The sequence below is a fragment of the Reyranella sp. GW821-FHT14A01 genome (assembly GCF_058803965.1).
Map to the genome: position 1 here is coordinate 55,390 of NZ_JBXAPM010000014.1, position 55,991 is coordinate 111,380.

The 55,991-nt window shown below is 66.8% G+C and carries 51 protein-coding genes (2 of these 51 only partly in view); 26 read left to right on the forward strand and 25 right to left on the reverse strand.

Going from position 1 to position 55,991, the window contains the following annotated elements; all coding sequences use genetic code 11:
* The 11 genes from AC1ROX_RS23840 to AC1ROX_RS23890 form a co-directional block, all read left to right on the forward strand.
* A protein-coding gene (locus tag AC1ROX_RS23840; RefSeq protein WP_493129853.1) for a hypothetical protein crosses the window boundary here: on the forward strand, window positions 1-114 show its 3' end. The gene continues 2,034 nt to the left of window position 1, outside the view; only the last 114 of its 2,148 coding nucleotides appear in the window; the start codon falls outside the window, past its left edge; its stop codon occupies window positions 112-114.
* The gene (locus AC1ROX_RS23845; protein WP_493129855.1) at window positions 111-497 is read left to right on the forward strand and encodes a GPW/gp25 family protein; all 387 of its coding nucleotides are present in this window, start codon (window positions 111-113) and stop codon (window positions 495-497) included. Before AC1ROX_RS23840 ends, AC1ROX_RS23845 begins: the two co-directional genes overlap by 4 nt.
* Window positions 497-2,773, forward strand: a complete 2,277-nt coding sequence (locus AC1ROX_RS23850) for a baseplate J/gp47 family protein (RefSeq protein ID WP_493129857.1) — start codon at window positions 497-499, stop codon at window positions 2,771-2,773. Before AC1ROX_RS23845 ends, AC1ROX_RS23850 begins: the two co-directional genes overlap by 1 nt.
* Window positions 2,773-5,394: a phage tail protein gene (locus AC1ROX_RS23855; protein ID WP_493129859.1), complete on the forward strand. Its 2,622-nt coding sequence runs from the start codon at window positions 2,773-2,775 to the stop codon at window positions 5,392-5,394. Before AC1ROX_RS23850 ends, AC1ROX_RS23855 begins: the two co-directional genes overlap by 1 nt.
* A gap of 33 nt (window positions 5,395-5,427) precedes the next feature.
* Window positions 5,428-7,029 (forward strand): hypothetical protein, encoded by a 1,602-nt coding sequence (locus AC1ROX_RS23860; protein WP_493129861.1) that lies wholly within the window; start codon window positions 5,428-5,430, stop codon window positions 7,027-7,029.
* A gap of 16 nt (window positions 7,030-7,045) precedes the next feature.
* On the forward strand, window positions 7,046-8,275 hold the full coding sequence (locus tag AC1ROX_RS23865) for a hypothetical protein (RefSeq protein WP_493129863.1): 1,230 nt from the start codon (window positions 7,046-7,048) through the stop codon (window positions 8,273-8,275).
* A gap of 13 nt (window positions 8,276-8,288) precedes the next feature.
* Entirely contained in the window at window positions 8,289-8,726 is a 438-nt protein-coding gene (locus tag AC1ROX_RS23870; protein ID WP_493129865.1) for a hypothetical protein, read from the forward strand.
* On the forward strand, window positions 8,723-10,432 hold the full coding sequence (locus tag AC1ROX_RS23875) for a hypothetical protein (protein WP_493129867.1): 1,710 nt from the start codon (window positions 8,723-8,725) through the stop codon (window positions 10,430-10,432). The genes AC1ROX_RS23870 and AC1ROX_RS23875 overlap by 4 nt, the downstream gene beginning before the upstream one ends.
* Window positions 10,429-12,402, forward strand: a complete 1,974-nt coding sequence (locus AC1ROX_RS23880) for an ATP-binding protein (protein ID WP_493129869.1) — start codon at window positions 10,429-10,431, stop codon at window positions 12,400-12,402. The genes AC1ROX_RS23875 and AC1ROX_RS23880 overlap by 4 nt, the downstream gene beginning before the upstream one ends.
* 1 nt (window position 12,403) lies before the next feature.
* On the forward strand, window positions 12,404-15,310 hold the full coding sequence (locus AC1ROX_RS23885) for an eCIS core domain-containing protein (protein ID WP_493129872.1): 2,907 nt from the start codon (window positions 12,404-12,406) through the stop codon (window positions 15,308-15,310).
* A gap of 450 nt (window positions 15,311-15,760) precedes the next feature.
* Window positions 15,761-17,896, forward strand: a complete 2,136-nt coding sequence (locus AC1ROX_RS23890) for a glycosyltransferase (protein ID WP_493130104.1) — start codon at window positions 15,761-15,763, stop codon at window positions 17,894-17,896.
* Window positions 17,897-17,914: 18 nt separating this feature from the next.
* Here AC1ROX_RS23890 and AC1ROX_RS23895 read toward each other — a convergent pair whose 3' ends face one another.
* Together AC1ROX_RS23895 and radC are read right to left on the reverse strand one after the other, a co-directional pair.
* Window positions 17,915-19,201: a glycosyltransferase gene (locus AC1ROX_RS23895; RefSeq protein ID WP_493129874.1), complete on the reverse strand. Its 1,287-nt coding sequence runs from the start codon at window positions 19,199-19,201 to the stop codon at window positions 17,915-17,917.
* Between the two features lie 20 nt (window positions 19,202-19,221).
* Entirely contained in the window at window positions 19,222-19,860 is a 639-nt protein-coding gene (gene radC / locus AC1ROX_RS23900; protein WP_493130106.1) for a RadC family protein, read from the reverse strand.
* 449 nt (window positions 19,861-20,309) lie between these two features.
* On the opposite strand from radC, the gene AC1ROX_RS23905 reads away from it, so the two are divergent.
* Together AC1ROX_RS23905 and AC1ROX_RS23910 are read left to right on the forward strand one after the other, a co-directional pair.
* A complete protein-coding gene (locus tag AC1ROX_RS23905; RefSeq protein WP_493129876.1) occupies window positions 20,310-21,377 on the forward strand; it encodes a DUF3616 domain-containing protein in 1,068 nt (355 codons plus the stop codon).
* 68 nt (window positions 21,378-21,445) lie between these two features.
* Entirely contained in the window at window positions 21,446-22,858 is a 1,413-nt protein-coding gene (locus AC1ROX_RS23910) for a serine hydrolase domain-containing protein (RefSeq protein WP_493129878.1), read from the forward strand.
* A gap of 27 nt (window positions 22,859-22,885) precedes the next feature.
* On the opposite strand, the gene AC1ROX_RS23915 is transcribed toward AC1ROX_RS23910, so the two are convergent.
* The 3 genes from AC1ROX_RS23915 to AC1ROX_RS23925 all read right to left on the reverse strand — a co-directional run bounded on the left by AC1ROX_RS23915 (window position 22,886) and on the right by AC1ROX_RS23925 (window position 24,922).
* Window positions 22,886-23,191, reverse strand: coding sequence for a DUF6295 family protein (locus tag AC1ROX_RS23915; RefSeq protein ID WP_493129880.1), 306 nt, complete (start codon window positions 23,189-23,191; stop codon window positions 22,886-22,888).
* A 10-nt stretch (window positions 23,192-23,201) separates the two neighbouring features.
* A complete protein-coding gene (locus AC1ROX_RS23920) occupies window positions 23,202-23,960 on the reverse strand; it encodes a dienelactone hydrolase family protein (RefSeq protein WP_493129882.1) in 759 nt (252 codons plus the stop codon).
* Between the two features lie 80 nt (window positions 23,961-24,040).
* Window positions 24,041-24,922: a LysR family transcriptional regulator gene (locus AC1ROX_RS23925; RefSeq protein ID WP_493129884.1), complete on the reverse strand. Its 882-nt coding sequence runs from the start codon at window positions 24,920-24,922 to the stop codon at window positions 24,041-24,043.
* Between the two features lie 91 nt (window positions 24,923-25,013).
* Here AC1ROX_RS23925 and AC1ROX_RS23930 point away from each other — a divergent pair, with 91 nt between their 5' ends.
* Window positions 25,014-25,418: a nuclear transport factor 2 family protein gene (locus AC1ROX_RS23930; protein WP_493129886.1), complete on the forward strand. Its 405-nt coding sequence runs from the start codon at window positions 25,014-25,016 to the stop codon at window positions 25,416-25,418.
* A 17-nt stretch (window positions 25,419-25,435) separates the two neighbouring features.
* Here the strand turns inward: AC1ROX_RS23930 and map are convergent, their stop codons facing one another.
* Window positions 25,436-26,305, reverse strand: coding sequence for a type I methionyl aminopeptidase (gene map, locus AC1ROX_RS23935; protein ID WP_493129888.1), 870 nt, complete (start codon window positions 26,303-26,305; stop codon window positions 25,436-25,438).
* Between the two features lie 112 nt (window positions 26,306-26,417).
* Here map and AC1ROX_RS23940 point away from each other — a divergent pair, with 112 nt between their 5' ends.
* From AC1ROX_RS23940 to AC1ROX_RS23950, 3 genes are all read left to right on the forward strand, one after another.
* On the forward strand, window positions 26,418-27,179 hold the full coding sequence (locus AC1ROX_RS23940) for a competence/damage-inducible protein A (protein WP_493129890.1): 762 nt from the start codon (window positions 26,418-26,420) through the stop codon (window positions 27,177-27,179).
* A 136-nt stretch (window positions 27,180-27,315) separates the two neighbouring features.
* Window positions 27,316-28,380: an AbrB family transcriptional regulator gene (locus AC1ROX_RS23945; RefSeq protein WP_493129892.1), complete on the forward strand. Its 1,065-nt coding sequence runs from the start codon at window positions 27,316-27,318 to the stop codon at window positions 28,378-28,380.
* A gap of 35 nt (window positions 28,381-28,415) precedes the next feature.
* Window positions 28,416-29,060: a TetR/AcrR family transcriptional regulator gene (locus AC1ROX_RS23950; RefSeq protein ID WP_493129894.1), complete on the forward strand. Its 645-nt coding sequence runs from the start codon at window positions 28,416-28,418 to the stop codon at window positions 29,058-29,060.
* Here AC1ROX_RS23950 and AC1ROX_RS23955 read toward each other — a convergent pair whose 3' ends face one another.
* The 6 genes from AC1ROX_RS23955 to AC1ROX_RS23980 all read right to left on the reverse strand — a co-directional run bounded on the left by AC1ROX_RS23955 (window position 29,061) and on the right by AC1ROX_RS23980 (window position 34,907).
* Window positions 29,061-30,008, reverse strand: a complete 948-nt coding sequence (locus AC1ROX_RS23955; RefSeq protein ID WP_493129896.1) for an alpha/beta hydrolase — start codon at window positions 30,006-30,008, stop codon at window positions 29,061-29,063.
* Window positions 30,005-30,439, reverse strand: coding sequence for a cupin domain-containing protein (locus tag AC1ROX_RS23960; protein ID WP_493129898.1), 435 nt, complete (start codon window positions 30,437-30,439; stop codon window positions 30,005-30,007). The genes AC1ROX_RS23955 and AC1ROX_RS23960 overlap by 4 nt, the downstream gene beginning before the upstream one ends.
* Window positions 30,436-31,413 carry a dihydrodipicolinate synthase family protein gene (locus AC1ROX_RS23965; RefSeq protein WP_493129900.1) on the reverse strand — a complete coding sequence of 326 codons (978 nt, stop codon included), beginning with the start codon at window positions 31,411-31,413 and terminating at the stop codon, window positions 30,436-30,438. The genes AC1ROX_RS23960 and AC1ROX_RS23965 overlap by 4 nt, the downstream gene beginning before the upstream one ends.
* 15 nt (window positions 31,414-31,428) lie before the next feature.
* The gene (locus AC1ROX_RS23970) at window positions 31,429-32,433 is read right to left on the reverse strand and encodes a Bug family tripartite tricarboxylate transporter substrate binding protein (RefSeq protein ID WP_493129902.1); all 1,005 of its coding nucleotides are present in this window, start codon (window positions 32,431-32,433) and stop codon (window positions 31,429-31,431) included.
* A gap of 74 nt (window positions 32,434-32,507) precedes the next feature.
* On the reverse strand, window positions 32,508-33,401 hold the full coding sequence (locus AC1ROX_RS23975; RefSeq protein WP_493129904.1) for a hypothetical protein: 894 nt from the start codon (window positions 33,399-33,401) through the stop codon (window positions 32,508-32,510).
* Window positions 33,402-33,599: 198 nt separating this feature from the next.
* Window positions 33,600-34,907 carry a hemolysin family protein gene (locus AC1ROX_RS23980; protein ID WP_493129906.1) on the reverse strand — a complete coding sequence of 436 codons (1,308 nt, stop codon included), beginning with the start codon at window positions 34,905-34,907 and terminating at the stop codon, window positions 33,600-33,602.
* 141 nt (window positions 34,908-35,048) lie between these two features.
* On the opposite strand from AC1ROX_RS23980, the gene AC1ROX_RS23985 reads away from it, so the two are divergent.
* From AC1ROX_RS23985 to AC1ROX_RS24000, 4 genes are read left to right on the forward strand one after another with little or no spacing between them, the layout of a single operon-like run.
* Window positions 35,049-36,089, forward strand: a complete 1,041-nt coding sequence (locus AC1ROX_RS23985) for a helix-turn-helix domain-containing protein (RefSeq protein WP_493129908.1) — start codon at window positions 35,049-35,051, stop codon at window positions 36,087-36,089.
* 50 nt (window positions 36,090-36,139) lie between these two features.
* On the forward strand, window positions 36,140-37,531 hold the full coding sequence (locus AC1ROX_RS23990) for an amidase (protein ID WP_493129910.1): 1,392 nt from the start codon (window positions 36,140-36,142) through the stop codon (window positions 37,529-37,531).
* 13 nt (window positions 37,532-37,544) lie between these two features.
* On the forward strand, window positions 37,545-39,131 hold the full coding sequence (locus AC1ROX_RS23995; RefSeq protein WP_493129912.1) for an FAD-dependent oxidoreductase: 1,587 nt from the start codon (window positions 37,545-37,547) through the stop codon (window positions 39,129-39,131).
* On the forward strand, window positions 39,124-39,810 hold the full coding sequence (locus AC1ROX_RS24000; protein ID WP_493129914.1) for an aspartate/glutamate racemase family protein: 687 nt from the start codon (window positions 39,124-39,126) through the stop codon (window positions 39,808-39,810). Before AC1ROX_RS23995 ends, AC1ROX_RS24000 begins: the two co-directional genes overlap by 8 nt.
* On the opposite strand, the gene AC1ROX_RS24005 is transcribed toward AC1ROX_RS24000, so the two are convergent.
* The 4 genes from AC1ROX_RS24005 to AC1ROX_RS24020 are packed head-to-tail and all read right to left on the reverse strand — an operon-like array spanning window position 39,776 to window position 43,583.
* Complete coding sequence (locus AC1ROX_RS24005; protein ID WP_493129916.1) at window positions 39,776-41,083, reverse strand: TRAP transporter large permease; 1,308 nt, start codon at window positions 41,081-41,083, stop codon at window positions 39,776-39,778. The two genes, AC1ROX_RS24000 and AC1ROX_RS24005, sit on opposite strands and share 35 nt — an antisense overlap.
* 2 nt (window positions 41,084-41,085) lie before the next feature.
* On the reverse strand, window positions 41,086-41,628 hold the full coding sequence (locus AC1ROX_RS24010; protein ID WP_493129918.1) for a TRAP transporter small permease: 543 nt from the start codon (window positions 41,626-41,628) through the stop codon (window positions 41,086-41,088).
* Window positions 41,629-41,635: 7 nt separating this feature from the next.
* Complete coding sequence (locus AC1ROX_RS24015; protein WP_493129920.1) at window positions 41,636-42,604, reverse strand: TRAP transporter substrate-binding protein; 969 nt, start codon at window positions 42,602-42,604, stop codon at window positions 41,636-41,638.
* Window positions 42,605-42,650: 46 nt separating this feature from the next.
* Window positions 42,651-43,583 carry a hypothetical protein gene (locus tag AC1ROX_RS24020; RefSeq protein ID WP_493129922.1) on the reverse strand — a complete coding sequence of 311 codons (933 nt, stop codon included), beginning with the start codon at window positions 43,581-43,583 and terminating at the stop codon, window positions 42,651-42,653.
* 34 nt (window positions 43,584-43,617) lie between these two features.
* Between AC1ROX_RS24020 and AC1ROX_RS24025 the strand changes: the two genes are divergently transcribed.
* The 3 genes from AC1ROX_RS24025 to AC1ROX_RS24035 are packed head-to-tail and all read left to right on the forward strand — an operon-like array spanning window position 43,618 to window position 45,094.
* Window positions 43,618-44,154, forward strand: a complete 537-nt coding sequence (locus tag AC1ROX_RS24025) for a hypothetical protein (protein ID WP_493129924.1) — start codon at window positions 43,618-43,620, stop codon at window positions 44,152-44,154.
* 48 nt (window positions 44,155-44,202) lie between these two features.
* A complete protein-coding gene (locus AC1ROX_RS24030; protein ID WP_493129926.1) occupies window positions 44,203-44,589 on the forward strand; it encodes a hypothetical protein in 387 nt (128 codons plus the stop codon).
* A gap of 58 nt (window positions 44,590-44,647) precedes the next feature.
* Window positions 44,648-45,094, forward strand: coding sequence for a DUF3617 domain-containing protein (locus AC1ROX_RS24035; RefSeq protein ID WP_493129928.1), 447 nt, complete (start codon window positions 44,648-44,650; stop codon window positions 45,092-45,094).
* A gap of 25 nt (window positions 45,095-45,119) precedes the next feature.
* Here AC1ROX_RS24035 and AC1ROX_RS24040 read toward each other — a convergent pair whose 3' ends face one another.
* The 7 genes from AC1ROX_RS24040 to AC1ROX_RS24070 form a co-directional block, all read right to left on the reverse strand.
* Entirely contained in the window at window positions 45,120-47,099 is a 1,980-nt protein-coding gene (locus AC1ROX_RS24040; RefSeq protein WP_493129930.1) for a response regulator, read from the reverse strand.
* Entirely contained in the window at window positions 47,096-48,847 is a 1,752-nt protein-coding gene (locus AC1ROX_RS24045) for an ATP-binding protein (protein WP_493129932.1), read from the reverse strand. Before AC1ROX_RS24045 ends, AC1ROX_RS24040 begins: the two co-directional genes overlap by 4 nt.
* Entirely contained in the window at window positions 48,844-49,854 is a 1,011-nt protein-coding gene (locus tag AC1ROX_RS24050; RefSeq protein WP_493129934.1) for an anti-sigma regulatory factor, read from the reverse strand. Before AC1ROX_RS24050 ends, AC1ROX_RS24045 begins: the two co-directional genes overlap by 4 nt.
* Entirely contained in the window at window positions 49,851-50,252 is a 402-nt protein-coding gene (locus AC1ROX_RS24055) for an ATP-binding protein (RefSeq protein ID WP_493129936.1), read from the reverse strand. The genes AC1ROX_RS24050 and AC1ROX_RS24055 overlap by 4 nt, the downstream gene beginning before the upstream one ends.
* Entirely contained in the window at window positions 50,236-50,625 is a 390-nt protein-coding gene (locus AC1ROX_RS24060) for an STAS domain-containing protein (protein WP_493129938.1), read from the reverse strand. The genes AC1ROX_RS24055 and AC1ROX_RS24060 overlap by 17 nt, the downstream gene beginning before the upstream one ends.
* Before the next feature lie 10 nt (window positions 50,626-50,635).
* The gene (locus AC1ROX_RS24065) at window positions 50,636-51,526 is read right to left on the reverse strand and encodes an STAS domain-containing protein (protein WP_493129940.1); all 891 of its coding nucleotides are present in this window, start codon (window positions 51,524-51,526) and stop codon (window positions 50,636-50,638) included.
* Window positions 51,527-51,658: 132 nt separating this feature from the next.
* A complete protein-coding gene (locus AC1ROX_RS24070; RefSeq protein WP_493129942.1) occupies window positions 51,659-52,723 on the reverse strand; it encodes an LLM class flavin-dependent oxidoreductase in 1,065 nt (354 codons plus the stop codon).
* Between the two features lie 91 nt (window positions 52,724-52,814).
* On the opposite strand from AC1ROX_RS24070, the gene AC1ROX_RS24075 reads away from it, so the two are divergent.
* Window positions 52,815-54,362: an SGNH/GDSL hydrolase family protein gene (locus AC1ROX_RS24075; RefSeq protein WP_493129944.1), complete on the forward strand. Its 1,548-nt coding sequence runs from the start codon at window positions 52,815-52,817 to the stop codon at window positions 54,360-54,362.
* A gap of 16 nt (window positions 54,363-54,378) precedes the next feature.
* On the opposite strand, the gene AC1ROX_RS24080 is transcribed toward AC1ROX_RS24075, so the two are convergent.
* Both AC1ROX_RS24080 and AC1ROX_RS24085 read right to left on the reverse strand, forming a co-directional pair.
* On the reverse strand, window positions 54,379-55,026 hold the full coding sequence (locus AC1ROX_RS24080) for an HD domain-containing protein (RefSeq protein ID WP_493129946.1): 648 nt from the start codon (window positions 55,024-55,026) through the stop codon (window positions 54,379-54,381).
* 13 nt (window positions 55,027-55,039) lie between these two features.
* Window positions 55,040-55,492, reverse strand: a complete 453-nt coding sequence (locus AC1ROX_RS24085; RefSeq protein WP_493129948.1) for a carboxymuconolactone decarboxylase family protein — start codon at window positions 55,490-55,492, stop codon at window positions 55,040-55,042.
* A 91-nt stretch (window positions 55,493-55,583) separates the two neighbouring features.
* Here AC1ROX_RS24085 and pdxR point away from each other — a divergent pair, with 91 nt between their 5' ends.
* On the forward strand, window positions 55,584-55,991 hold the 5' end (the start) of the coding sequence (gene pdxR / locus AC1ROX_RS24090) for a MocR-like pyridoxine biosynthesis transcription factor PdxR (protein ID WP_493129950.1). 996 nt of this gene lie beyond the right edge of the window; 408 of the gene's 1,404 nt are visible here — the first part of the coding sequence; it begins with the start codon at window positions 55,584-55,586; its stop codon lies beyond the right edge, outside the window.

A 55,991-nucleotide genomic window follows, 5' to 3' on the forward strand; every position in this document is an offset into this window, starting at 1 on the left:
TGCGCGCTCATCCTGCTGATCATCATCGTGACCTTGCTCGATTTCATCTTCCGCTGGCTGCCGTGGTTCATCACCTGCTTCCCGGTGCCTAAGCTCAAGGGAAAGACATCATGAACCCGTTCGGCAAGAGCCTCGGCTTCCCGCCTCGGGTCGGCCCCGATGGGAGAATGCGCTGGTCCGAAGGCGAGGAGAATATCCGCGAGTCCATCGCGATCATCCTCAGGACCGAGGCCGGTGAGCGCGTGCAGTTGTCCGATTTCGGCGCCGGGCTCGGCCGCTACCTGTTCGAGCCGAACAATCCCGCAACGCTTGTCCGCATTGCCGCCGCGATCGAGGATTCGCTCCGTCGCTGGGAGCCGCGCATTGCGCTCGATGGCGTCACCGTCGTGCCCGATCCGGTCGATACGACCGCCGCGATCGCGACGATCGGCTATCGCCTGGTCGCCACCGGTGCCGCCGAGCGCACCAGCGTCTCGATACCGTTGGGGAGGAGTTGATGCCGCTTCCCGCGCCTCGCATCGATGATCGCGACTATCGCTCGCTGGTCGATGAGACCCTCGCCCGCGTTCCCATCCACACGACCGAATGGACCAACTTCAATCCGTCGGATCCGGGCGTCACCATCGTCCAGCTCTTCGCATTCCTGACCGAGAACCTGATCTACCGGGCCAACCAGATTCCCGAGCGAAACCGCGCCAAGTTCCTGAAGCTGCTTGGCATTCCCCTGCGCACCGCCAGCGAGGCGCGCGGCATGGTCGCTTTCCGCAACGAGAACGGCGCGCCGGCGACCGAGACGATCTCGCGCGATTTCGAGCTTCTCAGCGGGACCATGCCGTTCCGTACCGTCAACGGCCTCGACGTGTTGCCGGTCGAGGCGCGGATATTCGTCAAGCGTCCCGTCCGCGATCCGAGCCCGCAGCTCCGGCAATACTACGAGCTGCTCTATGCATCCTACGGCTCCTCGTTGCCCGCCGATCTCACGCTCTATCAGAGCGAACCCTTCGACCCGGCGCAGGGCATACTCGACCTCGCCGACACGATCGACCGCACCCTGTGGATCGCGCTGGTCGCCCGCAAACAGGATCTCGTTCCGGGCGAAGATCCGACCCGCACCGTCCGCGAGGCGATCGGCGGACGGCACCTGTCGCTTGGCTTTGCTCCCACCGACGATATCACGCAGCTCACGCTGCCGGTCGGTGGCGCCGCACCCGCACCCGCGGATCTGCTGAGCTACGACATCGCGCGTCCCGGCGCGAACGGCGAACTGCTGTTCCTCAACGGCCGGCCGGCGCCCGACTGGCGGTCGCTGGTCGCGCGCAGCGACTTCGATCCCTCGCGCGACGCCGGCGTCGTCGAAATCAGCTTGCCCGAAGCCGATGCACTCAAGCTTTGGAACAATCTCGATCCCCTGGAAGCGGGAGTAGGCGAGCTGCCACCGGCGATCGACGACAGCGAGATTGTCGACGCGCTCGTCACCTGGATCCGCGTGCGAGCGTCGGCTGCCGCTGACATCCGGCTGCGCTGGGCAGGGATCAACGCCGTTGCCGTGCGCCAATTCGAGACGGTCCGCGCCGAGCGGCTCGCGGACGGGGACGGCAGCCCGGATCAGACGCGGCAGCTCGCCAAGGCGCCCGTGCTGGAGGATAGCGTCGCGATCGTCAGCGTCTCGCCCGAGGGCGTCGAGACGAGTTGGACCGCGATCGATGACCTCCTCGCCGCCGAGCCCGAGGTGAGAGTTCCCGGCGCGAGCCAGACTCTTGCCCCCGCGACCTCCTTCCGGGTCGACGCGGAGGCGGGCATCGTCACCTTCGGCGATGGTCTCGCGGGCAAACGGCCCGGCGCCCGCGACCGTCTCTATGCGCGCTACGACTACAGCGAAGGTCAGGAGGGCAATGTCGGCCCTGGCGCGATCAAGGCGGGCCCGCTCGCACCCCAGGGGTTCAGCGCAACAAACCCGATCGCGACCTGGGGTGGGGCCGACGCCGAAACCGTCCGTTCAGGCGAAAAGCAGGTCCAACGGCTTCTCCAGCATCGCGACCGGCTGGTCACCGAGGCGGACTTCCGCAGTATCGCCTGGCGTAGCCCCGGCACCTCGCTCGGCCGCGTCGACGTACTCCCGGCGTGGCATCCCGACCTCGCTCCGGCGGCGATCGGCAGTGTGCCGGGAGTCGTGACGTTGGTCGTGGCTCCAAGGCACGACCCGGCCAATCCCGCCGCACCGCGCCCGGACACACCCTTCCTCGACGCCCTGTGCCGCTATCTCGATCCGCGCCGGTTGGTCACGACCGAACTCGTGCTGCGTGGCCCGCGGTACAAGCGCATCTGGATCTCGGTCGGGATCGAAGTCGGCGGCGGCTACACCGTGGCCGAGGTCGCCGACGCGGTGAAAACGCGGCTGCGCGCCTATCTAAGCCCATTGCCGCCCGCCGACAGTGACTTCTCGACGACCGATGGACCCCTCTACGGACCTGAGACGGATCCGGCGCTGCGCGGCTGGCCGCTCGGCCGGCCGGTGCATGGACGTGCCCTGATGGCCGAGGCCGCCCGGGTGCCGGGCGTGATCGAAGTCGCCGACGTCCAGCTCGCGCTCGATAGCGGTGCGAAGCTCGACCCGATCGACATTTCCGGCATCGAGCTCCCCGAAATCGCGGGAATCTCGGTGGTCGGCGGTGATCCGATCGACGTCGCGCTGTTGCGCGGCGACATCGGTTCGTCTCCGGCGCCAGCGGGAACGCATTTCCTGCCCGTGCCCGTCGCGGCGGGGAGGTGCTGATGAACCCCGACGGTCAGCGCTTCCATGTGATGCTCGGCGAGGCCGATTGGGGGCGCGGCCTCACCGACGCTGACAAGTCACTCGCATCGGTCTGGGCGGCGCCGATCGGCGAGCGTCCTGCCGAAGCGCCAGGATGGGACGAGGAGCGCGACGAGCTGACGCTGGCACCGCTGCGCGACCGGTTGCTGCCGACGTCGGGCGAGGCGCCGATCTCTCCCGAAGACCGCCGCTCCGCTGCGGCCGACCGGTTCGGCAACGTCTACTGGATCGGCGATGACGCGCGACAGCTCTATGTCCGCTCCCGGGGCGACGGATCGATCACGCGCTTCTGGCCGGATCCGCGCGCCGAGCGCCCGGCCCACCGTCTGTTCACGCCGCACGACACGCCGGTGCGCGCGCAGCCGAGTTATCGGGCGCTGGCTACGACGGGGGACGGCTGGCTCGTCGCGGCCCGCGATGGCGGCTTCGACAGCTTCGACCTGGTCGCCGGCGGCCCGCCGCTCCAGTTCGAATGGCCTGTCGGTGCCGCGATCCACGTCACCGACCTCGAGCCGCGTTGCGAGAGCGGCTTGTGGTTGCTTGACGGTCCCGGCCGGCAGCTTTTCGAGCTCGACGCCCGGCTCGCGCTCTCGGGCACCGGGCTGGCTCCGCCCGCGCCCGAGCTGTTCCAGCCGGTCGAGGGAGAGGTGCGTACCAGTGCCTCGGCAATGCCCGCCGAGGGGTACGACCTGACGGTCCTCGATCCGTCGATCGATCCCATCGCCATCGCCGCCCTGCCGGGCAGCGCGGTCGCCATACTCTCGCGTGCGCCGGCGCGGCTGTTCCTGTGGCTGGGGGAGGGGACGACGTCTCCAGAACCGCTGCCGCTCGATTTCGTGCCGCACGACCTGGTGGCGGGACAGGTGTTGCTCCGCGGCAGCGAGAACGCGTATCGCGTGCTCGTCTCGGACGCGACCGGCAACCAGCTTCGCGCCTTCCGCATCGAAGGGGAGGGGGCCGCAATCCATCTCGCCGAGACCACCGAAAGCCTGCCGATCCGGCGCTATCGCGGTCGCGCACTTCTCACGGTCGAAGGTAATGCCAGCTACGATAGCGGACCTGATCCGAACTGGCCTCGTGTCGTCGAGCGTCCGCGACAGCAGTTCCGCGGCCTCGCCATCTTCCGCACGCCGATCTTCGACAGCAGGACGCCGAGCGTCGTCTGGGACCGCCTGCGGCTCGACGGTTGCATCCCTGCGGGCAGCAAGGTGACGGTCGAGGCGCGGGCGAGCGACGAGCCTGGCGATCTGGGCGCGTGGAAGAAGCAGCCTTCGCCGATCCTGTCTCGCTCGGGAAGCGAGCTCGCCGGCCATTCGGCGGCGGCGCTCGTGCCGACGGATGCGATGGCCCAGCACGGCACCTTCGAACTCCTGTTCCAGCAGATCGAGGGGCAGTTCCTCGAGGTGCGGCTGACGCTCGCCAGCGACGGCGATTCGAGCCCGCGGCTGCGCGCGCTGCGTGCCTCCTGGCCGCGCATCTCCTGGGCGGAGCGCTATCTGCCCGCCCTCTATCGCGAGGATCCGGAGCCCGCCGATTTCCTCGAGCGCTTTCTGGCCAATATGCAGGGGACGACGAGCGTGATCGAGGCGCGGATGGTCGCCGCACACACCCTGTTCGATGTGAGGACGGCGCCGGTTGCGGCGCTCGGCTGGCTTGCCGAATGGTTCGACGTGGCGCTCGATCCGTCCTGGAACGAGGCGCGGCGGCGACTGTTCATCGCCCATGCGATCCGCTTCTTCGGCTGGCGCGGCACGATGCGCGGCCTCGAAAGCGCGCTCGCGCTCGCTTTCGATCAGCCGCTCGACGGCACGTTGTTCAGCGACGGCGACTGCTCTTGTCCGGGCGCCATCCGGATCGTCGAGAGTTACCGCACGCGGACGCTCGGCAGGATCGGCGCGGGCGATGCGAGCCGCCTACCGGACGAGCCGACGCATGACGCCGGCCTTTCCGAGCGTGACAACTGGGTCGCATTCCAGCGTGCGACGGGCGCGACCGCTCCGATGACAAGCCTGCCGCGGCTCTCGGTACCCCCAGCCCATGCCGCCGCCTGGAAAGAATTCCTGAAGCTCGCCTCGCACAACCGCGCGTTCTGGCAGCGCTTCCTCGCCGGCCGCTATCGGCGCCTGCGCCTTCTCAATCAGGCGCATGGCAGCGACTGGAAGTCGTTCGGGGAGATCGCGCTGTGCGATAGCGCACCTGCGACGGCGTCGGCGCGCGCTGACTGGGAGCAGTTCGAGAAGCAGTTGCTGCCGATCGACCGGACCGCACATCGCTTCTCGGTGCTGCTGCCGGTCTCGGCGACCGACGCTACCGACAGCGAGACGCTGAAGCGCCGCGAGGCGCTCGCGCGGCGGATCATCGACCTCGAGAAGCCCGCGCATACGGTCTTCGATATCCGCTTCTACTTCGCGATGAACCGCATCGGCGAAGCACGGCTCGGCTACGACACCACGATCGGCGCGGGAAGCCGCGCTCCCGAGCTGTTGCCGCCGGCTATCCTGGGCAGGGCCTATATCGGCGAGAGCTTCGTCGGGCCCAGTGGCCTGCCGCTCACACCAGATCGCGCGAGGCTCGCATGTTGAGCCGCGCCCGCATCCAAGCACCGGAGGCGATTCATGGCCTGCTGTAACGCCACCACCGCGACCATGCCGGCGATCGGCACGCCCGATCCCGGCCAGCACGTCAACTTCGTCAAGGGGATGGTGCTGGGCGTCGCCGACTATGTCCAGGAGCACGCCTATCTCGTCGGACGCAGCGAGTGGATGGTGCGTGACCTCCTCGGATATGGCACGGCGAGCGGCCTTGCCGTCACCATGGAGGACGATGGGAACAACGGTCCCCGTGTCCGTGTGTCGGCCGGATCGGCGGCGGCGCCCTCGGGCAGGATGATCTGCGTCGGACGCGACCAGTGCGGCTCGATCAACGGTTGGCTCTCCGATTCGGACCATGCCCGTCGGGTGGCCGCACGCATGTCCGGTTCTCCGCCCTTGCCGACGGTCACCCTCTACTTGACGCTGTGCTACCGCGACTGCGCGATCGCGCCGGTGCCGGTGCCGGGTGAGCCGTGCCGTTCCGAAGCGGCTTTGATGCAGCCTTCCCGCATCGCCGACGACTACTGCCTCGATTTCCGCCTCGATCCACCGGCGCAGTGGGAGGCGGATGCGATTGCTGCCTTCTCCGCCTGGCTCGATGACATCGTCGACGAAGGGCCCGGTTCGCCGCCGCTCGCTCCCGAAGAGTGGGCGGCGGCAGTCCGGGCCGCGCTTACCGCTGTCGTCGACGAAGTCGACGACGCCTCGCCGCCCTGGAGCTCACCTCCGGTGCCACCGCTGCCGCCCGGCGTCGCGATCGACGACTACGACGAGTTTCTGAAGCTCGCCTGGCGAATCTGGATTACCGAGTTCCGACCGAAGGTAATGGCGCGCCGATGCGCCGATCCCGCCGCTGCCGAGCACGACTGCGTTCTGCTCGCTGCGCTTCAGGTCCCGCTCTCGCATGTCGGCGGCGATCCTGCGACGGGGTGGAGCGTCGATGGTGACAGCACATCGGTGATCATCGACGAACGCCGTCGGCCGCTCATCGCGCCGCTCCACCTCGTCCAGACCGCACTCGGCATCATGACCGACGAGGGCATGGGAGGCTGGCTCAGCCCACCCCCTGGCCCCATCGGTCCTGCCGGGTCGCAAGGGCCGCCAGGACCTCAGGGGCCGGTTGGCCCGCAAGGCCCTGCCGGCCTCGCGGGGGTGCCGGGCCCCGTGGGACCACCGGGGCAACCAGGAGCACCGGGGCAATCAGGACCACCGGGACCATCGGGGCAAGCAGGAGCACCGGGGCAACCAGGACCACCGGGACCACCGGGCGCCACTGGCCCGGAGGGGCCGCGGGGGCCGATCGGTCCCCCAGGCGGCAGCGGTCCTTTCCGTCTGCGCACGTTCATCGCACAAGGCACGCGCGTGATCGATATCCCGCAACTCGGTCACGAAAAGTTTGACGCCTTCATTGCCCTCAATCCGGCGACTGTCGTCATGCCGCTCGCGAGCGAAGTGGGACTGGGCCGCGTCTATGTCTTCCGCGCGATGGAGGGAGTAGTGAGTTTCAGGCCCGCCGCCAACGATATTATTGAGGGCATACCCCGAGCGATCGAGTCGGGCCAGGCGCGCACGATGCTCTCGGACGGGAAGAGCATGTGGATCCAGATCGCGGACCATAATCCTTAGCCGGAGGGAATGAGCGATGCCTGATGAATTCGTCTCGCTTCAAGATCCGCTCGGCGAGGACGCGATCCGCACGGTCAACTTCTTCAACGGCCGCCTGTTGACCGGCAACGATATGGGCCGCGAGCAAGCGGCGCGGCGCGAAGCGGCGGCGCGACTGGGCCTTGCGATGGGCGACGGCATCTCGTGGGGGTTGGAGGTGGCGTTCCGCGGCAACATCGCGCCGGGCGGCCGTCCGGCGGCATCGGTCCGTCCCGGCATAGCGATCAACCGGCTGGGCGCGACCTTGTGCCTGAAGCAGCCTGTGACGCTTGCGCTGGATCGGGCCGCCACGCCCGGCGCGAACAACGTCGCCTGCCTCTTCAGCGACTGCGCGCCGCTCGCCGATGGCGACTATGTCGCCGGCGCCGGCCTCTACCTCCTCACGATCGCTCCTGCCTTCACCAGCGAGGGGCGGGCAGCCGTGAGCGGCATGGGCGACGCCACCGGCCGTTGCGCGCTCGACGTGACCGTCGAGGCGTTGCAGTTCCGCCTGCTCGAGATCCGTGACGAACTTTTCACGGCCAGTCCCGCCCAAGCGGATTTTCGCAACGCCATCGCCTATGAGGCGTTCGGCGCCGGCGTCGGCCCCGGCTGGCCGGCCGACCTGCTGGGCAGCGATCCGCGCCGCGACGACCTGATCGAGGCGCTGCGGGGCCACGGGCTGGGCGATGCCGAGGTCCCGCTCGCGCTTCTCGCCTTCAATGCCGCCGGTCACGTCTTCACCGACAATTGGAGCGTCCGCCGTCCCGTGTGCCCGCGCGATCCCGAGAGTGTCGTCAGCACCATTTCGGAACCGCGGCGGCTGGGGCTGGGGAGAGCGATGTTCCGCCAGTTCCAGGACGAGATAGACGGCATCGATCTCGCCGCGACGATCGCGAAGGAGCGCTTCGCCTTCCTGCCGCCGGCTGGTCTGCTGCCCGGGCTATCGGACAAGCAGGCCGGCGCCTTCTTCTCGGGGCTGACGGTGCGTGGGCCGTTGCACATCGATGCCAGTGCGGTCGAGCCGTTGCTGCGCGAGAGCTTCGTCGCGCCCGCGATCAGCACCAAGAGCGATCACGCCATCTGGCTCTACCGCATCGCTCAGACCCTCATGGCGCCGAACCGTGCCGACATCCTGCTCTTCGCCAACGGCCACCTGCCGTATCGCGGCGATGCGCGATTCAATCTCAGCCACTGGAACTACGCCAACTACGCCCTGATTCCCTGACGGAGGGATGGACATGCCGACATTCAATACGCCCCTGGACCAGACATTCGCGTCGCAGGCACTTGCCACCGGTCAGCGACTGAGCCAGCGCGACCGCACCCTGATCGAAACGCTTCTGACCGATCGCGGCATCCTTGGGTTTGCCACCGTCGGCCCCCAGCCGGTTCAGCCCACACCCGCGACTCCGGACGCTCCGGCGCCTGCGGCAGTCGCGACGCCCCTCGAACCCGCGGTCCGGCTGGCACTCACCACCGTCAAGCCCGGCGATCTCATCACCGCGGACTTCATGAACAATCTGGTCGAGGCTCTGCTTGCCCTCGATGGCAGGCTCAAGGCGCTGGAGGGCCGGTCCGGCGCGAACCCGGCGCCGGCTTCGCCGGGGACAGCGCCCGCTCCGTCGGCGACGGGTCCGGTCCCGCCGACACCGCCGCCGGCGACGCCAAACACATGAAGGCCGCGATGCCCGCCGTCCAGGTCGGACGTGCAAGGCTCGCCAATGCTCGGCCGGGAGATCGCGAGAGGCTGTCGGCGGCGCTCGGCCTCGCGTCGCCTGCCGCGACGGGAATCGGCGAGCGTGCGCTTCTTCTCATCCGCCGGATGCATATGGAGCGCCCACTCCGGGTAGCGGGGCGCGAGCGCTTCGCCGGCGAACTGATCGACCGGATCCGGGCTGCCAAGGTTGCCGCACGGCGCGGGCTGTCGGCGACAGGGGATAGCGTCTATTTCGAGGACGAGATCGCGCTTGAAGTCGCGATCGTGCGCGCCTGGCTGACCGGCGATCGACTGCCTGCCGTGGTCCTCGAAACGATGCCAGGCAGCGAGACCCCCATCGTGCGTTGGCGGCGATTTCTCTTCCAGGATCTGCGCCTGCTGCCGCGCCTCGTCACCGCACTTGTGGAGGCCGGCCTTGCCGCGCCCTGGTTCGCCCGGTTCTCCGATGGCGAACTTGCGTTTGCGGTCGAGACCCTTCTGCGCAGCCATGGCACTGCTACGGTGCCGTCATCGCCCAAACCTGGCGCGACCCTCGATCCGCGAGAATCCAGCCCTCGGCGGCACTTGGCGCTTCCATCGACGGTATCGGCCGTGATCGCGAACGCCATCGCCCTCGCCGAGAAGGTGTCGTCTCGCGAGAAGGTGCGCATCTTCATTGCCGCCTGCCTGGTCGCCGTGCGCCGGCCGGCGCTGATGTCGACCCGCATCCTCGGCACAGCCCTCGCAGACATGGCGCGTGCGCCGGAAACCATGCGCGCGCCGAGCTCGGGCGGCCCGATTGCGACGGTGCCGCCGTTGCCGTCTGTCGTCGTCGGCGCGGCTGATCAGCCGTCGTCGGCGATGCGCATCTCCGCTGGCCACGCACAGCCGAACGCGACTGCGCCGCACGATCGCGCTCTGGCAGCGCCGGGAGCAGCCTCCCTCCCGATAGCAACGCACGGCAATCGCCCGGTCATCTTCGAATCCGGCCTCCCAGGCCTGCCTGTTGAGGCCCCCGGCCATGTAGGGAAGCAGGCGCCGGTCATCAGCGACTACGCAGGCCTGTTCTTTTTCCTGAACGTGTTTCTGGCCCTCGGACTCTACGGTGATTTCACCGATCCCGAACGCCGGTTGCGCGGCCTCTCGCCGTTCGAGTTGCTGCTGCTGCTCGGCAGGCGCTGGCTCGGCAGCCGGCTTTGCGACGGCTCCGGCTCGACCGAGCTGGTCTTGCGGGGCCTGGCCGGACTCGGCCCGCGCGATCGCGTCGGCCGGTATTTCGAGGCGCCGGTCTGGCGGGTCCCGTCCGCGTGGCTCGCGCCGTGGCCGCGCAGGCGCGCACGCAGCGTCCCGATGCGCGGCGGGGTCAGCCATTGGCATCACGCGGGTTTCCCGATCGCCGACAGGTCGAAGGTTCGCCACTCGGCAGCTTGGTTGCGCCGCCGCTGGGTTGCCTGCCTTGGACGTTACATCGAGGCCAGGACCATGGCCGCGCTTGGAGCAGGGGATGCGAGGACAGCTATTGCAACGGTCGTCCAGTCGCGCGGCGCGATCTCGATCGATTCCGAGTGCGTTGATGTCGAGTGCGCGCTCAACGACCATCCTCTGGCGGTGCGGCTTGCGGGCCTGGACCGTGATCCCGGCTGGATTCCGGCCGCGGGTCGCAGCATCCGGTTCCACTTCACATGAGTATCGCCACTCTTGGCCGCGATCCGGCGACGCATCTGCGTCTCGCGCTGCTCGGGACGGGGGCGCTCCTCGCCGAGAGGATTGGCGAGCAGGCGCCCTGGCTCCGCGAATATGCCGACGAGATCTCCAGGCTCGCGGGTGAGAAGAATATCTCGGCCGGGCAATGGTCGGCGATGGTGGCCCGCTGGTCCCTTGCCGCGCCGCAGCTTCCCCTCAATCGACTCGGCGCTGTGCTCGCGGACCCGCTGGCGGTCGAGCTTCTGCTCGCGATCGGGCTCGCCGGCGAGGACGCGCGGATCGCCGGCCTGGTCGGGCAGAACGACCGGTTCACGCTGGCGACGCTCACCGCGCTCTGGCGCCATCACGACGGCCGGGATGATCCAGGGGCCGTCCGGACATCGATCGGCCGGTTGGTCCGCACCGGCCTGGTCGTTGTCACGAACCCGCAGGCGCCGCGCTTCGATTGGGAGCTTACCGTCTCGACGACAGCCTGGGACGCGCTGAGCGGCGACACGTCATCACCGGCCGGAAGCCGGCTGTCGGCGGTAGAGGAGCTGAAGCCGTTCGAGACGATCCTTGCGGCGGAGGACGTGATCGCGCATGCCCGCAGGCTCGGCGAGGCGATGGTGCGAAACCCGATGCTCGCGGTGCTGCTGCGCGGTCCCACGCGCAATGGCCGCAGGACGATCGCGAGAGCGCTGGCCCGCGCGATCGAACGGCCGCTGCTCGAGGTCGAGGCAGCCGCCTTGGACAATCCGGAGGCGTGGCGCCAGATCGGCCTGTTTGCCTTCCTCCACGACGCGGTCGTCGTGATCGCAGCGGCGCTCGGCGCCGGCGAGGTGCGCGATGTGCCGGCTTTCGCCCTGGAGCCCATCCGTCTGATCGTCATCGCCGGCGCGAGCGGCGGCTTCCGACTTGGCGACCGGCCTCAGGCGACGCTCACAGTTCCCGCGCCCGACCGCTTCGAACGCGCGGCACATTGGCGTGCGGCACTCGTCGAAGCGGGCGGCGGTAGCGTCATGGTGCTTGCCGACGCCTTCCGGCTGACCAGCGGCACGATCCATCGCGCGGCGGTGGGTGCGCAGCTTGCCGCTCACCAGGCAGGGCGCCGCGAGGTGACCGGACCGGACGTGCGGGCGGCGTTGCGCGACCTGCAGGACAGCCGGCTCGAGAGCGTCGCCGCCCGGGTGGATCCCGGCAAGCGCCGCGAGTTCCTCGCCCTCGACGACCTGGCGAGCGACGAGATGGCGGCGCTTGCCAGCCGCTGCCGCAATCGCGAAGCGCTCGGTGCGCATGCGGGGCCCGGGCCGGGTGCAATGGGCGTGCGCGCCCTGTTCTCCGGGCCCTCGGGGACGGGCAAGACGCTGGCGGCTCGCCGTCTTGCGCACGATCTCGCGCGCGACATCTGGCGGATCGATCTCGCCGCGACCGTCAGCAAGTACATCGGCGAAACGGAAAAGGCACTCGACCGCGCTTTCGCCGCGGCGGAAGAGCTGGACACGATCCTGCTGCTCGACGAAGGCGACGCCCTCATGGCGCGCCGCACGGATGTCGGGAACTCCAACGACCGCTACGCCAACCTCGAGACCAACTTCCTTCTCCAGCGCATCGAGACCTTTTCCGGCATCCTGATCGTCACCACCAACGCCTCGGACCGGATCGACAAGGCCTTCCAGCGGCGCATGGACGTGGTCGTGCCTTTCAGCGCGCCCGACGAGCTGCGCCGGTACCAGATCCTCGATCGCCATCTAGGCGACCATCGCGCTGACGATGATCTGGTGCAGGAGATCGCGGTGCGTTGCGCGCTCTCGGGCGGTCAGCTCCGCAACGTCGCGCTGCATGCCCGGCTGCTGGCACTGGAGGCGGGCGCGGCGATCGGCGACGAGATCCTGCGGCGCGCGGTGTTCCGCGAGTATCGAAAGCTCGACGCGCACTGCCCGCTGAAGCCGCTCCTGGCGGCGGTCGGCTGAGATGGGCGCGGCGGCGGCCGTCCGGCAGAGCGCGGCACCGGCCGTTGCCGTTGCGCGGGCTCCCGAACCCGGCCGGGCACACGATCGCCGGCGCGTGCAGGCGTTCAAGGTTTCGAGCCCGGATGACGCCGCGGAGCGGGAGGCACAGGCAACCGCCCGCGCGGTGCTGGCGATGCCGGCGCCGGCGGTGAGTGCACGGGCCCGGGTGCCGGTGCTCGCCGCACGAGCGCCTGTTGCGCGCGCTCCCCCGGTGCCGACGCCCCCTGCGCCGAAAGAGGACGAGACCTCACCGGAACTCACCGAGGCGATCAGGTCGGAGCTTGGCCGCGGCCATCCGCTTCCCAATGAGACGCGCGAGTTCATGGAACCGCGTTTCCGCGCCAACTTCTCGGGTATCAGGATCCATACCGGCGGCAAGGCGTCGAACCTCTCGAGCCGGCTGGGCGCGCGCGCCTTCGCCTATGGTCGCGATATCTTCTTCAACGACGGCGCATTCCAGCCCGACAGTCCCGAGGGCATGGAACTGATCGCGCATGAGCTGACGCACACCATCCAGCAGCGCCAGGTCGTCCAGCGCGAGATCCAGATCAACCAGACGAGCGAGCCGCACGTGCAGCGCGGGCTGATCAGCCGGGCGCTGGACTGGGTCGCCGACAAGGCTAACTACATCCCGGGCTTCCGGCTCTTCACCATCGTGATCGGCGTCAATCCGATCAACATGGCGAGCGTGGATCGCAGCGGCGCCAACATCCTGCGCGCGCTGATCGAGTTCATTCCCGGTGGCCCCAAGATCGTCGAGGCGCTCGAGAACCACGGCGTCTTCCAGCGGGGCGGGAAGTTCATCGAGGACCAGTTCCGCTCGCTGGGCATGGTCGGGCGCGCCTTTCGCGACGCGCTGATGGAGTTCCTCGATTCACTGGGCCTCAGGGATATCGTCCGCCCCGGCCAGGTGATCGATCGCGCGATCGCGATTTTCACGGCGCCCGTGAAGCGGCTGATCGACTTCGGCAAGGGGCTGGTCAAGGGCATCGCTGACATCGTCAAGGACGTGATCCTGAAGCCGCTCGGCCGCTTTGCCGCCGAGAACGTTCCCAAGTGGAACCTGCTCGTCGGCGTGTTCGGCAAGAATCCGGTCTCGGACGAGGGCGAGAGCCCGGCCTCGGCCCTGATCGGCGCCTTCATGGAATTGATCGGCCAGAAGGAAATCTGGGAGAACATCAAGAAGGGCAATGCCGTCGACCGGGCGTGGGCATGGTTCCAGGGCGCCATGAAGGGCGCGCTGTCGCTCGTCACGTCGATCCCTGGCCGCGTCATGGGCGTCATACGGTCGCTGACGATCTTCGATATCGTCACCATCGTCGGCGCCTTCGGCAAGATTCTGGGCGCCTTCGGCAGCTTCGTCGGCGACTTCATGCGCTGGGCCGGCGGCACGGTGCTGAACCTGCTCGAGATCATCCTCTCGGTGGTCGCGCCGGCGGTGGTTCCCTACCTCAGGAAGGCTGGCAGCGCATTCTCGACCATCATCCGCAATCCCATCGGCTTCGTGCGGACGCTGGTGCGCGCCGGAATCCAGGGCTTCCGGCAATTTGCGTCGAATTTCCTGACCCATCTCAAGGCGGCGCTCATCGGCTGGCTGACCGGCTCCCTCGCGGGCTCCGGGGTCTACATTCCGACCGGCTTCACGCTTCTCGAGATCCTCAAGTTCGTGCTTTCGGTGATGGGTCTCACCTGGGCCAACATCCGCGCGAAGCTGGTCGCCGCGACCAGCGAGACCGTGGTGAAGTCGCTCGAGACCGGCTTCGATATCGTCAAGACGCTGGTCACCCAGGGGCCCGCGGCGGCCTGGGAGAAGATCGTCGAGACGATGACCAATCTGAAGCAGATGGCGATCGACGCGGTGATGGACTTCGTGAAGTCCAAGGTCGTCGAGGCCGCCGTGACCAAGCTCCTGTCGATGCTCAACCCGGCCGGCGCGTTCATCCAGGCGATCATCGCCATCTACAACACGATCATGTTTTTCGTGGAGCGCATCCGCCAGATCGCGCAGGTGGCGGCGGCCTTCATCGACGGCATTGCCGCGATCGCCGCGGGCAACATCGCGCCCGCCGCCAACAGGGTCGAGCAGACGATGGCCGGGCTGCTGACGCTCGTCATCAGCTTCCTCGCGCGCATCTCCGGCCTGGGCAAGGTGAGCGACGCGGTGCTGGCCCTGGTCAAGAAGATCCGCGACCCGATCGACAAGGCGCTGGACAAGGTGGTGGCGTGGATCGTGGCGCAGGCACGGCGACTGGTTGCTTCACCGAACCGGAGCAGGGGGGTAGATGCTCGTACGCCGGCAGAAAAGGAGGCTGCGGTTATCGCTGCGAAGGAAGAGGCAGAGCGCGCGCTGTTTGACGTTCATTCGACCCCGGACAGTCTTCCAGCCTCGCTGGCAGCAATCCAGAAACGTCATGCGCTTACACGCATCACGCTCGAACGCGGAGATGGCCAGTATGACGTACTTGTCGAGATCAACCCGGCTCGCCGAACGAAGCGCAAGCGATTTGATCCTGCAAATCTCGCGGTAAACGATGTCATCCTTGTTCTGTACAAGGACCCGCGTTGGCTCGATCCGGACCGAGAGAAGTGGATTCCTAGCATCGTGGTAATGTTGGATAGTGGGCGTGGTGAGTTCAGATGGCGCTCAGCTAACCAGAAGGTGGAGCGTTACGGGCGCCTGACGTTCGACACACACGAAAAGAACTGGAGGAAGGGCCACACTTCGCAACGACTCATCCCGGAAGATGAGATCATTGAGGAAAACAAAAAGCAGGAGTGGGAGTCATTTGAATTGCGCGCACGGTGCTCAATTATCGGCATCATCGGAAGCAGTTCAATCCGGGCGGAATGCAGTGGGAGCATATTATAGAGCGCTCTGCTGGTGGCAGGAATGCCTCTGGCAATCTCGCCCTCACTGCTGCAACAACCAACAATAGACTCGGTGTGCTATTCGGTAAGCCGTACTCCTCTGGCGAGGCACCGGCCGGTCAAGGCGGAACCCAGGACTTACCCCTTCGCGAATATCTTCGTGGAAAGTCGCTATTCGCCCAGAATACCTGGAAGCAGCATTTCTACGCACAGTTGCGAATAAGCCTCAAATGGAGTCGGTCAGAGCGCGGCATTTGGAGAGATCTCAATTGACCCGCCGGCCTCAACTATCAGCTGCTCTCGTCAACACGAATGCCCAAGCCTACCTGCTCAAATCCTGCAAACATTCCCAAGCTATCATCCCCGACAGCACTTATGCCGGAAGTCCTTACCGTCCAGAGTGACCATTCCAATAGGTCGGACTATGCCCCTGCCACTATTGTCCTGCATTATGCCTACCGCTGATAGGCGACGTTTTGTGCCGAATGCCATCGAATATTTTCTGAACCAGGACTACGCCGAGCGCGAGCTGGTGATCCTCGACGATGGCAAGGATTGTGTAGCTGATCTCGTCCCAAATCATCAGCGCATCCGCTACCTCCGCGAAGAGGTGAGGCGGGTGGTTGGCGACAAGCGGAACCGGCTGTGCGAGCTGGCGCAGGGGGAGATCATCGTGCACTGGGACGATGACGACTGGCATGCGCCGGACCGGCTGAGCCGTCAGGTCGCGGCGCTCGATGCCACTGGCGCGGAGATCGTCGGGCTCGACCGGATTGCCTTTCTCTCCGATGACGGCTCGCAGGCCTGGGACTATCGGTGGGCCGGGCGCCGGCGCTGGGTGTATGGCGCGAGCATGGCCTATCGGCGGACGCTCTGGCAGCGCCGTCCCTTCCACCAGATGCGCGCCGGCGAGGACACGCGCTTCGTGTTCGACGCGAGCGATGCGCGCGTCCATGCCATGGCCGAAGGGGATTGGCTGATCGCACGTGTCCATTCCGGCAACACCAGCGCGAAGCGCACGCAGGCAGGCTATTGGACCGAGCGCCCACCCGCACCCTTGGTCGACCGGATCGCCCAATGGTCGGTCACGGGCGTGCCGACCCCGCCGCGTCCTCTCGCCAATGTCTACGCATTGCTGGCGCACGAGCGGCCCGAATGCGTGGTCGACCTCGTCCGCAACCTTCGTTTCCATGACCCGACGTCGCCGATCCTGCTCTACGACGGCAGCCCCGGCGGCCGACTGCTCGATCCGCGCCTTCCCTGGGCACGCTGGGGCGTCGAAATCGTGCCGGAGTGCCGTCCGATGAAGTGGGGCTCGCTCCACGGCTTCGCGCTCGACTGCATAGGGCAGCTTCGTGGCCGGACATACGACGCGCTCACCATCGTCGATTCCGACCAGATGATGCTGCGCGCAGGCTATCCCGCCTTCCTGGCGGCGCACGGCGGCGTGTCCGGGGTGCTGTCGAGCGACGCCCGGCCGCAGGGAGCCGACACGCGCATTCCGCCCGCCGTGACGGCCCAGGCCGAACGCGCCCTCTGGCAGCCTTTTCTGGACCGGTTCAAGGACGGAGACCTGGCGTTCGTCCATTGGACCTTTTGGCCGGCCACGGTGATCGGCGCGGAGTGCGGCCGCGCCATCGCGGAGCTCTTCCGCGATTCGCAACTCGCTTCGATCCTCGCCAGGTCGCGGCTTTGGGCGACCGAAGAGGTCCTGATCCCCACGCTTGCCCGCCTGCTCGGCTTCCCGGTTCAGCAGAGTCCCTGTCGCGGCGACTGGACCCAGTATCGACGGCGCTGGAGTCAGCGCGACGTGGACGTCGCCCGCGCCGATCCCCGGACCTTCTGGATTCACCCCGTCCCGCGTACGCTGGACGATCCGCTGCGGAGCCATCTGCGAGCAGCCTGCAATCATTATCGCTCCGCACCGCCCGCACCCCTTCCGGGGCCGGCAACGGAGGATGTCGCGATCCTGGCGCAGATGCGCGCGATCCCGGGCTGGCTGAGCGACGCCGAGGCGAGCGCGGTGCTGACCGCCGCCCGCAAGGCCCTGGCGCGCGATGCGGCGGCCGGCCACATCGTCGAGATCGGCAGCCATTGTGGCAAGGCGACGCTCCTGCTCGGCCGCGCGGCGCAGGCGGCCTCCATCGAAGCGCGGGTGACGGCGGTCGACCGCTTCGACGGGGTGACGGGCAGTCGCGAGGACAAGCTGTGCCGCGAACAGGCCACGCGCGGGCGTTTCGACCAGATGCTGTCGGCGTCGGGGCTGGGATCGTTTGTGTCGGCCCGGACCGGCGAGGCACCCGAGGTCGCGACCGACGCGCCGGTCGATCTGTTGCTGATCGACGGTCTGCACGACTATCCCGCCGTCGCGGCCGATTTCGCGGCGTTCGAGCAGGCGCTCACGCCCAACGCCCGCGTCGCGTTTCACGACTACGCCGACTACTTCCCGGGGGTCGTGAGCTTCGTCGACGAGATCGTCGCTTCCGGCGAATGGGAGATCGAAACGGCGGTCGACACGCTCCGCATCCTGCGGCGCGCAGCGACGACTCCCGGCAAGGTGGAACCGGCGCTGGCGGAGCAGGCCTGACCGGCGGCGATCGCCGGGTTATCCGGTGCGCGTGAAGACGAGTCCGGTCTGCGCGGTGAAGCCGCTGTGGTTGTTCGAATGGGCGCGCACGCCGGCCGTCGCTTCCGCATCGTGCCGGAAGCCGGCCGCCGCGAACCGGGTGATCCAGTAGTCGCTCCACTGACAGTTGACGTGGTGATGTCCAGGCTGACCGGGCACCGCGGCCGTGATGAAGACCTGGCGGCATCCCGCGAACGTGGTCATGAAGTTGGCCACATAGGGTTCATCCACATGCTCGACGAACTCGACGGCCCAGCCGAGGTCGTAGGGACCGGCATCGAGCGGTCCAGTGGCGTAGTCGTGCTCGACGATATACGGAGAATGGCGCGCATAACGCGGATCGCCATCGACGCCGCGCGCGACAAGGCCGCGGGACAGGGCATAGCAAACCATCCCGCCGGGCCCGCAGCCGACATCGAGGAAGCTGCGGGGCCGGAACCGGTCGACGAGGTAGTCGAATGCGCCTTCGTCGAACTGGGTCAGTTCCTCGTGTCCCCCGAGATGAGCGGCCGGCGTCTCCTCCGGAATGCCGCGGTCGACGGGCGGATGACCGAGCGCGCGCCGAAAGAGGCAGCCGAGGAGGCTGCCATCCGCGAGCAGCAGATCGGCCGGCATGTACGCCAGATGGCGTGTGCGCACGTCGTTGCGGATCGTGTTGTTGGACAGCATGTAGGTCCAGCAGTCCGGTTCGAGCCCGGCCGCGTGCCGGCTGTCGTCGCGCCGGATCGCGAGCCGGGCGCTGTCGTTCCAGGCAAGCGGCATCACCGTTCGCGTGGGAAGCAGCAGCGCGTCGCGACCGTGGGCCTTGATCGCCTTGTCCATCGGGGTGGAGGCCAGGTCGAGCCACGCGATCGGGCGGGGACCCCGCAGTCGCCTGGCAACACGGGCGTAGTGATCCATGATGACCTCGCCTCCGGCTTGCGCGGCCATGAAGTTGCAACTCGCATAGCCCTGCGGCTCGCGATAGCCGATGAAGCGGTGCGTCTCGGCCGCTTCGAGCAGCGGCGACAGGCTGCGCATCACGATGCAGTCGGCATCGATGTAGAGCCCGCCATGGCGCGACAGGAGCCAGGCGCGGACGAAATCCGACACGTGGTTGAGGCCAAGGCCGTCCAAGGGTATGTCCCGGTCGTCGGTCCACAGGCGATCGAACGCGGCGCAGTCGAGCAGGTGCAGGTCGGGATGGTGCCGGCGGGCCGTTTCCAGGCAGAGATCGATGTAGGGCGGCCTTGGCCCTTCCCAGAACATCCAGATGGGCGCGATCATCGCAGGTGACCTCCCGTCCGTCAGAGCAGCCCCAGACTCCTGAAGCTCGCATGCCCTTTGCGGCCGATCACCAGGTGATCGTGGATCGTGATACCCAGCGCCTCCGACGCCGCCTTGATCTCGCGCGTCATCTCGATGTCGTCGCGGCTGGGCTTGGGATCGCCGCTGGGATGATTATGGACCAGGATCAGCGCGGCCGCATTCAATGCCAGCGCGCGCTTCACGACCTCGCGCGGATAGACGGGGGTGTGGTCGATGGTGCCGCGCTGCTGGACCTCGTCGGCGATCAGCACGTTCTTGCGGTCGAGGAAGAGGATGCGGAACTGCTCGGTCTTCTCGTGGGCGAGCGCCGCGTGGCAATAGTCGATGAGCTGCTGCCAGTTGGTCAGCACCGGCATGTCCTTGACCTTGCGCTCGGCCAGCCGGCGCCCGACCTCGCGCATCGCCTTGAAGTGGACCAGGGTGCGCTGGTCGATCTCGAATTCGCGTAGCTGCGCGGGTTCGGCCGCGAAGACGTCGCCCAGCGTGCCGAAGCGCTCCAGCAAGGCCTTGGCCATCGGCTTGGTGTCGATCCGTTCGATCGAATAGAAGAGCAGCAGCTCCAGCAGCTCGTAGTCGGCCAGCGACTCGACGCCAGCCTTGATCACGCGCTCGCGCACCCGGCCGCGATGACCGTGATAGTGCGGCCGGGGCGGCGTCGGCTCGCCGCTATTGTGGCCGGCCGATGCCGCGGGCGCCGCTTCGAGCGCAGCGGCCAGCCTGGCGGTTGGATCCTCGCCGGTGAAATCCCAGCATTGGTCGAGACGGTTCCAGGTGCCGCCCGCTTCGCGCAACAGGATGCGGTGGGGCAGGGTATTGCCGCTCACGCGCCAGAGATTTTCGGAGGATTGCAGGCGAAGGCCGGCCGCCAGCAGTGCGAGCAAGGTGTCGTCATTCGGCGCCGGATCAGCCGCCGTCTCAACCGGAACCGCCTTGAGAGTTGCCCGCTTCGCCTTCCCCATGCGGATACGATCCGATGGAACCGCGGCGGAAAGGCGGCAGGAAAGGGCTGAACCCAAGACCTTGGGCCTGTAGCCTGCCCCATCGATCTTGCGTCCTGGAGGGCCAAATGCCTGACCGGCTCCGGAATTCATGGGCCTGCACCGTGATCGTGGCCCTTCTCGCGATGCTGGCGCTCCCGGTGGAGGCCAGGGAATGGAAGGTCGAGAATGAGCTCAGGGGCGAGCCGAAGAAGGACAAGCCCGGCGCGTTCAAGAAGGCCCAGGATGTGAGCGGGATCGCCTGCACCCGCGAGTCCGGCTTTCCACGGCAGTGCCTCGTGATCGACGACGAGGTGCAATGGGCGCAGCTGGTGATTCTGCATGAGAACGAGATCGTCGCCGGCCAGACGATCCAACTGATTGGTAACACGCACGACGGCGAGCCGCTCGAACTCGACGGCGAGGGCGTGGCTTATGCCGATGGCTATTCCTACGTCATCGGCTCGCATGGCAGCCCGCGTCACAAAACGAAGAACGAAGCGACGCGCGAAGCCCGGGTCACGGCAAGCAGTCAGCTTGTGCGGTTCAGGATCGACAGCAATGACATCACGAAGGAGGGGCGTCTGAAGGTGACGCCCAGGATCGAAACGACGGCAAAGCTTCGCAAGGCCCTGGCAGACCATTCCGCTCTCAAAGATTTCGCCGAGAAGGATTTGGACAAGAACGGCCTCACCATCGAAGGCGTCGCGATCAAGGACGGTATCCTCTATGCGGGATTGCGAGCGCCGATCCTGGCTCCTGGTCGGGCCACGGTGGCAACGGTTCCGGTGGAAGCCTTGTTCGACGGCAAGCCTGGACTCCCGGAGTTGAAGTTGCATTCGCTGACGGTGGGCGAAGGCAACGGGGTTCGCGATCTCGTGCTCTACAAGGGCGAATTTTTGGTTTTGGTGGGTTCCTCAGCCGAGTTGAAGAAAGGCGATCCTGGAAAGTACTTCATCCACCGGTGGTCCGGTGAGGGCGACGTCACGGGAGTCGGGGCCGAAGTCCCGGTGTATCCGGGCAAGGACGGCGACGACGCAGAGTATCCCAAGCCCGAAGCCATCCTGCCTCTCGAACAGACCGGCGATGGCCTGCGTCTCCTTGTGATCTACGAAGGCGCCAAGGAGGGACGGCCACGGGATCTCACGATCCGCTAGATCGGGCTGCGACGGTAAGGCGGCAGGAAAGGGCTGAAGCCGAGACCTCGGGCCTGTAGGCTGGCGTGATGTCAGCCGACGACTTCATCGAGATCGACGCGGCCTGCGCCGCTTTCGCCCATCAGGAACGGATACCGGGTCTCGCCCTGGGCATCGTGCAGGACGGCCGCCTCGTCCACGCGACGGCGATGGGGCTCGCCGATCGGGAAGCCGGCCGTCGCGTCGAGGTGGGCACTGCCTTCCGCATCGCCTCGATGACCAAGAACATGACCGCGCTCGCGATCCTCTCGTTGCGCGATCGGGGATGGCTGCAGCTCGACGTGCCGCTGGCGCACTATGTGCCGCAGTTCAGGGCGGTGAAGCCCGCGACCCGCGACAGCGCGCCGGTCACAGTGCGTCACCTGTTGACGCACACCGCGGGCTTCGTCACCGACGATCCCTGGGGGGACCGCGTGCTCGGCATGTCGCCCGCCCAGCTCGATCAGGTGATCGCCACCGGCCACCTGTTTGCCCGCCCGCCGGGCCTCGCCTTCGAATACAGCAACCTGGGCTACGCGCTGCTGGGGCGCGTGCTGACCAATGTGAGCGGAGAGCCCTACCAGGTCTATATGCAGCGCACCTTCCTCGAGCCGCTCGGCATGGCGCACACCACCTTCGACGCACCGGCGGCGGCGAAGGGAGACTATGCCTGGGGCTATCGCCTCGATGGCGAGACCTGGTCGCGCGAGCGCATCGAGCCGGACGGCGAGGTCGGCGCCATGGGCGGCCTCGCGACGACCGTGCCGGACTATGCCCGCTACGTGGCGTTCCTGCTCGACGCCTGGCCGGCGCGCGACGATCCCGAGAGCGGCCCGGTCCGCCGGTCGAGCGTGCGCGAGATGGTGTTGTGGCACGCGCCGCCCTTCGTGCCCGATTCCGGGCCCGGCGCCCGCGCGGGACAGCCCAGCGCCTATGGCTACGGTCTCACCCATACGACCGACGCACTGCTCGGCATGCGGATCCATCACGCGGGCGGCCTGCCGGGGTATGGCTCGCACGTGCTGACGCTGCCGGCGCGCGGCTGGGGTGTCTTCGCCTTCGGCAACCGGACCTATGCAGCCATGTCGCGGCTCACGCTGACCGTCGCGGATATGCTGCACGCAGCGGCGCCGCCGCTTCCCCTGGCGATGCCGTCAGCGGCGCTCGCGCGCGCCGTCGATGCGGTCGTCGCGGCCTATGCTTCGGGTCGCATCGAAGGCGGCGACCGGCCGTTCGCGGTGAACTTCCTGCTCGACACGCCGGCGCCCCTGCGCGACGCCGAGCTCGCGTCGCTCAAGCAGTGGCTGGGCGAGGGGCGTCTCGGGCGCATCGAGCCGATCCATGCCTCGGGTGGACGCTTCGTCATCGACTGCGCGCGCGGCCGATTGAACGGCACGATCATGCTGTCGCCCGAGGCCGATGGCGGTATCCAGAAGCTGGTGCTGACGGCCGAGGGCGCCTGACGACGCTCGGCCGCCCGCCGGTACCGTTTACGCGACCCGAACGAGCCGTGGGGGCGTGTGTTTGCCGCGCACCTCGGCTTCCTCGTACTCGGCCGATGCGATCGCGCGGTCGAGCGCGGCCCGCAGGGCCTTGGCCGAGTCGAGCGTGATCTCAACGCCGGCGCGGGCGCTGGCATCGAGACGCTCGTTGAAGAAATCGAGGGTGATGACGTCGCCCAGCGGCGCATGTCGTGCGTGGTCGTAGGCGACCACCGCCCGGGTCAGCGGAAACCACTCGTCCCCGCGCTTGGCCATGCCTTCGGCCTCGGTGATCTCGACGATCGAGGTGCACATGGGCGGGCTCCTACTTCGCGAGGTGGGTCCGGAAGAAGGCCCAGATCTTGCTCCAGCCGTCCATCGCCTGTTCGGGCCGGTAGAGCGGCCGGTGCCAGTAGAAGAAGCCATGGCCGGCGCCGTCGTAGCGGTGGAACTCGTGCGCCTTGCCGTGCTTCGCCAGCTCCGCCTCGTGCTGGTCAACCTGCTCGGGACTGGGCGCGCGATCGTCGTTGCCGAACAGGCCGAGCAGCGGGCAGGACAGATCTTTCGTCATGTCGATCGGCGCGACCGGCGTCTTGGCGTTGAGCTCCTCCTTGCCCATCACCACGCGGCCGCCCCACAGCTCGACACAGGCGTCGACGTCCTTCTTCTGGCAGGCATAGATGAAGGCGTGCCGGCCGCCCGAGCAGGAGCCGAGCAGGCCGACCTTGCCGTTATGTTCGGGCTGCGCGCGCATCCACTTCACCGCGGCCTCGGTGTCGCCCACCATCTGGGCGTCGGCGATGCCGCCATCGGCGCGCACCTTCGCGGCGACGTCGTCGGGATTGCCGTCGCTGCCGCCGCCCTCGCGCTCATAGAGATTGGCGCAGATCGCGATATAGCCATGGTGCGCAAAGCGCCGCGTCGTCTCGATATAGAGCTCGCTCCAGCCGGGGAGATGGTGGATGAGGACGACGCCGGGGAAGGGACCCTTGCCCTCCGGCTTCGCCACGTAGGCGGTGATCGGTGTTCCCCCGTCGCCCTTCAGGGTGACGTTCTCACAGGTCATGCCACGGTAGAACGACATCGGCTTTCCTCCTTGATGATTGGGGTCGGGCGCCCGCTTACGTAAGCAGCTGAAGGCTTGCGAAGCCATTGAAAAAGAAGTCAGCCGGTCTGCGCGAACTGCTCGATCAGGATCGACTTCACGCACGAGACGAGGGGGCTTTGCGAGGCGCCGGGCGCAGACAGCAGCGAGAACTCGACCGGCGGCAGCTTCGGCAACCTCCGGCCCGGCTTCACGATCCGCACGTTGGCGGGTCGGGCCGAGTCGTTCAGGCAGGTGACGCCCAGCCCGGCAAGCAGCGCCTGCTGCGCGCCCGCAACGCCGGAGGCCGTATGGGCCACATAGAAATCAAGCTTGCGGCGACGCAGCTCCTGCAGGACGAGCCTGTGCAGCGAGCAGCTCTCGGGCAGCAGGATGAGCGGCAGCGGCCCACCGGCCTCGAGGTCGAAAGCGTCCGGCGCGGCGAGCCAGTGCAGCGGCTCGCGCGCCAGCTCGATCGAAGCCGCCGTCTTCGCCGCGCGCGACCGGGCGATCCGCATCGGTATGCCGATGTCGAATTCGTTGCGATGCAGGGCGTCTTCGATGCCCATGCTCTTCTCGATGGAGACATGGAGCCTGAGTTTTGGATAGTTCCGGCGGATGCGCTTCAGGATGGAGGTGACGGTACTGGGACGGAAATATTCGGTGATCGCCAGCCGCAGCTCACCTTCGATCCGGTCGCCCCTGACGTCCCGTATCGCCTGTTCGCTCAACGCCAGCAAGCTGCGCGCATGATCGAGCAAGCGTTCACCGGCGGGCGTCGGCGTCGCGCCGGTCTTGCCGCGCAGCAGCAGCCGGACATTGACCGTCTCTTCGAGCTTGCGGATCTGCTCGCTGAGGGCGGATTGCGAGCGGTGAAGCCGCGGCGCGGCGGCGGAAAGGCTTCCCGCCTCGGCAACGGTCACGAACGTATGAAGCAGTTCGAGGTCGAGGCGTGCCATCATCCATCCGATTATCCGATGAATGAGATCGTATCTTCCCGCTTTTCAGGAAACAACGCCGACAGCATCCTGAGGGTGAAAGGAGTCATCCACGATGACGGGACCGGGAGATATCGGCGGGCGGATCGACACCGCCTGCATGGCGAGCCTGATGGAGGCCGTGCAGCAATACTTCGATCTCATGTACGACTGCGACACGTCGAGGTTCGACGATGTGTTCCATCCGACCGTGCATCTGCACGGCTTTCGTGACGGTGCAATGCAGTCGTGGTCGGCCGCGGTCTACCGGGACATCCTCGACCGCCGCGACTCACCCAAGTCGCAGAACGCGGCGCGCGCGGACGATGTCCTTCTGGTGGATTTCGCGTCGCCGACCCAGACCATGACCAAGGTCCAGGTCCGTATCGCCACGATGCGCTTCACCGATCACCTGACATGGCATCGCATCGAGGGAAGATGGCGGATCACCTCGAAGGGGTTCCACCTTCACTCCGATTGAGGGAAGCGAAAGGGACGCTACCCCGGCGTCGGCTGTAGCGTCTTGGCCTGGACATCGTACGGCGGCTTGGCCAGTTCCTTGGGCGAAAGCGTGAAGAACTCGATGCCGGTTTCGGTGACGCCCACCGAATGCTCGAACTGGGCGGAGAGCTGCTTGTCGCGGGTCACCGCGGTCCAGCCGTCGCTCAGGATCTTCACCTGCCAGGTGCCGGCATTCACCATCGGCTCGACGGTGAAGAACATGCCGGGCTTCAGCACCGGGCCGGTGCCCTTCTTGCCGTAGTGCAGGATGTTCGGCGCGTCGTGGAAGATGCGGCCGAGCCCGTGGCCCGAGAAGTCGCGCACGACCGAGAAGCGCTGTGCCTCGACATAGGATTGGATCGCATGGCCGATGTCGCCGACATGGGCACCGGGCTTGGCCGCCGCGATGCCGCGCATCATCGCCTCGTAGGTGACGTCGCACAGGCGCCGCGCCTTCACGCCGACATCTCCGGCGAAGTACATGCGGCTGGTGTCGCCGTACCAGCCGTCGAGGATCACCGTCACGTCGATGTTGACGATGTCGCCGTTCTGCAGCCGCTTGTCCGAAGGGATGCCGTGGCAGACGACATGGTTGATCGAGGTGCAGATCGACTTGGGGAAGCCGCGATAGTTCAGCGGCGCGGGGATCGCCTTGTGATCGAGGATGAAGTCGTGACAGAGCGTGTTCAGCTCGTCCGTGCTGACACCCGGCTGGACGTAGGGCGTGATGAAATCGAGCGTCTCAGCGGCCAGCCGGCCGGCCTTGCGCATGCCGGTGAAGCCTTCCGCTCCATGCAGCTTGATGGTGCGCTCGTCGCGGCGCCAGTAGTCGGCGCTGTCGTCGACGGCTTCACGGGAATTGGTCATCCGCCTTATTTGGCATGCGATACGGGCGGTAACAAGGCCGGGACCGCGGCTTGGCCCATCGGCTCGCGTCCGCTAGGGTCCTGAAACCAAACGATAAATACGCAGGCCTTGCATGTCAGACCCGGCAAAAATCGTCACCGCATGCATCCTCGTGATCGGCAACGAGATTCTGAGCGGCCGTACCCGCGATTCCAACATCCAGTATCTTGCCACCGAGCTCGGCAAACTTGGCGTGCGCGTCATGGAAGCCCGGGTCATTCCCGACATCGAGGCGACCGTCGTGGCGACCCTGAACGAGGTGCGGGCCAAGTTCGACTATGTGTTCACCACCGGCGGCATCGGTCCGACCCATGACGACATCACGGCCGACTGCATCGCCAAGGCCTTCGGCGTCGGCATCTCGGAGCATCCGGAAGCCGTTGCGCGCATGACGAAGCATTACGGCGATCCCGCGCTCTTCACGCCGGCGCGACGGCGCATGGCGCGGGTGCCGCATGGCGGCGTGCTGGTCGACAATCCGGTCTCGGTGGCGCCCGGTTTCCAGATGGAGAACGTCTTCACCTTCGCCGGCATTCCCAAGGTCGCCGAGGCGATGTTCCAGTCGATGAAGCACCGGCTGGTCGGCGGCGTGCCGGTCGTCTCACGCACCGTGCGCACCAACCTGCCCGAGGGCATCATCGCCGAGCCGCTGGGCGCGCTGCAGAAGCGCTACGAGGATCTCGACATCGGCTCGTACCCTGCTTTCCGCAACGGCAAGCCCAGCGTCTCGCTGGTCCTGCGCGGCACGGATGATGCAAGGCTCGCCACGGCGGCGGTCGAGCTGATGGCCACGATCCGCGGCATGAACGGCGAGGCCGAGGAGTTCGTAACCTGATACGGCATCAAGGGTCTTTCGCTTCGCTCAGGATGACACCGTTGTTGGAAAGGGCGCAGTGCGTCGATGCAGGCAACATTGTCATCCTGAGCGCAGCGAAGGACCTTTTGCTTTCGTCCAAATCACGGGTCGTCGCGTGAAAGGCGTCGGCGGGCACGTCACTTCATGGTCCGCGCTGATCGCCATCACCGTGCCGGTGACGGCGCTCATGCTGTGGCTGCACGCGCCGGCGGCGCTGATGCTGGGGCCGCTGATCTCGGGCATCGTCTTCGCCTCGTGGGGCGGCAAGGTGAGCTATCCGGTGCCGGTCTTCGCCGTGGCGCAGGGCATCGTGGGCAGCATGATCGCCAAGATGGTGCCGCTCTCGATCATGGGCGACATCCTGAGTCACTGGGTCCTTTTCACGGTGGGCGTCGTCTCGGTGGTCGCGGCCAGCACCTGGGTCGGCTGGCAGATGACGCGCTGGAAGATGCTGCCCGGCACGACGGCGCTGTGGGGCGTGAGTCCCGGTGCCGCCTCGGTGATGACGTATATGGCCGAGGCCTACGGAGCCGACATGCGCACGGTGGCCTTCATGCAGTATCTGCGCGTCGTCATGGTGGCCGCCGTTGCGGCGGCGGTGGCGCGCTTCTTTGGCGCAGCCCCCCAGCATGCGCCCGACGCCATCGTCTGGTTCCCTGAAGTCGCTTGGCTGCCGCTGGTCGAGACCCTGGCGCTGGCCGCGGTGGGATCGTGGCTCGCCCGCATCCTGCGCATTCCGGCCGGCGCCTTCCTGGTGCCGCTGGTCGGCGGCATCGTGCTCACGCATATGGGCTGGCTGCGGCTCGAATTGCCGACATGGCTTTTGGCCGGCTGCTACGCGCTGGTCGGCTGGAACGTGGGCCTGCGCTTCACGCGCGCGCTGCTGGTCCATGTGCTGCGGCAGCTTCCCGGCATTCTCCTCTGCATCTTCATCATGCTGGCGCTGTGCGGCGGCGTCGCGGCCTTCATGGTGTTCGCCGCCGGCATCGATCCGCTGACCGCCTATCTCGCCACCAGCCCCGGCGGCGCCGACTCGATCGCCATCATCGCCGCGTCGACCGACGTCGACGTGTCCTTCGTGATGGCCATGCAGACGGTGCGCCTGCTCGCCGTGCTGTTCGTGGCGCCCTATCTCACCAAGATCATCGCGGAGCGGATCGGCGACCTCGGCAAGGGCTGACGCGCGAGGCGAGGGTGGTCTAGGATCACGCCGCAATGAATGACAGCGTGGACCTCGACCGGCGGGAACGCCGGGCGGAGAAACGGCGGACCGAGATCGTCGCCATCGCCCGCGAGATGTTCCTCGCCAGCCCTTACAGCCAGGTCAGCGTCGAGGCGATCGCCGCGGCCGCCGAGCTCTCCAAGGTCACGGTCTACAGCTACTTCGAGTCCAAGCTCGACATCTATTGCGCCATCCTCGTGGCCGATGCGCAGCTCCTGGTCGACGCCTTCCGCGAAGCCTACGACCCGGCGCGCGACCTGCGGTCCAACCTCAAGCGGCTGGCCCGCGCCTACGCGACCTTCCTCGAAAGCCACGCGGAATATTTCCAGCGCTTCTCCTGGTACTACCTGCCGGGTCGCGAGGAGCGCCTGCCGGCGCAGGCCGGCGCCCTGATCGGCGAGAAGTTCTCCGAGGCGCAGTCGATCGTCGAGCAGTGCCTGGCGCACGCTGCCGCCGCCGGCGAGATTCCGAAGCGCGATTTCAAGGCGCTGGCCGGCGCGATCTACGCGCAATGGCTGGGCCTCGCCTACTTGCGCATCGCCAACAGCCCCGAAAGCGGCCGCTCCGTCATCGATCACAAGCGCATCGCCGACCAGGCGCTGGAACTGCTCGTACACGGCCTCGAAGCGCCGGCGTAGCTACCCCCGGAACGGCTTTTCGTGCACCAGATCGATCAGGGCGAGGGTCATCGGGTGGTTGGGGTCTGCGAGCTTCTCGACCACCGAATAGTGATGGTCGCCGGGGCTTTGCAGCACCCGCACGGGATGGCCGCGCGACACGCACTTGTCGCGGAACGCCATCGTCTGGCGTACGTAGCCCGGCGTCTCGTCGGCGCCGACCGCCAGCACCAGCGGCATCAGGCTGTCGAGCGGCGGATTGCTGGCTGGGCTGATGGCGAGGACCATGTCCTCGTCGAGCCCCAGGTCCGCATAGCGCGGATGATGGCGGTGCGGTTCCATGTCGTAGGAGCCGCTGATCAGCAGGGCGCTGTCGACCGGCGAATAGCGCAGGCCCACCGCCTCGAAGTTCCAGGCGAGTGCCATCGCGGCGAGTTGCGCGCCCGAGGAATGGCCGGACACGACCAGCCGGCGCGTGCCGTCGGGATTGAGCGTGCGAACCACCCAGGCGATGGCCTCGCGCGCCTGCTCCATCATCTGCGGCACGGTGACGTCGGGGTGAAGGTCGAACCCCGGCAGCACCACGGTCGCGCCGGCACGGGTGAGGGGCGGCGCGAGGAAGGCGAAGCCTTCCTTCGATTGGTAGCGCCACGCGCCGCCGTGGAAGAACATGACGATCGGCCCAGTGGCTCTTGCGTCGTCGCGCCCGCTGGAGGCGTCATAGATATCGAGCGTCTGCCGCGGCCCGGCGCCGTAGCGCAGGTCGCGGGCGCCGGGATGGGTGGAGCGGATCGGCACGCTGCGTGCGACGCGCCGCCGGGTGAATTTTTCGCCATCGGGCACCGCAACCCGCATGTCGTACTGTTGGCGGACCTGCTCGGCCGTCAGGCCGCGCCACACGATCGGTTCGCCACTGGTCGCCACGTCGGCCGGCGCCACCGGGCGCTCGCGAATTCCCTGCCCGCTCATCTGCCGGAAACGACCTCGCCCTTGGCGTCGTAGACCGCATAGCCGTCGGCCTGCGTCTTGCCGCCATTGGCGTAGCTCACGATCCGGTCGGGCGAGCAGTGGATGCCCAGCATGTTGAGCACATTGGGGCCGGGATTGCGGAAGGCGTGCGGGATGCCCGCTGGCAGAGCCACCATGTCGCCGGTCTTGAGATGCTGTGCCTGGTCCTCGCGGCCTTCCTGCCAGACGACGCTTTCGCCCTCGAGGACGAACAGCACCTCGACATAGGGATGCGAATGCAGCGCCGTCGAATAACCGGGCTGGCAGGTCTGCACGCCGGTCACCAGCGGCACGTCGCCGCCCGCCACCAGCCGGCGGTAGAAGGCGGTCGGGCCGAAGCTCACTTCCTTGGCTTCCGAAAGCCGGGCGACCACGGGCTCGGTGTTGCTCATCGAACGGGTTCCTCCTGAAACTGGGTGTTGCTGCGGCCGAGCAGGCCGGCCTTTTCGAGTGCCGAGCGAAGGGCGTCGCGTTCCGCCGGCGAGACCGGTAGCCACGGCAGGCGCACCGCCGCCGAGGGAAAGCGGCCCTGCAGGACCAGCGCTTCCTTCATGCGCGTGAACATGTCGACGATCGGGCTGCGATAGAAACAGGCGTTGAGGTCGTAGAGCCGGTTGCTGATGGCACGCGCGGTGGCGAGGTCGCCCCGCTGCACCGCGTTCCACAGGGCCACGTGATCGGCGGCGAAGACGCTGCCGGCGCCCGACAGCATGCCGTTGCAACCCAACACCAGCGAACTCAGCAGCCAGGCGCTGTGCGTCGTCAGCACATGCACGGGCCGCTTCATCGACTGCATGGTGCGGATGGTCTGCTCGTGCATCACCGGATGGTTGCAGCGGTCCTTGATCGCCCGCACCGACGGCACTGTCTCGACCAGCTTCACCAGCGTGTCGAGCGAATGGCCCTGGCCGGTGCTCATCTCGTACTGGAAGACCAGCAGCGGCAGGTCGGTCGCGTCGGCGATTGCCTGGTAATGCGCGATCACCATCTCGGGCCGGGCCTGCGAGCCGCGCGCGAACTGGGCCGGCGGGAAGATCAGCAGGCAGGAAGCGCCGGCGCGATCGGCCTCGCGCGCCTTCACGGCGGCATCGGCGCCGCTCTCGGCCACGATCCCGTGCATCAGCGGCACGCGATCGCCGACCTCGCAGGCCATGATGTCGATGATGCGCGCGTGCTCGCCGGCGCTGAGCGCATATCCTTCCTGCGCCACGCCGCCCACCAGGATCGAACTGATGCCCTCGGTCGCGGCGATATCGCCGATATGCCGGCGCAAGGTCGGCTCGTCGATCTCGAGATCCGGCGTGAGCGGCAGCAGTGCCGCCGGCACGACGCCGACCGGCTCATAGTTGGGGAAGGGGCGGGCCATTGGGCTTCTGTGGAGTCAGTCCGGCTTGATGCCGTTGGCGCGGATCAGTCCACCCCAGCGCGCGGCTTCGGCGTCGATGAAGGCCTTGGCCTCGGCCGGCGAGCTGCCGACCGGTGCGGCCCCGAGCTTCAGGAGCTCCGCGCGCATTTCCGGTGTCTTGACCATGCGCGCCACTTCGGCGGCGAGCTTGTCGAGGATGGCGGGTGGCGTACCGGTCGGTGCCGCCAGCGCGTACCAAGAGCTCGAATCGAAGCCGGTGATGCCCAGCTCGTCGAGCGTCGGCACGTCGGGCAGCAGTTCCGAGCGTTGCGTCGTGGTGACGGCCAGCGCGCGCAGCTTGCCGCTCTGCACCAGCGGCGCGGCCGAGGGCACCACATCGATGATCATGTCGACCTGGCCCGACACGGTGTCGGCCAGCGCCGGCGCACTGCCCTTGTAGGGGACGTGCACCACGTCGATGCCGACCTTGCCCTTGAACAACTCGGCGACGAGGTGCTGGAAGTTGCCGTTGCCGGACGAGGCGTAGGTCATCTTGCCCGGCTTGGACTTGGCCAGCGCGATCAGTTCCTGCAGGGTCTTCGCCGGCACGCTGGGATGAACCGCGAGGACGCCCGGCGTGTTGGCGACGACGCTGATGGGCACGAAGTCGGTGCCGGGCTTGTAGGGCAGGTTGTCGTACAGGCTCTGGTTGATGGTGAGCGAGGAGGGCGAGCCGACGAACAACGTGTAGCCGTCGGGCGCGGACTTGGCGACGATCTCGGCGCCGATGGCCGCGCCGGCGCCCGGCTTGTTGTCGACCACGACCGGCTGCCTGAAGGCCTCGCCGAGATACTTTGCCACGAGCCGGCCCACGATGTCGGTGGCGCCGCCGGGCGGGAAGGGAATGACCAGCCGGATCGGCTTGTTGGGATAGGTCTCGGCCGATTGTGCCCGGCCAGGTCCGGCAGCGAGGAGAGCCGAGGCCGCAGCGGCGTTCGTGGCGAAACGCCTTCTGCCCAGGACAAACGGTGATCCGGCCATGTGACCCCCAATGGTTGTATCTTTACGATATTGGGAATTCGTTCACCGTTCAAGGGGGCGTCGCAGGGAAGCTGCTAGTTCTGCTGGCTGCGCCCGACCTCGACGACGCGCCCATCCGGCATCAGAACGACGAAAGCGACGGACTCGATACCATAATCGACCGGCAGCATTGGCCGCTTTGCCTCGCGCAACGCATTCCAGGAAGTGCGGTCGAAGGGCTCGGCTACCCTCGTCGTGAAGTCGCCGCGCGTGATCTCGCGCTCAACCTGGCCGTCCGGCCATTCGGGCAACTTTTCGGTTGTGTCCTCCGTCATCGTCTCGATGCCGGCGAGGGCTTTCTTCATGTCGGCCCGGCTCTTGAGATCGGCATGATAGATATCGACGATGAAACCCGGCGTCGCGGCGCTGTAGAGCGGTCGTCCGTCCGGCGCACGGATCACCAACGCGGTCGCGGCGTTGAAGCAGTCTGTGCCGTCGGAGAAGACGTCGATGAGATAGCCGCGCCCCGCCGCCGTCCACGGCAACGTATCCGAGACGCTGCAGTCGCCCCTGGTCGGTCCCGCCGCGATCAGCGCCGCCCGATTGGCCGGCTTCTGCGGCATCGCCTGTGCCCGCAGCCATGCGCTGAGTCCGGCTGGCAGCGCCGTCGTCATCGCCGCCTCATCGCCCGCCTTGGCGAGTGCCGGGACCTCTGCCACCGGGTTGATCTCCATCGCGATCGGCGCATTCCCCGGCACGACCTTGTCCGGCTCATCGTCGAATCTCAGCTCCCCACCCGGCCGGCGCGCCACAAACAGCACGACCGCGTTGGCACAATTTGCCCCGCGCACGATGGCGTCGCCGGAGTAACCCGGCCCGGCCGCCTCCCATGGCAGGCTGACGCGCGTGTTGCAGTCGGCGGCTCGGGCGAGGTTGGGAATAGCGATGAAAGCGGTGGCGACTAAGACGCTGAGAGTTGAGAGGGTCATGGGAGACGGTCTGCGGTGAGATTCAGTGCGTCGAGCAAACGACGATTGATGCGACGTGTCTAGACATTCGCATTGTTGTTTGAGGCCTAGGACGTGGCCCTCTCAAGGCTAAAACACAGGTCGAATCCCGTAGAGAGCGTCAGTCTCAGTTGACCTTTCGCAAATATGCGGGTGGCCATAGAGGGGGCCATGCTCCGGTCACGAATTCACCGCCCGATGCACCGTCGTCACGCGCGTTGCTAAAAGCTTGTCGATGCGGCGGCCGTCCATGTCGAGGACCTCGAAGCGCCAGCCGGCGACGTCGACCGTGTCGCCTTCCTTGGGCAGGCGGCGCATGGCGGCCAGGACCATGCCGGCGGCGGTGTGGAAGTCGGCGGTGCGTTTCGCGGTAATGCCCAGCAGTTCAGTGAGTTCGTCGGCCGGCATGCTGCCCGCCACCAGCCACGAACCGTCCTCGCGCTCTTTTGCATGGGGCTCGGCCGGGCCTTCGTCGGTCTCAAAGACACCCACGATCGCTTCCAGGATGTCGGCGGTCGTGACGATACCTAGCAACTCGCCGTACTCGTCTTGCACCAGGACCATGTGCGCCGAGGAATTCTTCAGCGTGTCGAGCACGTCGAACGCGTCCATCGAATCGGGGACGATGGGCGCGGGTTTAACATGGGTGCGCGGATCGGCGGTGCCGTCGCGGATGAAGGCATCCAGGAGGTCGTTCTTGCGGACGATGCCGGCGATGTGGTTCGCAGCCGCATCCCAGACGGGCAATCGCGAATGGACGCTGGACTGGATCGCCTGCAGCAGGGCCTGCGGCTCGAGCGACAGGTCGACCATGTCGAGATCGTGTCGCGGGGTCATGATGGCGCGCGCCCTGCGATCGCCGAGGCGCATGACGGCGCTGATCATGCCGCGCTCGCGCGGCTCGATGGCACCCGAGGATTCGCCGTCGGCGATCAGCGCCTTGATCTCCTCGGCCGTCACTGCCGATTCGCCGCCCTGGCGGCCGCCCAGCAGGCCGAGGATGGTCCTGCCCGAGATGTCGAGCAGCCACACGAGCGGCGCGGAGATGCGCGCCAGCATGGTCATGCCGGGCGCCACCGTCGCGGCGACCGCTTCGGCGTTGCGCAGCGCGATCTGCTTCGGCACCAGCTCGCCGATGATCAGCGACAGGTAGGTGATGAGCGCGACGACGCCGCCATAGGCGAGCGGCTCAGCGAAGCGCAGCGGCATGCCGGTATCGGACAGGAAGGTCGTGAGGCGCGCGCCCAGGGTGGCGCCGGAGAAGGCGCCGGCCAGGATGCCGACGAGGGTGATGCCGATCTGAACCGTCGAGAGGAAACGGCCGGGATCGTCGGCCAGTCGCAGCGCCACGGCGGCGCCGCGCGAGCCGCCATCGGCCATCGCCTTCAGCTTGCCCCGGCGCGCCGAGACGACGGCCAGTTCGGACATGGCAAGGACGCCATTGATGAAGATGAGAGCGATGGCGATCAGAAGCTCGATATAGACCATCGTTTCAGTCTATCTGCGCTTCGGGCCCGAACGAAGGCGCGGATTGGTGACGGATTTCGCAGCGACGGCCATTTTACACCAGCGTCTCAATCGTCTCCCGCCATCTTCTCGATAGGTTCCATGCATGGCATGTGTCGGGAGATGGCGGATGCAGCCGACAGTAACGCGCCCCGTGTGCCCACACTGCATCTCGACGGCAGCCGTCTGCCGTCCGGGATGCGGCTTGCCGCCTTCGCCCGGATCGCATCGGGTTATACGAGCACGCAGATTTCGGAAGGCGATTTCCAGGTCGATGCGCGGGCCTGGCTGCTCGGCGAACTCATGGTCACCTCGACGCGGCTGACCGCCCTCAGGATCGAGCGTACCCCGGTCCATATCGCCGCCGATAAGCGCGACACCTATTCCTTCATCCTGCTGCGGCGCGGCAGCTGGACCGCCGACGTCGAGGCGGGCCACGTACAGGTCGCCGCCGGCCAGGTCTGCGTCATGGATTTCGCGCATCCGTGGCGGGTCGAGGGCACCGAGCAGGACAACATCATGCTGGTCGTGCCGCGCCCACTTGCCGCTGAACTCGCGCCCGGCGCGCCGCCGCTGCATGGACGCCTGATCGAGGGCGCCGCCGGACGCCTGCTGGCCGACCATATGTTCGCGCTGGCTCGCCACCTGCCCGATCTCGAGATGAGAGACCTGCCGGTGATTCAGCAGGCGACCATCGGCGTGCTCACCGCGGCGCTGCAATCGTTGCCGCAGGAGGATCCTGCTCCCTTCCGCAACCTCGCCCGCGATGTCGGCGGCCGTGTGCTGGCCTATATCGAGCAGCATCTGACCGATCACGGCCTCTCGGTCGCCACCATCTGCCGCGACGTCGGGGTCAGCCGGGCCTCGCTCTATCGCTCGTTCAGCGCCACCAACGGCATCGCCACCTACATCCAGCAGCGTCGCCTCGAATCCGCGCACGCACTCATCTCCGATGAGGGTGCAAGGCTCAGCATGGTCGAGATCGCCGCCCAATACTGCTTCAGCAGCCAGGCGCATTTCAGCACCGCCTTCCGCCGCATGTTCGGCTACACCCCCGTCGCCGCCCGCAACGTCAGGACCAACGCCCGCGACGTCGGTGGCGTGTTCGACGGCTGGCAAAAGATCATCGAGGGACTGCCTTGCACGAGGCCTGACGCGGACTGAACGCTTATCCGGTCCGCTCGCGACGAGTGGAAATCGTGTACCCTGTCGGCATGACCGCACTCCATGACATGACCGCCGGCGAGCTGCTCGCCGCCTACAAATCCAAGTCGCTGTCGCCCGTCGAGGCGACCGACGCCGTGATCGCCCGCATCGAGGCCTGGGAGCCGAAGCTGAAGGCGCTCTACGCGCCCGACTTCGAGGGCGCGCGCAAGGCCGCCAAGGCGTCGGAGGCGCGCTGGCAGAAGGGGGCGCCGCAGGGCGCGCTCGACGGCGTGCCGATCACGATCAAGGAGAACATCGCCACCAAGGGCGTGCCGGTGCCGCTCGGCACGGCGGCGACCGATCTCGTCCCGGCCGCCGCCGATGCGCCGGCCTCGGCGCGCGTGCGCGAAGCGGGCGCGGTGATCCTCGCCAAGACGACGATGCCCGACTACGGCATGCTCTCCTCGGGCCGCAGCTCCTTCCATCCGCTGACGCGCAACCCGTGGAACCTCGCCTGGAACCCGGGCGGGTCCAGCGCCGGCGCGGGTGCCGCGGCGGCGGCCGGCTACGGCCCGCTGCATCTCGGCACAGACATCGGCGGCTCGGTCCGCCTGCCGGCGAGCTGGAACGGCATCTTCACCCTGAAGCCCAGCCTCGGCCGCGTGCCGGTCGATCCGCCGTTCTTCGGCCGCGCCATCGGGCCGATGACGCGCAGCGTCGCGGACTCCGCCCTGCTGATGGCCGAACTGTCGAAGCCCGATGCGCGCGATCACATGAACCTGCCGCCGGCCGACATCGACTGGAACGCCGCGCCGTTGTCGCCCAAGGGATTGAAGATCGGCCTGCATCTCGACGCCGGCTCCGGCCTCCCGGTCGACCATGAGGTGAAGGAAGCCATCGAGGCGGCCGCAAAATTGTTCGCCGACGCGGGCGCGCAGATCGAGCCGGTGGCGCCGTTCCTGTCGCCGGAGATGCTGCACCTGCAGGACCTGTTCTGGCGCGTCCGCAGCTGGGTCGATTTCTCCGCGCTCAGCCATGCGAAGCAGGCCAAGGTGCTGCCCTTCATCGCCGACTGGTGCCGCGGCGGCGCCGACGTGTCGGGTGCCCAGGTGATCCGCGGCGTGAACAACTACATGGCCATCCGCGCCGCCACGACGCGCGCCACCCAGTCCTTCGACTTCGTGCTGTCGCCGGTGTCGCCGGTGCCGACCTATCGCGCCGACTGGGAGACGCCGACCAACGACGTGAACCGGCCACTGGAGCACATCTCCTTCACCATGCCCTACAACATGAGCGAGCAGCCGGCCGTCTCGATCAACTGTGCCTACACGAAGGAAGGCAAGCCGATCGGCCTGCAGATCGCCGGCCACCGCTTCGACGATTCCGGCGTGATGCGCCTGTCGCGCTGGTTCGAGTCCGTGCGCGGGACGCAGAAGAAGTGGCCCGAGCCGCCGAAGTAGGGCGCGCGAATCCATGGATTACGACGTCATCGTGGTGGGCTCCGGTGCCGCCGGCCTGTCGGCTGCACTTGCGGCAGCGCACGGTGGCGCCCGCGTGATCGTGCTGGAGAAGTCGCGCTGGCTCGGCGGCACCACGGCGATGTCGGGCGCGGGGACCTGGGTGCCGGGCAACCATCACATGAAGGCGGCGGGCATCGAGGATTCGCCCGAGGAGACGCTGCGCTACATCAAGGGCGCGGCGCCGCCCGGCTGGGAGGAGACCGAGGAGGAGCTGTGGCAGGTGCTGGCCGAGCAATCGGCGCCGATGCTGCGCTTCCTGGAAGACGAGACGCCGCTGCGCTTCGAGCTGGTCAACCATCCCGATCCCTATGCCGATCTGCCCGGCGGCAAGCCGTTCGGCCGCATGGTCTCGACCACGCCCATCAGCAAGTTCTTGCTGGGCCGCTGGTGGAACCGCGTGCGGGCTTCGGTGAAGACGCAGCTCTTCACCTATCGCGAGCTGGTCGACGGCGTGCTCAAGAACCCGGTGCGCGGTGCACTGGGCATGGCGCCGACACTGCTCTGGCGCCTGCTGACGGCGCGGGTCGGTGCGGGCAACGCACTGGTCGTCGGGCTGGTGCGCGGCTGTCTCGACAAGGGCTGCCGCGTCGAACTCGAAGCGCCGGTCCACCGGCTGGTGATGGACGGCGATACGGTGGCAGGCGTCGAGGCGACGGTCGGCGGCAAGCGGCAGACAATCCGCGCGGCGCGCGGTGTCGTGCTGGCGACCGGCGGCTTCGACTGGAACCGCGACCTCATGGAGAAGTATTTCCCCGGCATCGACCTCACCGGCGCGCCCGACACCAACACCGGCGACGGCCAGGTGATGGCGGCCGAAGTCGGCGCCGAGCTTGCGCATATGGACCAGGCGCTGATCTCGCCGGCGACGTTCACCCGGTACGAAGGCCGCCGCCATGCCCAGCCGCTGCTCGAGACCTATGCGCCGCACGTCATCCTGGTGAACCGTGAGGCCAAGCGCTTCGTCAGTGAAGGCAGTCCCGCGCTCGGCGTCGCAGTCGACGAGCGGGCATCCGATGGAAGCCATTTGCATCTGCCGGCCTGGCGCATCTTCGACGCGCGTTATGCGAAGGCGATGACGCTCTCCATGCATTTCGGCTCGAAGGAGAAGGGGTTCATCCGCGAGGCTGACACGATCGAGGCGCTGGCCGGCCAGATCGGCCTCGATCCCGCGGCGCTGCGCGCCACGGTTGACCGCTTCAACGGCTGGTCGAAGGAGGGCGTCGATCGCGACTTCCATCGCGGCGAGACATTTTGGGAGCGCTTCTACACCAAGGATCGCGCCCTCGGCACGGTGGAGCAGGGGCCTTTCTACGCAGCACCTTTCCTCTATGTGAGCCTCGGCACCAAGGGCGGGCCGCGCACCGACCGGCACTGCCGCGTGCTCCGGCCCGATCGCAGCGTGATCGGCGGGCTCTATTGCGCGGGCATCGCGATGGCCAGTCCGATCGGCACCAAGTCGGTCGGCGCCGGCACGACGATCGGTCCCTGCCTCACCTTCGGTTACGTCGCCGGCCGCGAGATTGCGAGGCGCAATGTCTGATCGCCCCCTTGGTATCCTCATGCTCGACACGCGGTTTCCGCGGATCGTCGGGGATGTCGGGAACGCGGCGTCGTACGACTTTCCGGTCATCTTCCGGAAGATGGAGGGGATCGGGTCGGCAGACGCGGTGGCGGCTCACCCGGACCGGCCACGCGTGCTGGCGGCGCTAAAGGCGAATGCCGAAGCGCTGGCGGCGGAAGGCGCGGTCGGGATCGGCACGAGTTGCGGGTTCCTGGCTCTCTACCAGGACGATCTTGCTGCCGTGTCGCCGGTGCCGGTGGCGACCTCGGCGCTGCTGCACATCAAGGAGTTGAAAGGCCGCAAGGCCGGCGTGATCACGGCGTCGGCCAAGAACCTGACACCGGCGCATCTCGCGGCGGTCGGCGCGCCGGCGGATACGCCGGTGGTCGGGTTGCCCGAGGACAGCTCCTTTGCTGGCACTTTCCTGCGCAACGGACTGACGCTCGATCGCGAGGCGGTCGAGCGTGAGGTCGTGGCAGCGGGGGGCGATCTCGTTGCGCGGTATCCGGAGGTCGATACGGTCGTGCTCGAATGCACCAACCTGCCGCCGTACAAGCCGGCGCTCGAGAAGGCATTGGGCCTTCCCGTGCTCGACGTGCTCGATCTTCTGAAAGACTTCTACGTCAGCCTGGGAAGGCGAGCTTCGGCAGGACCATGACCGACCACGGCCAGACCGTGATGATGGCGACGGCCGCGACCAGCAGGAAGAAGAAGGGCAGGGAGGCCTTGGCAACGTACATGCTGTCCTTGCCGCTCATGGCTTGGAGCACAAACAGATTGAAGCCGACCGGCGGCGAGACCTCGGCCATCTCGATCACCAGCACCATGAAGATGCCGAACCAGACCAGGTCGAAGCCCGCGGCCTTGATCATCGGCAGCACGATCGACGTCGTGAGCAGGATCATCGAGATGCCGTCGAGCGCCGTGCCCAGCACGATGTACATCACGGTGAGCACCGCGATCAGCATGAAGGGGCTGAGGCCCAGGCTGTTCACCCAGGCCGCCAGCGCCAGCGGCACGCCGGTATAGCCCATGGCCACGGCCATGAACGACGCGCCCGCCAGGATCAGCATGATCATGCAGGTGAGGCGCACCGTGCCCATGACGCTGTCCCAGAACGACTTCCAGGTGAGCATGCGCGACCAGAGCGAGATGGCGAGCGAGCCCATCACGCCCCACGCCGCGCATTCCGTTGCCGTCGCCCAGCCGAAGATCAGCGAGGCGAAGACCAGCAGGATCAGCAGCGTGCAGGGAATGAGGTTCGCGGATTCCTTCAGCCTCTCAGCGAATGTGAGGTGCTTCAGGTCGTCGGGCGGCGTCTTGTCGGGGTTCCGGAGCGACCAGACGATGATGTAGCCCGAGTAGAGCGCCATCACGATCAGCCCGGGGATGAAGCCCGCCAGGAAGACCTGGATGATCGAGACTTCGGCGGCCACCGCATAGACCACCATGGTGATCGAGGGCGGGATCAGAATGCCGAGCGTGCCGGCGCCGGCCAGCGAGCCGAGGCTCATCTCCTCGTCGTAGCCGCGCCGCTTCAGCTCGGGCAGCGCGATCTTGGCGATGGTGGCGCAGGTCGCGGCCGACGAGCCCGAGACCGAGCCGAAGATGCCGCAGCCCAGCACGTTCACATGCATCAACCGGCCCGGCAGCCAGCCGACCCAGGGCGCGAGGCCGCGGAACATCTCCTCCGAAAGCTTCGTCCGGAACAGGATCTCGCCCATCCAGATGAACAGCGGCAGGGCGGCCAGGGTCCAGGAATTGGCGCCGCCCCAGGTCGTGGTGGCGAGGATCTGGCCCGCCGTCATCTTGCCGGCCAGCAGCAGGGAGACCCAGCCGCAGGCCATCAGCGACATGGCGATCCAGACGCCGGCACCCAGCAGCAGGGCGAGCACGCCCAGCAGCAGCAGGCCCATCTCCAGCAGGTCCATCGTCAGACTCCGCTCTCGGCCGCGCGTTCGATGATCTCGTCCGCCGTCTTGGGCGGATCGCGCATGTAGCAGGGCTTGTTGCCCATGAGGACGCGCACGAACTCGTCGACGAAGGCGACCAGCAGCAGGACCACGCCGACGGCCAGCGCCGATTGCGGGATCCAGATCGGGATGGCGATGACGCCCTGGGCGAACTCGTTGAAGCGCCAGGAATCGTAGACCATCTTCGAGAGGAACCAGGCGAACAGCGCGAGGAACGCGCCGCCCGTGAAGAGGGCGACCAGCTCGACAATACGGCGCCGGCTGCCCTCGAAGCGGTCGACCATGAGGGTGACGCGGATCAGGTCACCCTGCTTGAAAGTGTGCGCCAGGCCCAGGAAGCACAGGGCGGCGCACAGCCATCCTGAGATCTCGTCACCGCCCTTGAGGTTGATGCCGAACTCGCGGCCGACCGACATCAGCATCATGACGACGCAGATGGCGATCAGCATCAGCCCGGCGAGAGCGCCGCAGATCCAGTAGAGGGCGTCGAGAAAGCGGCGCAAGGATCGATCACTGCTTCTTGTAGGCGTCGACCAGCTGCTGGCCCTCGGCGCCGGCCTTGACCAGCCAGTCCTTGGTGAGCTGCTCGCCGAACTTCTTGAGGTCGCTCATCAGCTGCGGCGACGGCTCCAGCGTCTTCATGCCCTTGGCCTTGAGCTGGTCGGTGTACCAGTTGGTCTTCTCCTCGCAGAGCTTCCAGCCGCGCACCTCGGCCTCGGCCGCCGCCTTGAGCAGCGCGTCCTGCTGGGCCTTGTCGAGCTTCCCGAAGGCTTCCTTGTTCACGAAGATCATGTTCTTCGGCAGCCAGGCCTTGGTGTCGTAGAAGTGGTCGAGCGACTCCCAGACCTTGCTGTCGTAGCCGGTCGCACCCGAGGAGATGAACGAGTTGGCGACGCCGGTCGCCAGCGCCTGCGGCAGGTCGGCGGCCTGGATGGTGACCGGCACCATGCCGGCCAGTTCGGCCAGCCGCGTCGTGCCGACATTGTAGGCACGGAACTTCAGGCCCTTGAGATCGGCCGCCGAGTTCACGTCCTTCTTGGTGTAGAGGCCCTGCGGCGGCCACGGCACGGCGAACAGCAGCATCATGCCCTGCGCGTCGAGCTTCTTCTCGATGAACGGCTTCTGCGCCTTCCACAGCTTCATCGCCTCGGGGTACGAGGAGGCGAGGAACGGCACGACGTCGGCGCCGAACAGCGCGTTCTCATTCTCGAGGTTCGACATCAGGAGCTCGCCCATCTGGGCCTGGCCCGACTGAACGGCGCGCTTGATCTCCGGCACCTTGAACAGCGAGGCGTTGGCATGGACCTGGATGGTGAGCTTGCCGTCGGTCGCCTTCTTCACATCGTCGGCAAACGCCTGGATGTTCTCGGTATGGTAGTTGGTCGCGGGATAGCCGGTCGGCATGTCCCACTTGGTCTGCGCGAACGCGGGCGTCGCGAGCAGCGTCGCCACCGTGGCGAGAAGAAGTCTGCGCTTCATGGATAAGTCCCCTGTTGGTCCCCTTGGGCGGATCGTTACAACGGCCCTAGCGGACCAGCAAGCGGCGATAGAGCGGCTGCAGCAAGGTCGGGATCAGGTAGATCGGGAACTGCACCGCGGCGATGAACAGGAAGATGTCGGGATCGGCCGTCGCCGGCAGGACGGCCATCAGCAGGGCATTGTGCCGCCCGCCGGAGCAGTAGCCCACGGTGAGGGCGCTGCGCCGGTCGAGGAACGGCCAGGTCGCGATCGCCATCACCAGATTGCACAGAAGCATCCCTCCGAATGAGCCCACGACGAAGCCCGCGAGCTTCACCGGTTCCGCCATGGCGCGGGCAACGACGCCGTCCATCAACGGGATGGCGAAGACCATCAGCACCAGCACCGACACGCCATCAAGAGTCGTGCCAGCCTCGACGATGCGCGTACCCAGCCAGCGGCGGATGATCAGCGCACCGACCAGCGCGATGGCCACGATCATCGCCAGCCTCAGACTAAGGTCGAACAACCCGATCTTGAGATCGAAGCCCAGCAGCCACAGCGCCAGCGGCGGCAGCGTGAAGGGCACGAGGAAATTCGTGAACAGCGAGAGCAGCAGGGCGAGCGAGGAGTCGAGGCGCAGGAAGGTCGCCGTCGTTGCAGCCGAGATGATGCCGGGTGCCATGGCGCTGAGGCAGAGCGCGGTCACGAGACTTGGCCACAGGCCGAGCCCCTGCCAGATCGGCCACACGACCAGGGGCACCGCGATCAGGTTGAGGATCGCCAGCAGGAGGGCAGGCCCCGGACGGCGCAGCAATGCCGAGAGGCGAACCCAGTCCATGCGCGCCAGTGCGAGCATCAGCAGGACGATCACCAGCGGCATCAGCAGCGGCCGCGCCGCGGCGGCGAGGTCCTGGAACAGCAGTCCCAACAGCAGGGAGAAGGGCAGCAGCGTCGTGGCGCGTCGCCCCATAAGCTGCAGGACCGATAGCGGATTCATTGAAGCCACCCTAGCACGTGCTAGCCTGTGGCCGATGAACACTCCGCGCGGCGTCTGGCTCGACGAACTCACCCGGCAGGAAGCCGCTTCCCGTCTCGGCGGCAATGCCGTCGTCGTGATTCCGGTGGCGGGCGGCGGCGGCGGCCGTCTGCCGGTGCATCTGCCGCTCAAGTCGCCCGGCGTTATCGTGCGGGCGCTGGCGCAGAGGCTGGTCGAGCGGCTTGACCTCGTGGCAGCGCCGGTCGTGGAGGCGGAAGGCCGGACGCTGTCGGCGCAGTTGGAGAAATTGCAGCGGCTTGGCGCGACGCGGCTGGCGATCCTCAACCTTCGTCTATGGGCCGGTCCATCGCTCGACGTTTCAGTCGATGTGCTGATGTTGCCCGTCTGCGATCGGTCCGATGCCGATGAATTCGCGACCTCCTGCCTGATGGCGCTCGACCCGAGAAGTGTTCGCATGCCGCTTCTGCCGGCCGGCTCGCGCGCCGAGGCCTTCAAGGGTGAGCGCGGCCTTGCAGCGGAAGTCGATGCCGTCGTCGAGGCTCTTGTCGCGAAATGGCAAGACCTCGAATGACAAAAATCCGCAGCATCCGGTAGCGTTTTTGCCGAAGGGCTGGCAAGAATGCGCGCCATGCCTCTGCACTGGACCGTCGATTCCAAGGAGCGACTCGTGATCACGATCGCCGACGGCGATATCACGCGCGAGGAGGCCGAGAGCTACATAGCGGCGGTGAACGGTGCGGGTACCCACACCTATCGCAAGCTGTTCGACGGCAGTCGCGGCGAGACCAGGATGACATCGGAGGATATGCTGGCCCTCGGCGTGCAGATCCGCGCGTGGCAGGCTGCGGGGAATGGCAAGCCCGGGCCGATGGCCGTCGTTGTGCCGCCGGACAAGGCCGAGCTCGTGTCGCGCGTGCTGGGCATCCTCGCCGCCGCCGACCGCCCGATGCGGGTGTTCTCCGCGAGCGAGCCGGCGCGCCGCTGGATCGAGAGCCTGCCGAAGTAGGCGACGCCGCGCAGCGATTTCGGCTATGGTCCCGGCTCACGCGCAAGCAGGAGTTTCCATGAAGTTGTTCGGACTGTCGGCCTTCGTCGCCGCGTCGCTGATCGCCGCCACCGCCGGCGCGCAGACCGCCATCCAGGCCGGCGAATGGGAGACGACGGAAAAGGCCACGATGGAAGGGGTGCAGCCGATGGCGCCCACGTCGAAGAAGGTCTGTCTCAAGGCCGACGAGGCCAAGCTCGAAAACCTGTTGTTTCCGACGCCCGACGAGATGAAGCAACATGGCTGCAAGTACGAGCCCGGCGCCCAGAAAGCCGGCGTGTTCACCGCGACGCTGACCTGCCCGCCAAGCGACCAGATGCCGGGCGTCACCGCCAAGGCCGAGATCAGCTACACACAGACGAGCTACCAGGGTATGGGCCAGCTCGAGGCGGCGGACAAGTCGGGCACGACGGTCAAGGGCAAGAGCGAACTCAGCGGCAAGCGCCTGGGCGACTGCCCGAAGTAGCGCACCGAAGTAGTACGGGCGCGCTTCAGGCGCGTTCGCGGCCGAAGAGGCGCGTTAGCCGCAGCTCCAGGGTGCTGCGCACGAAGGGCTTCATGATGAGTTCGGTGTCGGGTCCCAACGGCGCGGTATTGGGCTGGGCATAGCCTGTCATCAACACGATGCGGATGCCCGGACGCGCCTTGCGCATGTAGTCGGCGACCTGCCAACCGTCGGTGCCGCCGGGCAGGCCGATGTCGGTCATGAGCAGGTCGACCGGATGGCCGGCATCGATATGGATACGCGCCGCCATGGCATCTGCGGCCGTCGCGACCTCGAAGCCGAGCTGACGCAGCGATTCGGCCACGTGCTCCCGCACGCCCTGCTGGTCCTCGACGACCAGCGCCTGGCGTCCCTTGCCATCGAACTGACCCGCGTCCGGCACCGTGTCGCGCGCGACGGCGGTACCCTCGGGCAGCCGCGGGAAGGACAGGCGCACGGTCGTGCCCTTGCCTTCGGTGGAGACCAGGTCGAGCGATCCCTCGGACTGCGCCATGAAGCCCGCCACCTGGGCGAGGCCGAGGCCCGTGCCTTCGCCATGCCGCTTGGTCGTGAAGAACGGCTCCATGGCGCGGCGCTGCGTTTCCTCCGACATGCCGATGCCGGTGTCCGATACGGTGAGCAGCACGCGGTCGCCGCGTGACAGTGTACGGATGATCAGCTTGCCGCCGCCCGGCATGGCGTCGCGCGCATTGACGGCCAGGTTCAGGAGCGCGTTCTCGAGCTGGTTGGAATCGATCGTCACCAGCGGCAGCTCATCCTCCAGTTCGATCTCGAGCTTTATGCTCTCGCCGATCGTGCGATGGAGCATGTCGATCAGGCCGCCGACGAGGACGTTCAGGCTGGCCGGCTTGGGATCGCTGGGCTGGCGGCGCGCGAACGCGAGCAGGCGATGGGTGAGCGCCGCAGCCTGCGTGGCGGCCTGCATGACGAGGTCCGCCCGCCGGTGTTGTGCAACCTCGGTGGCGGGTAGGGCCTTCTTCAACGACTCGGTCGAGCCCAGCACCACGGTCAGCATGTTGTTGAAGTCGTGCGCGATGCCGCCGGTGAGCTGTCCGATCGCTTCCATCTTCTGCACCTGCCGCAGGGCGGCCTCGGCCTGCTGGCGCTCCTCGATCTCGGCGCGCAGCCGGCGGTTGGCTTCGGTGAGGGCACCGGTGCGAACCGCGACCTCGCGTTCCAACCAGGCGTTGGTTCGCTCCATCGCGTCCTGCTGCGTCTTCTCCACGGTGAGGTCGCGCAGCACCAGAATGAAGCCCTGGCCCGATGTGCCGCGGGCTTGCAGTGGCGCCATCACGCAACTCGCCCAGATCGGCCGTCCATCCTTGCGAAGATGCCACCGATTGGATGTCACGGTGGCTTCCGTCGCGGCGCGTTGCCGCTCCGCATGGGGCACGTCGCCCACGGCATCCTCGGCGGTGTAGATGCAGTCTGCCGACTGGCCGATCATTTCCACTTCCGACCAGCCGAGCACCTGATGTGCACCTTCGCTCCAGCTCTGCACCACGCCGTTCTGGTCGACGGTGATGATGGCGTGATCGACCACGCTCTGCACGATTACGCGATAGAGTTCGTTGCTCTGCTCGACGGCCTGCTCGGCCCGCTTCAAGCGCAGCAGGGCCCGGATGGTGGCGAGCAGTTCGGCCGGCTCGACCGGCTGGCTGAGATAGGCGTCGGCGCCGGCATTCAGACCGACCGCGCGATCTTGAGGGGCGACGAAGGACGCCGAAATCTGCAAGACTAGGAGCTGGACGTCCTGTTTCTTAATGAGGCGACAGACTTCGAAGCCGTTGATGTCGGGCAGCTTGACGTCGAGCAGGACGAGATCAGGACGCTCGCGGCGAGAGACCTCCAGTGCCTCAATGCCGGTCCGCGCCTCGATGACCTCGTAGCCGCCCTGGCGCAGAACACGCGTCTTCACGTAGCGGCCGGATTCGTTGTCGTCGACGTTTAGAATCAGCGGCTTCATGATTCGCCGCCTTTCTTCATGGCCTGCACGACATGGCCGGCGAGGATGGCGCGCGACAGGTTCGACTTCGAAAGGATGCCCACGGCGCCGCGCAGCCGCTCGTGATGCTCAGGGCCAAGCAGCGACGAGGTCAGGATCAGGACCGGGATGTGCGCCGTGGCGGGATCGCCCTTCAGTGAGCGAAAGACCTCGAAACCCGTGAGACCTGGCAAATGCAGGTCGAGCAGGATGAAGTCCGGCATCTCGGCTTGGGCGAGGCGCAGCCCTTCGGTACCGTCCGGCGCCTCGATCAGGGCCCACGGCCCCTCGCTGCGCAGCATGTGAGTCAGAACGTAGCGCGTGCTCTCCTCATCCTCGACGATCAAGACCTTGCCTGCGCCTTCGGCGACCGTAGCAGCTTCGAGCGATGCACCGGGCAGCACGACGGGGATGTCGAGGGTGAAGGTCGAGCCTTGGCCGGCTTCGCTCTCGACGGTGATGATGCCGCCCATGGCGCCTGCGAGCTTGCGTGAGAGCGGCAGACCGAGGCCCGACCCCTTGGTGCGGGTCTGGAGGGGATTTCGTACCTGCACGAACTCGTCGAAGATACGCTCGCGCTCCTCGGGCGGTATGCCGATGCCGCTATCGCGTACCACGAATTCGACCCGGCCCGGTACCGGTGTCGAAGCGGTGACGCTGATCTCGCCGTGTTCGGTATATTTCAGCGCGTTCGAGACGAGATTGCGCAAGATCTGCTGCAGCTTACCCTCGTCGGTGTAGAGCACGAGACCGTTGGTGAGATCGCGGAACACGAGATCGACTTCCATGCCCGCCTGCAGCGGCTTCATGATGCCGCGCAGCGCCGACAGGAGCTCGCCGATCTCTATCTTCACCGGATGCAGGTCGATGCGACCGGCCTCGACCTTTGCAAGGTCGAGCAGGTCGTTGACGAGACGCGTCAGCGTTTCGGCGGACTGTCGCACATAAGATAGCTGGCGCTGCTGCTCCTCGTTCAGCGGCCCGTCAGTCTGGTCGGCCAGCATGCGCGTCAGCGCGGTGATGGAATTGAGCGGCGTGCGCAGTTCGTGGCTGACGGCCGAGAGGAACTGGCTCTTGACCTCGCTGGCCCGCTTCAGCTCGTCGGCACGCTGCTCCAGTTCGGCATAGAGTGCGAGGACGCCGCGATTGGTGTTCTCCAGCTCGGTGTTGAGCTCCGTGAGTTCGGCTCGCGCGGTCTCGAGGTCCGTCATGGTGGTGAGGAGGTCGCGGTTCTGGGCGAGCACTTCCTCGACCAGCACTTCAGGGTCGGAACGCGCAAGGTCGGCGGCAACCCGGCCGACCGACATGCCGTCGGCTCCTTCGCCGCGCGGCAGGTACTTGGCGAAGCGCACCATGGTGCCGGCGGAATTACTGTCGATTTCGAATTGGTCCATCAGCCGGCGCGTGCCGATCAAGCCGATACCCATGCCGGTCGGAGAGGCATAGGTGCCGCCCAGGATGCTCTCCAGTTCGGCAATACCCGGACCCTGGTCGCGGAACGTCATGGTGAGCGCCTGCGCAGGCGGTTCACCGATCAGGACGAAGGACAATCCGCCGCCGCCGCCATAGGTGACAGTGTTGCGCGCGACCTCGGAAACGGCGGTGGCGATCGATGTCTGGGTCTGGCGATCGAATCCGATCAGGCGCGCAATGTGGCGGGCGCGCTGGCGAGCCCGCACGATGTCCTGCTCCGTGTCGAGCCGCATGCTGAAGAGCACGGCCTCTTTCACGGCGCCCGCCCCAGCACCAGCACCGTGGCGTCGTCGCGCCCGCGGGTCCCGTCGCGGTAGAGGATCGCCGCTATCAGCGCCGGATGGCGGGCGACCAAGCCGGGATAGCGATCGAGCGACCAGTTGGTCCCGATGCCGTCCGAGTGCAAAACCACTACCAGTCCCGGACCGTCGCACGGATAGACGAACTCCCTGAGTTGCCTCGCGGTGTGCCCCGCGATGCCGTTCATGGAGACGAAACGCCGGACCTGTCCGCCCGCTGCGGCGAGACCTGCGATATTGCCGATGCCGCTGAAAATGACCGATGCGGCAGCGAGATCGACATTGGCGATGCCGACAGCGGCTCCCCGTGTCGCGCGGAGACCGGCATGGATTTTCTGCGCCGCTACGATCGGCGACGAGATGAAGCCCTTCAGAAACACATCGCACGCCGCGTTGGCGGCCTGCTGGGCTGCGACGCCGTGGCCGAGCCCGTCGACGACCAGCAGCGACACCACGGTTCCCGCGCAGACCACCGCCACCCCGTCGCCGCAGACCAGCTCCTCGGGTTTTGGCACAGAGACGGAGCCGATTTGCGCCAGTTTCTCGGCTGGAGGCCGGCGGCCCGGCCAGAGCCGCACGAAGATCGCGGTGCCGTGGCCCGGCGCCGGACCGACTTGGGAGTGGATGTCGAATTCGTCGGCCTGCCGGCGGATGGCGCCGAGGCCGACGCCGGCGGACCCGTAGGTCGAGACGCCGTCGCTGAGGCTGCGCGTCACATCTGTCATGCCGGGGCCGCAGTCGATTGAAATGATCTCCAGCCCTTTGCTCTGCGGCGCCTCGACCTCGCGCAGCAGGATCTGACCGCCGCCGCCATGCCGCGCAAGGTTGGTGGCCAGCTCGAGCCCGACCAGGGCGGCACGGCCGATATCCTCATCACTGAAGCCGCAGGTACGGGCCATGCTCTCCACCTCGCGGCGCGCCGAATTGGCATGGCTGGCGTCGGGCACTGGCACCAGATGGTTCACCGCTTCCACCGGGCGATGGTCACCGTCGTGCCGGTACCGACCGTGGTCTGGATGTCGAAATCGTCGACCAGCCGGCGGGCGCCGCCCAGCCCGTGGCCGAGCCCTTTGCCAGAGGTATAGCCGTCGGTCAGCGCCTGCTCGATGTCGGGGATGCCGGGGCCGCGATCACGAAAAACCACCTTTACGCCGCGTCGTTCATTGAGGAAGGTCTCGATGTCCGCATGGCCGCCCTTGCCGTAGTCGAGCGTGTTGCGCGCCAGTTCGCTGGCCGCGGTGATCAGCTTGGTCTGATCGACCAGGGACAGGCCCGCCTCGGTCGCACGAACGCGAACCTTCTGACGGACACGCACGACATCGTCGCCGGAGATGATGGGCAGGGTGTCAGTCGTCGTCGGCATGGTCTGCCGCTTCATCCTCGGCGGCAACGCCGCCGATCAGCGCAAGCCCTCGTTCGGCGTTGAGTGCGGTCTTGACCCCGGGTAGGCCGAGACCGAGCTCGACGAGCGTGATCGCCACCTCCGGACGCATGCCGACGACCACGGTGTCGGCGTCGAGCAGGCGAGAGACGTTGGCAATGTTGGCCAGCATGCGGCCGATGAAGCTGTCCACGATCTCGAGCGCGGAGATATCGATCAGCACGCCACGGGCGCGATGCTCAACGATCTTCTCGGTGAGATCCTCCTGGAGGCGTGTGGCCAGCTGATCGTGCATGTCGACCTGGATCGTGACCAGAAGTGCCGATCCGATCTTCAGAATTGGAATACTGTCCATGACTGCGCGCTCAGCCGCGCTTCTCGGCCGATGGATCCAGGAATGCCCCGGTCGATTGCGCCTTTACCTTGACCACGGTGCGCCCGGTGCGCTTCAGCGCCAGCGCCAGCGCGTCGGCGAGTGTCGCCTTGGAGACGACGTTCAATTCGAGTCCGAGCTGTACGATGGTCTGCGCGATCTGCGGGCGGATGCCGCTGATGATGCAGTCGGCGCCCATCAGCCGGGCCGCCGACACGGTCTTGAGCAGATGCTGGGCGGTCAGCGTGTCGACCATGGGCACGCCGGTGATGTCGAGGATGGCGATCTCGGCACCGGTTTGCACGATGGTTTCCAGCAGGTTCTGCATGACGACCTGGGTGCGGCCGCTGTCCAGCGTGCCGATCAGCGGCAGCGCGACGATGCCTTCCCACAGCTTGACCACCGGGGTCGACAGCTCGTCGATCTCCTTGCCCTGGCGGGCGATCAGTTCCTCGCGGGTCTTCTGATACATCTCGACCGTGAACAGGCCGAGCTGGTCGATCAGCTGGCTTATTCCCCAGAGCAGATCGGGCGTCTCTTCAGGCTTGGCGGTTTTGCGCAGCTCGGCGAACAGGGCTCGCTTCAGGGAAAAGATGAAGGTCGCCGTCTCGGTCGGTGAGAAACCCTGCAGGGCACGGCTCCGGGAAAAGCTCTGCAATACGTCGCGCACCTCGGCAAATTCCGAACTCCGAGCGTCGGTGAGGTTACCTTGCGCGACCGCCTTCGCCAGCGCATGCAACACAGCGCGGGCCTGGGCCTCCGCTTCCTGCGCCGTCATGCGGGTTTCGCCGAGATTCAGGGTCGAGACCCAATTGGCCAAGACTTCATTTTCGCCTTGGGCGATGACGCGCACCAGCGCTTGATCTTTTGCGGAAATGGCCATGCTCTCCCCCTGATACAGCCGTTCTACCCAACTGGCCGGGCTGAAGGCCAATAACTTAAACGCAGATGCCGGCTGATCGTTCCACGGCCCGCCATAAAGGAGGCCGTTCTGTTCGACACATGACCGGAGTTTTCAGACGAAGGCGGGCATGACCTCCTCGCCGAAGCGGCGCATCGAGGCGAGGTTCTGCGCATGGTTCATCGCGCCGAAGCCGGTCTGGCAAAGCAGGTGCTGCACCCCGACGTCGCGCAGTTCGGCGACCTGTTCGCGCACGCGCCTGGCCGAGCCGTAGAGGCAGCCGGTCCGCAGCAGGAAGGGTACGGCCTCGGAGTCCGGCACCTTGGGGTCCGTCCAGGCATTGAGCGTCGCGGGCTCGGGTTCGAAATCGGCAGGATTGTGCGCCTCGCGGACATGCATCATGTGCTCGCGCGTCTCGACCAACAGAGCGGCCAGTGCATCCTCCGCCTCGGCGTCGGATTCTCCGACATAGACGTTGCGCCACAGCGCGCTCTGGGTGAGCAGCCGTTCCTTGGTCGCCGCGTCATGGCCGCCCTCGTCGATGCCTGCGGCGTAGGTCGCCCAGCGTTCCTTGATGCGCTCGACCGGAAGGCGGGCCGTCAGGATCGGCATGCCGAGCTTGCCGCATTCCCTGAACGAGCCGGGCGAGATCACGCTGCGCCAGAGCGGCGGGCCAGGCTGCTGCACCGGCTTGGGCCGGATCGCCGGCACGTGCAGCTTGTGGAAACGGCCTTCGTAGTCGAGCGGCGATTCGGTCCAGGCGCGCTGCAGGATGTCGACGGTCTCTTCCATGCGCTCGCGGCTGTCGGTGCTGCGCAGCCCATGGCCGACGAATTCGTATTCGTTGTAGGCGGTGCCCTTGCCGATGCCGACGTCGATGCGGCCCTTGCTGAGATTGTCGAGCAGCGCCAGCTGGACGGCGAGGCGCACCGGATGGTGGAAGGGCGTCTGCACCACGGCGAAACCCAATCGCACCTTGCTGGTCTTCATCGCCAGCGCGGCTGCGAACATCAACGAGTCGCAGTAGACGCTTTCACCGGTGAAATAGTGCTCGGTCAGCCAGACGTCGGAAAATCCCAGCCGCTCCGCTTCGCAGGCCTGCGCCACGATCTGGTCGATGCGCTCTGCGTCCTCGTCGGGCGAGGGTGACATTGCAAGGGTAAGCCAGCCGAACTGCATCGAACTCTCCGCGTGGTGCATGCTTTCTATAGCACGCCCGGCTTACGCCGCTCGTCTGGCATCATGCGACAGGACGTATTAACTCTGGATCGTGCCGACCGTCCTGAAGAACGCCCTGCTGATCCTGGCTTCCATCGTGCTCTGCACGGCGGCGGCAGAAGGAATGGTGCGCTGGCTCGATGCCCAGACGCCGACCGATGCGCTGAAGCACCTTGGTGAAATCCCGCTTGCGGAAGGTGTGCAGAGCGCCTGGTTCGAGGAGAATCCGCCGCCTTTGCCGAACCGCCGCACGGTCTCGGCCGACGCCCTCGAACTGGTGCGTCGGGTCGAAGCCAGCGGCGTGACCGAGGGCACGCGCCGCGCCGACATGTTCAAGGCGTGGAACAGCGCCTTTGTCGGCCCCGACCCTTGCGCGCATCCCTATCTCAAGGACGCGCCGGGACAGATCTACGTCTACGATCCACCCGACGGCGCCCCGCGGCCGCGCTACCGCTTCCTGCCCGATACGACGACGCCGATCGGACTGGTGACGAACGCCTACGGGTTTCGCGGTGGCCCCGTGCCCGTCGCCCGTCAACCGAAGACGATCCGAATCGCCTTCATCGGTGCATCGACGACGGTGGCCTCGCATCATTTCCTTTATTCGTATCCCGAGCACGTCGGCTACTGGCTCAATCGCTGGGCGGCGGCCAAGAAGCTCGACCTCAAGTTCGAGGTGCTGAATGCCGGGCGCGAGAGCATCAGGTCGCCCGACATTGCCTCCATCATGAAGAATGAGGTGGCACCACTCGCGCCCGATCTGGTGGTTTATTACGAGGGTGCCAACCAGTTCGAGCTGAAGACGCTGGTGCCCGATCTGCCGCCCCGTCCGCCCGGGCTGCCGATCATGGCCCGGCCGGAGCCCGGCTTCTTCGGGCAATTGCTGGAGAACCTCAGCTACACGTTCGCCCTGGCCAAGCGCCTGAAGAACCTGATGGCTCAATACGAGCAGCCGCCTTCAACTCGGTCCGGTGCGAGCGGGACCCCTGGCGCCGGCATCGTCGCCACGCCTGGCGCGGACGGGCGCGAATGGCCCAAGCCCGACTACACGCTGGTCTGGCCGAAGGGGCTCGACGAGAACGATCCCGACATCGCGCGCACCGACCTGCCGGTGAACCTGCCGACCATCCTGGCCGACCTCGAACGCATCGAGGCGGCCACGGAGAAGGCGGGCGGCGAACTGGCGATCGCCTCGTTCAAGTGGCTGGTGGCGGACGGCATGGTGCTCGATCCGGTGCGGCACCGTCTCATCCTGGAGTATCTCAATTTCGGCTTCGCGCCCTTCCGCTACCGCGACCTCGAACGGTTGGCGTTGTTCCAGAACCGCGTGTTGGAGAAGTTCGCCAAGGCGCAGAGAATCGACTTCCTCGATGTCGCGCGATTGATGCCGTCCGAACCGGATCTGTTCATCGATGCGATCCACGGCGCGCCCGAGGGCGTGCGGCTGCAGGCCTGGATCATGCTGCAGCTGCTGGTGCCGGTGGTCGACCGGCATCTGGCCGACGGCACCTGGCCGAAGAAGAATTTCCCGCAAGTGCTGCCGCTCGCGCCCTACACGCCGCGCATCGTCACTTTCGATTGCCACAAGAAGCCGGGCTGACGCGCGTCAGCCAGCGCTATTCGGAGTCCGGAAAGGGAGAGGCTGCAATCAGGTCGCAGGCATTGGGAGCCTTGTAGCCGGGCAGGTGACGTTCGCAGACGCCGGCGTTCACCGTGCCGTAAGTGGTGTGGGGCTTGTGCGCGAAGCCTGCGAAGTAGGCCTCGATGAAGGCTTGCCTGAAATGCGTGCGGGGATACTTGGCAACGATCTGTTCCCGCAGCTCCGGCGGAAACTGATCGAAGCCTCGTCCGAGCACATCGAGGCCGACCCCCGAATAGAGAAGCGCGATCTCGGGCGGCATATGTTGTGGAATGCCGGGCGTCGTGTGCAGGGCGATCGCCTGCCAGACGGTCTGTATCTGCTCCTCGGGGACGTCGTGCACGCTCAGGAACTGACGGGCGGCGTTGGCGCCGTCGACCTCGAAGCGTTCGTTGTCGCTTGAGAACTTCTCGATCAGACCGAGATCGTGGAAGGCTGCCGCGATGTAGAGGAGTTCCGCATCGAACCGCAGCTTCTGACGACGACCCTGCTCCGCCGCGAACAAGTAGACGCGGACCGAGTGATTGAACAGCAGGTCGGTGGAATGCTCGCGCAGGATGCCCGTGGCCTCCCGCGCAAGAAGCGAATCGGGAATGATGAGGGAGGAGGGCGACAGGTTGGACATGATCCTGTCTCCCTCACGCCGCACGCGGATCCGGAAGCTTCCGGAAGCCGATGGCCATGCGGTTGTAGGTATTGATCAGGCCGATGGCGATGGTGAGGTCGGTGAGCTGCTTGTGGTCGAACACGGCGGAAGCCGCCTCGAACTCGGCGTTGGGGATATGCGTCTCGGCAACGCGGGTTACGGTCTCTGCCCAGGCGAGCGCTGCCCGTTCTGTGGCGTCGAACCGGTCGCCGAGCTCGCGCCACACAGGCAGCAGCAACAGCTTCTCGAGCTTCATGCCCTCCTTCAGCAGGTCATTCGAATGCATGTCGATGCAGTAGGCGCAGCCGTTGATCTGCGAGATCCGAAGGTAGACGAGATCGACGAGTGCTTTCGGCAGGCCGCATTGCAGGACATGGCCGTAGACACGTTCGAGGGCTTTCACGCCGGCCGGCGAGGCGATGTCATAATCCAGACGTTGGGTCATCGGGGTCTCCTGAAGATGTCGCCAAGAGATGCGCACCCGCGAGGTCATTAAAAAGCACCAAGAACGGCGAATCCTACTGTACCATCGACCGATGGCCAAACTGCTCATTGCGCTGGAGCCCGCAGGCAAGACGCCGCTCGCCGAACAGATCTACGGCGCGATCCGGGAGGCGGTCGAAGCCGGACAACTGGCCGCCGGCGCGCGCCTGCCGTCGTGGCGCGACCTGGCGGCCCAGCTCGGCGTCTCGCGCGGCACCGTGCGCGTGGCCTACGAGCGGCTGATCGCCGAGCAGTTCGCGATCGGCATGGGCGCGGCCGGCACCCGGGTCTCGGCGCGTCCGCCGCGACCTGCGATGCCCGACGAGTCGCCCGATCCGCCGCCGTTACCGGACCTGTATTATGGCTTCGGAACGGCGCCGCAGCCCTTCCAGATGGGGGTGCCGTCCCAGGATGCCTTCCCGCAGAAGGTCTGGTCGCGCATCCTCGTGCGCGAGGCGCGG

What these genes read in the sequence shown, in the direction of transcription:
- AC1ROX_RS23920 (WP_493129882.1), bottom strand. Translation starts at nt 23,960, where the DNA reads ATGTCGTTCTACCGTGGCATGACCTGTGAGAACGTCACCCTGAAGGGC.
- map (WP_493129888.1), bottom strand. Translation starts at nt 26,305, where the DNA reads ATGACCAATTCCCGTGAAGCCGTCGACGACAGCGCCGACTACTGGCGC.
- AC1ROX_RS23990 (WP_493129910.1), top strand. Translation starts at nt 36,140, where the DNA reads ATGACCGCACTCCATGACATGACCGCCGGCGAGCTGCTCGCCGCCTAC.
- AC1ROX_RS23950 (WP_493129894.1), top strand. Translation starts at nt 28,416, where the DNA reads ATGAATGACAGCGTGGACCTCGACCGGCGGGAACGCCGGGCGGAGAAA.
- AC1ROX_RS24020 (WP_493129922.1), bottom strand. Translation starts at nt 43,583, where the DNA reads ATGAATCCGCTATCGGTCCTGCAGCTTATGGGGCGACGCGCCACGACG.
- AC1ROX_RS23890 (WP_493130104.1), top strand. Translation starts at nt 15,761, where the DNA reads ATGCCTACCGCTGATAGGCGACGTTTTGTGCCGAATGCCATCGAATAT.
- AC1ROX_RS23995 (WP_493129912.1), top strand. Translation starts at nt 37,545, where the DNA reads ATGGATTACGACGTCATCGTGGTGGGCTCCGGTGCCGCCGGCCTGTCG.
- AC1ROX_RS24040 (WP_493129930.1), bottom strand. Translation starts at nt 47,099, where the DNA reads ATGAAGCCGCTGATTCTAAACGTCGACGACAACGAATCCGGCCGCTAC.
- AC1ROX_RS23925 (WP_493129884.1), bottom strand. Translation starts at nt 24,922, where the DNA reads ATGATGGCACGCCTCGACCTCGAACTGCTTCATACGTTCGTGACCGTT.
- AC1ROX_RS24035 (WP_493129928.1), top strand. Translation starts at nt 44,648, where the DNA reads ATGAAGTTGTTCGGACTGTCGGCCTTCGTCGCCGCGTCGCTGATCGCC.
- AC1ROX_RS23960 (WP_493129898.1), bottom strand. Translation starts at nt 30,439, where the DNA reads ATGAGCAACACCGAGCCCGTGGTCGCCCGGCTTTCGGAAGCCAAGGAA.
- AC1ROX_RS23975 (WP_493129904.1), bottom strand. Translation starts at nt 33,401, where the DNA reads ATGACCCTCTCAACTCTCAGCGTCTTAGTCGCCACCGCTTTCATCGCT.
- AC1ROX_RS24005 (WP_493129916.1), bottom strand. Translation starts at nt 41,083, where the DNA reads ATGGACCTGCTGGAGATGGGCCTGCTGCTGCTGGGCGTGCTCGCCCTG.
- AC1ROX_RS23850 (WP_493129857.1), top strand. Translation starts at nt 497, where the DNA reads ATGCCGCTTCCCGCGCCTCGCATCGATGATCGCGACTATCGCTCGCTG.
- AC1ROX_RS23855 (WP_493129859.1), top strand. Translation starts at nt 2,773, where the DNA reads ATGAACCCCGACGGTCAGCGCTTCCATGTGATGCTCGGCGAGGCCGAT.
- AC1ROX_RS23940 (WP_493129890.1), top strand. Translation starts at nt 26,418, where the DNA reads ATGTCAGACCCGGCAAAAATCGTCACCGCATGCATCCTCGTGATCGGC.
- AC1ROX_RS23895 (WP_493129874.1), bottom strand. Translation starts at nt 19,201, where the DNA reads ATGATCGCGCCCATCTGGATGTTCTGGGAAGGGCCAAGGCCGCCCTAC.
- AC1ROX_RS23865 (WP_493129863.1), top strand. Translation starts at nt 7,046, where the DNA reads ATGCCTGATGAATTCGTCTCGCTTCAAGATCCGCTCGGCGAGGACGCG.
- AC1ROX_RS24015 (WP_493129920.1), bottom strand. Translation starts at nt 42,604, where the DNA reads ATGAAGCGCAGACTTCTTCTCGCCACGGTGGCGACGCTGCTCGCGACG.
- AC1ROX_RS23930 (WP_493129886.1), top strand. Translation starts at nt 25,014, where the DNA reads ATGACGGGACCGGGAGATATCGGCGGGCGGATCGACACCGCCTGCATG.
- AC1ROX_RS23915 (WP_493129880.1), bottom strand. Translation starts at nt 23,191, where the DNA reads ATGTGCACCTCGATCGTCGAGATCACCGAGGCCGAAGGCATGGCCAAG.
- AC1ROX_RS23870 (WP_493129865.1), top strand. Translation starts at nt 8,289, where the DNA reads ATGCCGACATTCAATACGCCCCTGGACCAGACATTCGCGTCGCAGGCA.
- AC1ROX_RS23955 (WP_493129896.1), bottom strand. Translation starts at nt 30,008, where the DNA reads ATGAGCGGGCAGGGAATTCGCGAGCGCCCGGTGGCGCCGGCCGACGTG.
- AC1ROX_RS23905 (WP_493129876.1), top strand. Translation starts at nt 20,310, where the DNA reads ATGCCTGACCGGCTCCGGAATTCATGGGCCTGCACCGTGATCGTGGCC.
- AC1ROX_RS23885 (WP_493129872.1), top strand. Translation starts at nt 12,404, where the DNA reads ATGGGCGCGGCGGCGGCCGTCCGGCAGAGCGCGGCACCGGCCGTTGCC.
- AC1ROX_RS23860 (WP_493129861.1), top strand. Translation starts at nt 5,428, where the DNA reads ATGGCCTGCTGTAACGCCACCACCGCGACCATGCCGGCGATCGGCACG.
- AC1ROX_RS24030 (WP_493129926.1), top strand. Translation starts at nt 44,203, where the DNA reads ATGCGCGCCATGCCTCTGCACTGGACCGTCGATTCCAAGGAGCGACTC.
- AC1ROX_RS24080 (WP_493129946.1), bottom strand. Translation starts at nt 55,026, where the DNA reads ATGTCCAACCTGTCGCCCTCCTCCCTCATCATTCCCGATTCGCTTCTT.
- AC1ROX_RS24085 (WP_493129948.1), bottom strand. Translation starts at nt 55,492, where the DNA reads ATGACCCAACGTCTGGATTATGACATCGCCTCGCCGGCCGGCGTGAAA.
- AC1ROX_RS23985 (WP_493129908.1), top strand. Translation starts at nt 35,049, where the DNA reads ATGGCGGATGCAGCCGACAGTAACGCGCCCCGTGTGCCCACACTGCAT.
- AC1ROX_RS23965 (WP_493129900.1), bottom strand. Translation starts at nt 31,413, where the DNA reads ATGGCCCGCCCCTTCCCCAACTATGAGCCGGTCGGCGTCGTGCCGGCG.
- AC1ROX_RS23910 (WP_493129878.1), top strand. Translation starts at nt 21,446, where the DNA reads ATGTCAGCCGACGACTTCATCGAGATCGACGCGGCCTGCGCCGCTTTC.
- AC1ROX_RS23880 (WP_493129869.1), top strand. Translation starts at nt 10,429, where the DNA reads ATGAGTATCGCCACTCTTGGCCGCGATCCGGCGACGCATCTGCGTCTC.
- AC1ROX_RS23980 (WP_493129906.1), bottom strand. Translation starts at nt 34,907, where the DNA reads ATGGTCTATATCGAGCTTCTGATCGCCATCGCTCTCATCTTCATCAAT.
- AC1ROX_RS24070 (WP_493129942.1), bottom strand. Translation starts at nt 52,723, where the DNA reads ATGCAGTTCGGCTGGCTTACCCTTGCAATGTCACCCTCGCCCGACGAG.
- AC1ROX_RS24000 (WP_493129914.1), top strand. Translation starts at nt 39,124, where the DNA reads ATGTCTGATCGCCCCCTTGGTATCCTCATGCTCGACACGCGGTTTCCG.
- AC1ROX_RS23845 (WP_493129855.1), top strand. Translation starts at nt 111, where the DNA reads ATGAACCCGTTCGGCAAGAGCCTCGGCTTCCCGCCTCGGGTCGGCCCC.
- AC1ROX_RS24065 (WP_493129940.1), bottom strand. Translation starts at nt 51,526, where the DNA reads ATGGCCATTTCCGCAAAAGATCAAGCGCTGGTGCGCGTCATCGCCCAA.
- AC1ROX_RS23970 (WP_493129902.1), bottom strand. Translation starts at nt 32,433, where the DNA reads ATGGCCGGATCACCGTTTGTCCTGGGCAGAAGGCGTTTCGCCACGAAC.
- AC1ROX_RS24060 (WP_493129938.1), bottom strand. Translation starts at nt 50,625, where the DNA reads ATGGACAGTATTCCAATTCTGAAGATCGGATCGGCACTTCTGGTCACG.
- AC1ROX_RS23875 (WP_493129867.1), top strand. Translation starts at nt 8,723, where the DNA reads ATGAAGGCCGCGATGCCCGCCGTCCAGGTCGGACGTGCAAGGCTCGCC.
- AC1ROX_RS24055 (WP_493129936.1), bottom strand. Translation starts at nt 50,252, where the DNA reads ATGCCGACGACGACTGACACCCTGCCCATCATCTCCGGCGACGATGTC.
- AC1ROX_RS24025 (WP_493129924.1), top strand. Translation starts at nt 43,618, where the DNA reads ATGAACACTCCGCGCGGCGTCTGGCTCGACGAACTCACCCGGCAGGAA.